This window comes from Maridesulfovibrio bastinii DSM 16055, from assembly GCF_000429985.1.
In the GTDB taxonomy this organism is placed as follows: domain Bacteria; phylum Desulfobacterota; class Desulfovibrionia; order Desulfovibrionales; family Desulfovibrionaceae; genus Maridesulfovibrio; species Maridesulfovibrio bastinii.
In genome coordinates this window covers 227,006-276,147 of sequence record NZ_KE387015.1, presented here as the reverse complement: position 1 = coordinate 276,147, position 49,142 = coordinate 227,006, and the positions used below count along the sequence as shown (strand labels likewise).

At 45.0% G+C, this 49,142-nt stretch carries 46 protein-coding genes (1 of these 46 cut by a window edge); 14 read left to right on the top strand and 32 right to left on the bottom strand.

From position 1 onward, the window contains the following. The first annotated feature begins 714 nt into the window (after positions 1–714). Entirely contained in the window at positions 715–1,191 is a 477-nt protein-coding gene (locus G496_RS0117400) for a cytochrome c family protein (RefSeq protein WP_027180395.1), read from the top strand. An 8-nt stretch (positions 1,192–1,199) separates the two neighbouring features. Beyond that, positions 1,200–3,203, top strand: coding sequence for a methyl-accepting chemotaxis protein (locus tag G496_RS0117395; RefSeq protein ID WP_027180394.1), 2,004 nt, complete (start codon positions 1,200–1,202; stop codon positions 3,201–3,203). Positions 3,204–3,508: 305 nt separating this feature from the next. Here G496_RS0117395 and G496_RS0117385 read toward each other — a convergent pair whose 3' ends face one another. Both G496_RS0117385 and G496_RS0117380 read right to left on the bottom strand, forming a co-directional pair. Then, positions 3,509–3,931 carry a hypothetical protein gene (locus tag G496_RS0117385; RefSeq protein WP_034633790.1) on the bottom strand — a complete coding sequence of 141 codons (423 nt, stop codon included), beginning with the start codon at positions 3,929–3,931 and terminating at the stop codon, positions 3,509–3,511. 126 nt (positions 3,932–4,057) lie between these two features. Next, entirely contained in the window at positions 4,058–5,134 is a 1,077-nt protein-coding gene (locus G496_RS0117380) for an OmpA family protein (protein WP_027180392.1), read from the bottom strand. A gap of 779 nt (positions 5,135–5,913) precedes the next feature. On the opposite strand from G496_RS0117380, the gene rfaD reads away from it, so the two are divergent. The 5 genes from rfaD (at position 5,914) to G496_RS0117355 (ending at position 13,055) form a co-directional block, all read left to right on the top strand. Beyond that, complete coding sequence (gene rfaD / locus G496_RS0117375) at positions 5,914–6,894, top strand: ADP-glyceromanno-heptose 6-epimerase (protein WP_027180391.1); 981 nt, start codon at positions 5,914–5,916, stop codon at positions 6,892–6,894. 28 nt (positions 6,895–6,922) lie between these two features. Beyond that, complete coding sequence (locus tag G496_RS20235; protein ID WP_245577950.1) at positions 6,923–9,271, top strand: LPS-assembly protein LptD; 2,349 nt, start codon at positions 6,923–6,925, stop codon at positions 9,269–9,271. A gap of 114 nt (positions 9,272–9,385) precedes the next feature. Continuing rightward, positions 9,386–11,353, top strand: a complete 1,968-nt coding sequence (mutL, locus tag G496_RS0117365; protein WP_027180390.1) for a DNA mismatch repair endonuclease MutL — start codon at positions 9,386–9,388, stop codon at positions 11,351–11,353. A 223-nt stretch (positions 11,354–11,576) separates the two neighbouring features. Beyond that, entirely contained in the window at positions 11,577–11,762 is a 186-nt protein-coding gene (locus tag G496_RS0117360; protein WP_027180389.1) for a hypothetical protein, read from the top strand. Positions 11,763–11,906: 144 nt separating this feature from the next. After that, positions 11,907–13,055, top strand: a complete 1,149-nt coding sequence (locus G496_RS0117355) for an ABC transporter substrate-binding protein (RefSeq protein WP_051295130.1) — start codon at positions 11,907–11,909, stop codon at positions 13,053–13,055. A 27-nt stretch (positions 13,056–13,082) separates the two neighbouring features. Here G496_RS0117355 and G496_RS0117350 read toward each other — a convergent pair whose 3' ends face one another. The 7 genes from G496_RS0117350 to G496_RS0117320 form a co-directional block, all read right to left on the bottom strand. Beyond that, positions 13,083–13,901 carry a glycosyltransferase family 2 protein gene (locus G496_RS0117350; RefSeq protein WP_027180387.1) on the bottom strand — a complete coding sequence of 273 codons (819 nt, stop codon included), beginning with the start codon at positions 13,899–13,901 and terminating at the stop codon, positions 13,083–13,085. A 203-nt stretch (positions 13,902–14,104) separates the two neighbouring features. Then, positions 14,105–15,364, bottom strand: a complete 1,260-nt coding sequence (locus tag G496_RS0117345) for an iron-sulfur cluster carrier protein MrpORP (protein ID WP_027180386.1) — start codon at positions 15,362–15,364, stop codon at positions 14,105–14,107. A 200-nt stretch (positions 15,365–15,564) separates the two neighbouring features. After that, on the bottom strand, positions 15,565–15,924 hold the full coding sequence (locus tag G496_RS0117340; RefSeq protein ID WP_027180385.1) for a NifB/NifX family molybdenum-iron cluster-binding protein: 360 nt from the start codon (positions 15,922–15,924) through the stop codon (positions 15,565–15,567). A 48-nt stretch (positions 15,925–15,972) separates the two neighbouring features. Beyond that, on the bottom strand, positions 15,973–16,374 hold the full coding sequence (locus tag G496_RS20230) for a NifB/NifX family molybdenum-iron cluster-binding protein (RefSeq protein ID WP_051295129.1): 402 nt from the start codon (positions 16,372–16,374) through the stop codon (positions 15,973–15,975). A gap of 169 nt (positions 16,375–16,543) precedes the next feature. After that, a complete protein-coding gene (locus tag G496_RS0117330; RefSeq protein WP_027180384.1) occupies positions 16,544–17,878 on the bottom strand; it encodes a sigma-54 interaction domain-containing protein in 1,335 nt (444 codons plus the stop codon). A gap of 107 nt (positions 17,879–17,985) precedes the next feature. After that, the gene (gene hypB, locus G496_RS0117325; protein ID WP_027180383.1) at positions 17,986–18,642 is read right to left on the bottom strand and encodes a hydrogenase nickel incorporation protein HypB; all 657 of its coding nucleotides are present in this window, start codon (positions 18,640–18,642) and stop codon (positions 17,986–17,988) included. A gap of 16 nt (positions 18,643–18,658) precedes the next feature. Beyond that, positions 18,659–19,009, bottom strand: a complete 351-nt coding sequence (locus G496_RS0117320) for a hydrogenase maturation nickel metallochaperone HypA (protein ID WP_027180382.1) — start codon at positions 19,007–19,009, stop codon at positions 18,659–18,661. A gap of 282 nt (positions 19,010–19,291) precedes the next feature. On the opposite strand from G496_RS0117320, the gene G496_RS0117315 reads away from it, so the two are divergent. Continuing rightward, a complete protein-coding gene (locus tag G496_RS0117315; protein WP_027180381.1) occupies positions 19,292–19,948 on the top strand; it encodes a CBS domain-containing protein in 657 nt (218 codons plus the stop codon). Between the two features lie 155 nt (positions 19,949–20,103). Here the strand turns inward: G496_RS0117315 and G496_RS21540 are convergent, their stop codons facing one another. Next, positions 20,104–20,412, bottom strand: a complete 309-nt coding sequence (locus tag G496_RS21540; protein ID WP_084407605.1) for an IscA/HesB family protein — start codon at positions 20,410–20,412, stop codon at positions 20,104–20,106. 192 nt (positions 20,413–20,604) lie between these two features. Between G496_RS21540 and G496_RS0117300 the strand changes: the two genes are divergently transcribed. Continuing rightward, complete coding sequence (locus G496_RS0117300) at positions 20,605–21,174, top strand: TetR/AcrR family transcriptional regulator (RefSeq protein WP_027180378.1); 570 nt, start codon at positions 20,605–20,607, stop codon at positions 21,172–21,174. Positions 21,175–21,413: 239 nt separating this feature from the next. Here G496_RS0117300 and G496_RS0117295 read toward each other — a convergent pair whose 3' ends face one another. Next, the gene (locus tag G496_RS0117295) at positions 21,414–23,900 is read right to left on the bottom strand and encodes a heavy metal translocating P-type ATPase (RefSeq protein ID WP_034633780.1); all 2,487 of its coding nucleotides are present in this window, start codon (positions 23,898–23,900) and stop codon (positions 21,414–21,416) included. 292 nt (positions 23,901–24,192) lie between these two features. Between G496_RS0117295 and pyrR the strand changes: the two genes are divergently transcribed. Genes pyrR through G496_RS0117280 form a run of 3 tightly spaced genes read left to right on the top strand, consistent with a single transcriptional unit; the run spans position 24,193 to position 25,887 of the window. After that, entirely contained in the window at positions 24,193–24,726 is a 534-nt protein-coding gene (pyrR, locus tag G496_RS0117290; RefSeq protein WP_027180376.1) for a bifunctional pyr operon transcriptional regulator/uracil phosphoribosyltransferase PyrR, read from the top strand. Between the two features lie 17 nt (positions 24,727–24,743). Further along, entirely contained in the window at positions 24,744–25,268 is a 525-nt protein-coding gene (thrB, locus tag G496_RS0117285) for a homoserine kinase (protein ID WP_034633727.1), read from the top strand. Positions 25,269–25,290: 22 nt separating this feature from the next. Further along, positions 25,291–25,887 (top strand): hypothetical protein, encoded by a 597-nt coding sequence (locus G496_RS0117280; protein WP_027180374.1) that lies wholly within the window; start codon positions 25,291–25,293, stop codon positions 25,885–25,887. Here the strand turns inward: G496_RS0117280 and G496_RS0117275 are convergent. Continuing rightward, on the bottom strand, positions 25,877–26,731 hold the full coding sequence (locus G496_RS0117275; RefSeq protein WP_027180373.1) for a WcbI family polysaccharide biosynthesis putative acetyltransferase: 855 nt from the start codon (positions 26,729–26,731) through the stop codon (positions 25,877–25,879). The two genes, G496_RS0117280 and G496_RS0117275, sit on opposite strands and share 11 nt — an antisense overlap. Positions 26,732–26,813: 82 nt before the next feature. Here G496_RS0117275 and cobT point away from each other — a divergent pair, with 82 nt between their 5' ends. Both cobT and selD read left to right on the top strand, forming a co-directional pair. Continuing rightward, the gene (gene cobT / locus G496_RS0117270) at positions 26,814–27,890 is read left to right on the top strand and encodes a nicotinate-nucleotide--dimethylbenzimidazole phosphoribosyltransferase (protein WP_027180372.1); all 1,077 of its coding nucleotides are present in this window, start codon (positions 26,814–26,816) and stop codon (positions 27,888–27,890) included. Positions 27,891–28,004: 114 nt separating this feature from the next. Next, complete coding sequence (gene selD / locus G496_RS0117260; protein WP_084407604.1) at positions 28,005–29,048, top strand: selenide, water dikinase SelD; 1,044 nt, start codon at positions 28,005–28,007, stop codon at positions 29,046–29,048. 135 nt (positions 29,049–29,183) lie between these two features. Here selD and G496_RS0117255 read toward each other — a convergent pair whose 3' ends face one another. The 20 genes from G496_RS0117255 to G496_RS0117150 form a co-directional block, all read right to left on the bottom strand. Continuing rightward, the gene (locus tag G496_RS0117255) at positions 29,184–29,408 is read right to left on the bottom strand and encodes a hypothetical protein (RefSeq protein ID WP_051295128.1); all 225 of its coding nucleotides are present in this window, start codon (positions 29,406–29,408) and stop codon (positions 29,184–29,186) included. Positions 29,409–29,580: 172 nt separating this feature from the next. After that, positions 29,581–29,841, bottom strand: coding sequence for a helix-hairpin-helix domain-containing protein (locus tag G496_RS0117245; RefSeq protein ID WP_051295127.1), 261 nt, complete (start codon positions 29,839–29,841; stop codon positions 29,581–29,583). Further along, the gene (gene hemC / locus G496_RS0117240) at positions 29,831–30,763 is read right to left on the bottom strand and encodes a hydroxymethylbilane synthase (RefSeq protein WP_027180367.1); all 933 of its coding nucleotides are present in this window, start codon (positions 30,761–30,763) and stop codon (positions 29,831–29,833) included. The genes G496_RS0117245 and hemC overlap by 11 nt, the downstream gene beginning before the upstream one ends. A gap of 29 nt (positions 30,764–30,792) precedes the next feature. Then, positions 30,793–31,035: an FmdB family zinc ribbon protein gene (locus G496_RS0117235; protein WP_027180366.1), complete on the bottom strand. Its 243-nt coding sequence runs from the start codon at positions 31,033–31,035 to the stop codon at positions 30,793–30,795. A 295-nt stretch (positions 31,036–31,330) separates the two neighbouring features. Next, positions 31,331–33,862, bottom strand: a complete 2,532-nt coding sequence (gene lon, locus G496_RS0117230; RefSeq protein WP_027180365.1) for an endopeptidase La — start codon at positions 33,860–33,862, stop codon at positions 31,331–31,333. A gap of 422 nt (positions 33,863–34,284) precedes the next feature. After that, the gene (gene radC, locus G496_RS0117220; RefSeq protein ID WP_027180364.1) at positions 34,285–34,962 is read right to left on the bottom strand and encodes a RadC family protein; all 678 of its coding nucleotides are present in this window, start codon (positions 34,960–34,962) and stop codon (positions 34,285–34,287) included. Positions 34,963–35,231: 269 nt separating this feature from the next. After that, entirely contained in the window at positions 35,232–36,218 is a 987-nt protein-coding gene (gene holA, locus G496_RS0117215; RefSeq protein ID WP_027180363.1) for a DNA polymerase III subunit delta, read from the bottom strand. 97 nt (positions 36,219–36,315) lie between these two features. Further along, a complete protein-coding gene (gene lptE / locus G496_RS20760; RefSeq protein ID WP_027180362.1) occupies positions 36,316–36,822 on the bottom strand; it encodes an LPS assembly lipoprotein LptE in 507 nt (168 codons plus the stop codon). Positions 36,823–36,934: 112 nt separating this feature from the next. Then, positions 36,935–39,433 (bottom strand): leucine--tRNA ligase, encoded by a 2,499-nt coding sequence (gene leuS / locus G496_RS0117205; protein ID WP_027180361.1) that lies wholly within the window; start codon positions 39,431–39,433, stop codon positions 36,935–36,937. Positions 39,434–39,501: 68 nt separating this feature from the next. Continuing rightward, positions 39,502–39,963, bottom strand: a complete 462-nt coding sequence (gene nusB, locus G496_RS0117200) for a transcription antitermination factor NusB (protein ID WP_027180360.1) — start codon at positions 39,961–39,963, stop codon at positions 39,502–39,504. Positions 39,964–40,322: 359 nt separating this feature from the next. Beyond that, positions 40,323–40,793, bottom strand: a complete 471-nt coding sequence (gene ribH / locus G496_RS0117195; protein WP_027180359.1) for a 6,7-dimethyl-8-ribityllumazine synthase — start codon at positions 40,791–40,793, stop codon at positions 40,323–40,325. A 14-nt stretch (positions 40,794–40,807) separates the two neighbouring features. Then, entirely contained in the window at positions 40,808–42,031 is a 1,224-nt protein-coding gene (locus G496_RS0117190; RefSeq protein WP_027180358.1) for a bifunctional 3,4-dihydroxy-2-butanone-4-phosphate synthase/GTP cyclohydrolase II, read from the bottom strand. A 229-nt stretch (positions 42,032–42,260) separates the two neighbouring features. Continuing rightward, complete coding sequence (locus G496_RS0117185; protein ID WP_027180357.1) at positions 42,261–42,914, bottom strand: riboflavin synthase; 654 nt, start codon at positions 42,912–42,914, stop codon at positions 42,261–42,263. Then, a complete protein-coding gene (ribD, locus tag G496_RS0117180) occupies positions 42,915–44,036 on the bottom strand; it encodes a bifunctional diaminohydroxyphosphoribosylaminopyrimidine deaminase/5-amino-6-(5-phosphoribosylamino)uracil reductase RibD (RefSeq protein ID WP_156900692.1) in 1,122 nt (373 codons plus the stop codon). Beyond that, a complete protein-coding gene (locus G496_RS0117175) occupies positions 44,026–44,487 on the bottom strand; it encodes a deoxycytidylate deaminase (RefSeq protein ID WP_027180355.1) in 462 nt (153 codons plus the stop codon). The genes ribD and G496_RS0117175 overlap by 11 nt, the downstream gene beginning before the upstream one ends. A gap of 189 nt (positions 44,488–44,676) precedes the next feature. After that, entirely contained in the window at positions 44,677–45,915 is a 1,239-nt protein-coding gene (gene glyA, locus G496_RS0117170) for a serine hydroxymethyltransferase (protein ID WP_027180354.1), read from the bottom strand. A gap of 41 nt (positions 45,916–45,956) precedes the next feature. After that, positions 45,957–47,195 (bottom strand): beta-ketoacyl-ACP synthase II, encoded by a 1,239-nt coding sequence (gene fabF / locus G496_RS0117165; protein ID WP_027180353.1) that lies wholly within the window; start codon positions 47,193–47,195, stop codon positions 45,957–45,959. Positions 47,196–47,317: 122 nt separating this feature from the next. Next, positions 47,318–47,548, bottom strand: a complete 231-nt coding sequence (locus G496_RS0117160) for an acyl carrier protein (protein WP_027180352.1) — start codon at positions 47,546–47,548, stop codon at positions 47,318–47,320. Positions 47,549–47,577: 29 nt separating this feature from the next. Then, a complete protein-coding gene (gene fabG, locus G496_RS0117155) occupies positions 47,578–48,321 on the bottom strand; it encodes a 3-oxoacyl-[acyl-carrier-protein] reductase (RefSeq protein WP_027180351.1) in 744 nt (247 codons plus the stop codon). A 179-nt stretch (positions 48,322–48,500) separates the two neighbouring features. Then, positions 48,501–49,142: the 3' portion of a beta-ketoacyl-ACP synthase III gene (locus tag G496_RS0117150; protein ID WP_027180350.1), read on the bottom strand. It continues 348 nt past the right edge of the window; the window shows 642 of its 990 coding nt (coding positions 349–990); the start codon falls outside the window, past its right edge — the gene reads right to left on this strand; its stop codon occupies positions 48,501–48,503.

Genomic DNA, 49,142 nt, shown 5'->3' with positions numbered 1-49,142 from the left:
AAGAATTTTACAACAGAATCTTGAGCAAGCATGGAGTACCCCAAAAGGCAATTGCTGCACTTGCTCGAAAACTTGCTGCTTTACTTTGGAAACTCAGTATTCCAACTAAGGCAGTATAACGGATCGCGAGGGGCTTTTGGTTGCTTTGACAACGAAATAAAAATGGCGATCCTAAATTGATTTGGTACCGAATCGGTACTTGGTGCCGCTGAGCACGAATAAGAAAAGGAATATCAATTAATTGCACCGCAAGGTGAGGGATGAATGCGGCCTACGAAAACATAAAATCAGAATTAGCGGGGTGCTTGACAACGTGCCGCATAAGAAATATGTCTAGGACAGAACATTATATTGCGGTAATTACACCACTTTTGTGGCGTTAGATGTAGCCTAACGCTACGGAGAGGGTCTCTGGTCGAGGTTATAATTGTGATAACAACTATGCGAAGACTGATATTCTTAAGAATTCAAATTAATAATTCATATAATTTTGAGTGAATTTTCCCACCATAATGTCAGTTAAGCTAGGCCAGCCGGGCATAATATATTTAATGATCAACCAGTTAGTTAAAGAATGGGCTGTTGTTTTAAATCAATATATGAACTATCGGTAACTTTCAGATGGTTGTTATAGGGTGTTTTTTTAGTTTTAATCTATGGATTGTTTGAAAAACTATCAGTTTTGCAAGCAGTTTCAGGATAGGGGTGATAGTTATGCCGCACAGTGGAATTGCGAGGTTTTCCATTTTTTGTGTCGTAGTGGCTACAGTTGTTTTTGCGTGGGGTACTTACGGTATCTCCAGCTCGGCTACTTATGTGGGGTCAAAGAAGTGTGCCGAGTGTCACGAAAAAGAATATTCCAATTATACAAAGTTTTCAAAAAAAGCCCATTCCAGTCATGGTATAAAACTTATGGCTTCTGATCTTGCTCCTGATGAGCTCAAGGAATGCTATGAGTGTCATACTACAGGCTATGGGAAGCCGGGAGGTTTTGTCTCTTTTGAACAGACTCCTGAAATGGAAAATGACGGATGCGAGGTCTGTCATGGACCGGGGTCACTGCATATTGAAGACGGTGATCCGGAATTCATTAAAGGAGAGCTGACTCAAGAGGATTGCTACAGGTGTCATACCGAAGACCGCATTGAAGAATTTAATTTCAGGCCGATGATTTTCGGTGGCGCACATTAGGGGGTAGCATGAATTTTATTAAAAAATCTCTTGGCAATAAGGTTCTTGTTCTAACTTCATTCCTGACAGCGGTTGTGTTTATCGGTCTGTTTGCTGCCAATTCATACTGGCAGCAGGTTTCGATGGTTCATGAGGTGGAAGTTACTGCTGTAAGATATGCGCAAATGCTGCGTATGGCCATTAATGAGCCTATGTCCAAAGGCGAAAATAAGGCTACCAGAGAAACTTTCAAGCTTGTTGCCAAACATAACCGTGACGTTGAAATGTGGCTGACAAATTTTAAGGGCAACATAACATACTCCACTAATGAGGCTGATAGCCGCACGGATTATACTGAGCATATAGATAATCCTGAAGTAGTGGATATTGTTTCAGAAAGCTTGAAATCTCCGATCAAAAAAGGGGTTTTGTCCAAAATGGACGGCAAACCTGTTTTTGTAGAAGTTTCAAGCATTAAAAATGAAAAAGGCTGTTACCACTGTCATGGGCATAGACGTACTATCCTCGGTTCCATGATTATGGTTCAGGATGTTTCAAGTCAGTTTTCAACGCTTCACGCTTCACAGCTGAAAAACGGGATTTTCTCATTTGTAGGTTTTCTGGTGCTGACCAGTTCACTGCTTTTCTTTATGCGCTCATCAATTGTTAAAAGAATTGCGCATATCACCGGGGCGACTTCTAAATTCAGCGATGGTGATTTTGACGCCTCATTCGATGTGAAGGGCGGCGATGAACTTGGAGTCCTTGGGATGAACCTCGGCAAGATGGCCGGGCAGATCAAAGATCAGCTGCAATATAACAAGGGCGTCCTCTCAGGCATATCCATACCGATGATTGTGGCGGATAATAAGGGCCTTGTTGAATTTGTTAATTCACATATGGTCGGAATACTGGGTATTTCTGAAGAAAAAATTATGGGTGAATCCGGTATCCGGTATTTTACGGGACAGAATGAAGACTTTATAAAAGCGACTCTTTCAAGTGGTGCGGAATCTGAAGGCAATTGCAGCTATGAAAGAAGCGACGGTACGACCTTCCCGCTTCGCTATAATGTTTCACCGCTTATGGATGCTTCAGGAAATGTTGTTGGAGTAATCGTCCTTATGGTTGACCTGACTGAAGAAGAAGAGGGCAGAAAGAGGATTGAAGAAAATCAGAAAGCCCTGCTCGAAGTTGCCAATGAAGTAACCGTAGTTGCGGTTAAATTGAAGGAAGCTTCGGAAGATTTGTCAATCCAGATGAATGAACTGACAAGTGGAGTTGATACCACCGCCATGCAGACCGGGCAGGTTGCTACTGCAATGGAACAGATGAACGCAACGGTTCTTGAGGTTGCCAGAAATTCAGGAGAGACTGCGCAGGCCTCCGAACGGGCCAACACTGTCGCCCGTGAAGGTGGCGAAGTTGTCAGCAATACTGTCTCCGAGATTCATAAAGTTACTGATACAACGGAAACCTTATCTGAAAAATTGAGTGATCTTGCTGTCAAAGCTGAAAATATTGGTGCAGTGATGTCAGTTATTAATGATATTGCTGATCAGACTAATCTGCTGGCTCTTAATGCCGCGATCGAAGCGGCCAGAGCTGGTGATGCCGGAAGAGGCTTTGCCGTGGTAGCTGATGAGGTCCGTAAGCTGGCTGAAAAAACAATGTCGGCAACTCAGGAGGTTGAAGGAGCAATAAATCTCATTCAGCAAAGCACTTCTGAAGTTGTCACCGGTATGGATGATGCCAGAAACAGGGTTGTAAAGACGGCTGATATGGCTGAAGGTTCTGGCGGAGTTCTTAATGAGATTGTCGAGCAGTCGGATAAAATAGCCGATATGGTGCGGGCCATTGCTACCGCAGCTGAAGAACAATCGGCTACCAGCGATGAAGTGAACAATAATATTAGTGAGATAAACAGCCTGTCCAACAGTCTTTCTGAGGGTATTTCCAATGCCAATGCAGGAATTCAGGACGTGGCAAAGCTGGCTCAGAATTTGAGTCTGCTTGTGGAAAGATTTAAATAGATTCTTTTTAAGAGCAATTTGAGAATGGCCGGGGTTTATGATTCCGGCCATTTTTTTATTGGTGCAGAATTCTTAAAAAATTTTAGAAAGTCTGGAAGCTGCGAAATATTTTGAAGTCAAAATAGTTACGGCTGTCGGGAAAAGCTGTCTTTTAATTGTGATCAGCTTAGGATTGAATAGATGGATTTTTTAGAACATTTTTAGGTAAAATCAAGATCATCTGCCTTGTTACAGTCATACTAGCAGTATCTTCTGTACTGTATTTATATGGGAGACCATTCAATAAGATTTACGTTCTAAACAGGCTATCTCCAGCCTTTACCATTGTTACTGAAAATTTCCGTAACTCTCATTGCCTTGGATACTTTGAATTTGCCTTCAAGAGCCAGCTTCTTTGATGGTGCTGAACATTCGTATACGTTTTCAATATATTTCAGAAGTCCGACAAATCTGCTGCGTTTCGATTTACTGCTTTTTACGGAGCAGGATATCGAAGATGGATCTATATAATGATAGCGCGCAAGAAAGGAACCATCAGTGTTCTGGATAATTTTAATGTGGCTGATTCCATTGATATGGTTGATGTTCAGTTTTTTTACCCAGCCCTGGGCAAAGGTTGTGAATGTGTGGTTCTGGACTTGCCCTGAATTATCTGCAAAAGCGGGGAAGCTAAGGCAGAAAGTAAAAGTTATGACCGTTATGTAAAAAATGTATTTTGTAAAACTCATTTCAGCTCCAATCAAAATTAAAAACAGGGGAACAGTTCCTGAAACTGCACCCCTGCTTAAATACACTTCATAGCCTTAGAGATCAATCTTCAGGTTATGATTTATAGTCTATATTATAACTAGCTGTTATTTCACATCGATTTCAACACGACGGTTTAATTTGCGTCCTTCTCTGGTCTTGTTGTCATACTTGGGATCAAGCTCACCAAATCCTTTAGAAGTGATACGCTCAGGGTTGATTCCATTTTTCTTAAGCCAGCTAGCTACGGAAGCAGCTCTGCGCTCAGAGAGTCCCTGGTTGTATGCTTCAGGACCGGTGCTGTCTGTATGTCCGCTTACAACGACGTCAAGAGTCTTGTTTTCTTCAAGGATAGCGGCAGCCTGCTCAAGTGAAGGAACCATTTCATCAGTGATCTGGTATTTATCGAATCCGAAGTTAAGACTGCGGAAAACGATTTTCTGTTCAACGGGAACAGGTACGGGAATTACTTCCTGAACTTCTTCTTCGATTTCAACAATCAGTTCTTCTTCCTGAGTGTAGAAAACATCCTGAGCATATTTACTGAGAACCGCTCTATCAGCAAGGTCGGAAGCTTCAACATACACTCCACATGGGGTCATGGAAGCAAGCTTTTTCAGAGTAGCCTTACCACTGCTGGTGTCTGCAACGCTGATAACATGCAGGCAGAATCTGTCTCCATATTTTTTGACCATATCCCTTACAACTTTGGAGGGATTGGTTCCGGTGTTTTGCAGACCGTCAGAAACAAAGATTACAGCCAGCTGTCCGGGCCATCTGCTCATCTTGGCATCAAGATCCTTAAAACTGTTACCGATAGGAGTTGACATGAAAAACTTTGTCTCTGTCGGAACAGCTGAAAGAGCTCTTGCGATAGTTCCACGGCTGTATGTTGATGCCGGGGAATAAGTTTTCATTTCGGGCATGGTATAAAGCGCGGACTTGTAGCCCAGCTCGGGGATAACCGAGTTAAGACGCTTAAGAGCATTGAGCCCTGAAACAAGTTTAGACTTGCCGGTGTTCATGTATTCCTGTGACATGGACGGAGATGTGTCCATAAACAGAGCAAATGAATCAACTTTTGGTTTAAGAACAATTTTTGATTCCGCAAAAGCCGCTGAAACCATTGCTACGGTCAGCAGCGCGGCTAAGAACAACGGGGTAATTCCTTTTTTAAGTCTCATATTAAATTCCTCCATCAAAATGGTTTTTAACAATAGCTGGTAGTAATATTGTTATTCTATACATGAGTAAGGGGTACCTTACAAGTCTTTGGTTTGATAACTTTTGCCTTTTTTCAAAAATATATAATGTAAACTCAGTTAATCATAAAATGGTATAAATATAAAACAATAATTATCATAAATATTATATTTGTTATTTTATACAGTAGGCCGAATTCGCACTATGTATTTTCTTTATATTTTAGAAAAATAAAATTTTGCAGTACACTATGTAATATATATTATGATTGAAATTTAAGTTTAAATTGTCGATATCATCTTTAAATTTAAAATATTATTGAGTTTAGTAGAAATTATTTTAAAATAATATAAATAGTCGTGCTAAAAATTAATGCAATTGTATCAATTTGATACATTTTTATACAACTATAATTTAAAAATTATGTAGTGCCTTATTCTAAAAAATAACTAAATTGAAAATATTAAACTAATTCAGTCCATATATTAGTTATTTGTATTACAAAACATCATATATAAAATAAGTAAAGTTATAAAAACAATTCTGCTGTGGCATTAAGGAACACTGCAAGGTCATTCTGATTGTTTTTGCGACCTTAAGATAATGGCATATTTATTAGTCCGACAGTGTCCCGGAAGCTTGTACAGAAATATGTCCAGAGGTTGCTAACTATGGAAAAAGTCAGTAATATCCGGCTGATTTAATTGTGTGATTTAAATTTTTATTGTTGTATATAGCCTTAATTATTGGAGATTAGTGTATGTATATTGTTACAGGTGGTGCCGGATTTATTGGCAGTGCCATGGTCTGGAAACTCAATCAGATGGGAATTGATGATATTCTTGTAGTCGATAACCTTGCTGAAAGTGATAAATGGAAGAATCTGGTTAATCTCCGCTATGAAGACTATATCCATAAAAATCAATTTTATAAGCTGATTCTTGAAGGTGAAGATCCTTTCGAGACTGAGGCTGTTATTCACATGGGCGCCTGCTCTTCTACAACAGAGCTTGATGCGGATTATCTGATGGAAAACAATTACCGTTATACTCAGATGCTCTGCCGTTTCTGCCTGAATCATAAAGCGCGCTTTATTACTGCTTCGAGTGCGGCCACATATGGTGACGGAAAACTTGGTTTCAGTGATGATCACAAAGGTGCAGAGAAACTGAAACCGATGAATATGTATGGCTACTCCAAGCAGCTTTTTGATTTATGGGCATTACGCGCCGGAATTATGGACAGCCTTGTCAGCCTCAAATTTTTCAATGTATTCGGCCCGAATGAATATCATAAAGGTGACATGAAAAGTGTTATCTGTAAGGCTTTCAAACAGATCGGCGAAACCGGAGAAATGAAGCTTTTCCGTTCTCACCGTGAGGATTATAAAGACGGCGGACAGAAGAGGGACTTCGTCTACATTAAAGATTGTGTTGATGTTATGGGATGGTTCCTTGAAAATCCGGACAAGGGCGGAATTTACAATATCGGTACCGGTCAGGCCCGTGAGTGGAATGATCTGGCCCGTTCTGTCTTTGCCGCTATGGGCAAAGAACCTGACATCAGCTACATAGATATGCCCGAATCAATCAGGGATAAATATCAGTATTTTACGCAGGCTGAGATGAAAAAGCTGCATGATGCCGGGTACAATAAGCCTTTTATGACCCTTGAAGATGCTACTAAAGATTATGTCCAGAATTATCTGGCTCAGGATGATCCTTATCTCAAAAGCCGTTAAACCCTGAATGTCTGCTTAAGGAAATAAATTGAAAATCAAGCTGGCCATAATTTTTATACTGTCCATGCTGCTGGTGGCTTCCAGTGCTCTTGCGGATGATCTGCAAAATACTGCTAAGGCCTCATCCGCAGTGAAAGGTCCTGCCGGAAAAGGTGAGGCGGCGAAAGCATCCAAGGGCGAACCGTGGAAGTTCTCGGCAGATAGGGTTGTTGCAGAGCATGACAGTGAATATGTTCAGGCCTATGGAAATGTCACCTTCCGCAGTGGTAAAAACTATCTGAAGGCTGACTTTGCAAGATTCTATCAGGCCACAAAATGGGTGTATTTGAAAGGAAATGTTCAGGCTCATTGGAATGGTGATTTCTATCAGGCCGAAGAAGCTGAATTTGACCTTAAAAATATGGTCGGATGGTTGAAGAAAGGACGGGTTTTTGTAGCCTCTCCCCATGTTTATTTTGAAAGCGAATTTATAGAAAAGCACAACGGTGCAACATATACTTTTAAAGATGCCAAAGTAACAGCCTGTGATGGGGAAAACCCTCTATGGTCATTTGAATCAGGTGAAGGTGATATCACTCTGAACGGCTGGGCCAATCTCTGGCATTCTACTTTTAAGGTTAAAGGCGTACCGGTTTTATATTCGCCTTATATCAACCTGCCGGTAAAACGTAAAAGACAGTCCGGTATGCTTACTCCTGAAGTAGGCTCCTCTGATAAACTCGGCGCAAAAGCCAGCGTTCCTCTTTACTGGGCAATAAATGACGAGATGGATGCCACTTTTTATGCTGAATATTACGGCAAAAGAGGTTTTAGACCGGGCATTGAATTTCGTCACACTCAGGATGTAAATTCCAAGGGTGAATGGCATGCCGACTGGATTTATGATGATAAAAGCTTTGATAATGAATCAGATGGTGACAATCCGTTTTCATCTGATGGGCTGATCCGTTCAAATCATAATCGCTGGTGGGTAAGATCAAAATACAACGGCTACCTTGGAAATCCGGACTGGCAGACTTTTCTTGATATTGATGTTGTCTCTGATCAGGATTATCTGCGTGAATTCCGAAGCGGGGCAAATGGTTATGAAAAAACTCGTGATCAGTTTGTAAGCGAATTCGGACGCGATATTCAGGCCGCTGATGCACAGAACCGTACAAGTACTGCTCTTGTTTCCAGAAGCTGGGATAAATATGCTCTTTCAGCCAGAATTGAGTACACTGACAGCCTTGTATACAGAAATGGGAACAATCCTTCTTCAAAAGATCCCACGCTGCAGCATCTCCCACAGATAGATGCTTATGCATTTAAAGATTATATTCCGGGGACTCCCCTTGAGTGGGAAGGGTCCATTCGTGGTGACTATTTCTGGCGTGAATACGGCATGAGTGGTGGAAGGATTGACATGAATCCTTCAGTCAGCATGCCTGTAAAACTTGGATATGTGACGATTATGCCTAGAGCCGGAGTCAGGGCGACTTCTTATATGATAGGCTCTTTCCAGAATGCCAGCTCTGAAGTCAGCAGGGATTCTATGCAGGGACGCCTTCTTGGAGAAGCCGGAATCAGTGCATTCTCAGAATATTACAGGGTTTTCAATGTAAGTGACGCTCCAGCGGTTTCCAATAGTTCCATTGGAGAAAGTAACTGGGTCAGCGTTAAACACAGCTTTATTCCCAGATTGGAGTACAATTGGGTTCAGGATGACCCTGATCAGGAAAAACTTCCGTATTTTGATGCCCGTGACCGTATCTCCTCACAAAATGATATCACATTCTCACTGACAAACGTGTTTGACCGTAAGGCCGCAACCGTTGTCAGGGGACGTAACGGTCTTCCTGTCCTGAGTAATTCTTATCTTGAATTTTTAAGATTCAGGGTGGAGCAGGGCTACGATATAGACGAGGCCCGCAGAACTGTTGAACTTGATGAATACGAATCACGTCCTTTCTCAGATACAATGGGTGAAGTTCTGGTTACGCCTCTGAATTGGGTCTCTTTGAGATCAAGAACATGGTTCTCTCCATATCTGCTTGATGTCACTGAAAACGAGAATGTTTTAAAAGTATTTGATGATAATTACGGCTACCTCTTGTTCGGGTATGATTACCTGCGGGCGATTGATGAATATAAACGCCAGAGTGACGACAGTATGCAGGTTGTCAGGTACGGTGCCAAGGCCAGACTGCCATACGGGTTTGTTCTGGGTGGTGAATTCCGTTCCGATCTCAATGCTGGTCGTGATCTTGAGAAAACCGCAACTCTCGGATGGAATCATCAGTGTTTCTCACTTGAGTTTGTGGCTTCCAAGACAACAGTTGATGAACGCTACAGTGTGAATTTCAATTTATTCCCTATGGATAACTATCTGGATTAGTAGCCACTCTTCATACTGTCATAAAGAAATTACACGCTCCTCGTATCAGATAATGGACGGGGAGCGTTCCTTTTTGTAGACTTCAGGCTAAAGCTAAAAACAAACAGGATTATTGTGACTGCAAGAAATAAAATAAATGTGCTTCCTGCTGCACTGCGTAATCAGATAGCAGCCGGAGAAGTTGTTGAAAGGCCTTCCAGCGTTGTCAAAGAGCTTGTTGAGAACGCTGTTGATGCCGGAAGCAAGCGTATTGATGTAAATATAGAGCGCGGAGGTCAGGGGCTGATAAGTGTCCGTGATGATGGCTCCGGTATACCTAAAGATGAATTGACTCTGGCTGTTACCAGACATGCAACAAGCAAGATAAGCAGTGTTTCTGATTTAAATTCAATATCGAGTTTCGGATTTCGTGGGGAAGCTCTGCCAAGCATTGCCTCAGTTTCAAGGTTTATAATTTCATCAAAGTTTGCAGCTGAAAGCGAGGCTTGGTCGCTTCATGTTGAAGGCTCCGAAATTATTGATGAAGGCCCAGCGGTGCTGTCGGCAGGAACTTCTGTTGAAGTCCGGGATCTGTTCTATAATATCCCTGCCAGACTTAAATTTTTGAAAACTGAAGCAACTGAGGCCCGTCGCTGCAATCAGATACTTTTTAGAATAAGTCTTGCTAATCCGGGAATCGGTTTCAGTCTGGTTTCAAACGGACGTGAGCTGTTTCGTCTGCCCCCTGACCAGTCGCTTACAGACCGACTTTCCGGCTTCTGGTCAGCCAAACAGTGCGAGAGTCTGCTTGAAGTAGGTTATGACTCTGCGGGAATTAAAGTTTCAGGACTGGCCGGGATTCCTTCCGTAACTCAGTCCCGTTCTGATCGTATCTTAATGTATGTGAACGGAAGGCCTGTTCAGGATAAACTTATGATAAGCGCGGTCAGGGCAGCGTATAAAGGGAGACTTATATCCCGTGAATATCCTATCGCCGTTATTTTTCTGACAGTTCCACCTGAACTCGTAGATGTAAACGTACACCCTGCAAAAATGGAAGTGCGCTTCAGGGATGAAAAAGATGTTTTCAGTGCCATACGCGGTTCAATTGTTCAGGCTCTCAGTCGATACGAAATGGGTGTTTTTGACCCTCAGGGTGAGTCCGAAAAAAATATTCCGGGTATCGGTTTAGAGAGCAAAACTGATTTGAATTTAGAAAGGAAGCCCGTAGAAAACAGAAAAGACGAACAGCAGGAACTGCCAATAACTCCGGGAGATAAATTTTCTACATACAGAGAGTTCAGGGATACTGATTTCAGTAAAAGTGCGGACAGTTTCACCGGTGGTAGTCGTAATTCCGCTATAGCTCCGCCTGAGGAAAAAGATTTTTCCCTGCATCAGAATGTTTCCACTTATGGGAATGGTAATCTCCCTGGCTACGGAAATGGCGCAAGCAATGATTGTGAAGAGGATGTAGTTAATAAGACGGAAGACCCCCGGGGGGTATCAGCTACAACCAGTCAGGCTGAATCCGTTGAACGGGTGGACAGAGTCCCCGGAACAGGCATGGATTATCTGGGACAGGTTGCGGATACCTATCTTGTCCTCAGGCTTGCCAACGGAGCGTTGGGCCTTCTTGATCAGCATGCCGCACACGAAAGGGTTTTGTATGCCAATATGCTTCACCAGAGAACTTCCGGCAATTACCGGCCTCTAGCAATGCCGCTTGAAATAGTTCTTCATCCCTCGGAAGCAGAACGATTGCAGGAAATGTGGGAAGAATTGCTTTCAGCCGGTTTCAGGCTGGAAACCTCCGGCAGTACCGTCTCGATGAAAGGAGTTCCGCCGACACTTGAACCCGGTGAAGCCAAAGAATATCTGCGCTCTGCTCTTGGTGGTGAAGCCAGAACACTTAAAGATCTATGGATAATGCTCTCCTGCAAGTCGGCAATCAAGGCCGGGCAACCTCTAGCCCGGGATGAAGCTCTGGCACTGCTGGAAACGTGGGTTAGCTGCCCGGAAAAAGAATACTGCCCTCACGGGAGACCGGTATTTATAAGTTTCAGTGCTCTTGATATGGAGAAGATGTTCAAGCGCAAGTAGTTTTATACTCTGTTGCGGTCATTGATCAGGGCTTTGGATTGACCCCGCCGTTAGGAAACGCTATCTCCGGAGTCAGTCCCGGTTTGAATTGCTGGTTTTTCATACCAGACATATAAAGTTATTATGACGGGAAGTATTCCCGAATTAAATTTTGTTTTTAAAACAGGTTGAATGAACAAATTTAAATTTTCGCATTGTATGCGGGAAAGAAAGGAGCTGTCTTATGGCCTGGAGAGTTGCTGAAAGCCATCCTATTAAAGATGTTGATCCTAGAGAACTTAGAGAAAAGTGGGAAAATGTAGCTGAAGATATGGCTCTTATCCCTGAAAGAAATATCAGAGTCTATATTGAAGATGGTGTAGTTAGAATTGAAGTCAGTGACGAGCTGTATGAATGTATGGCTTTTTAAGCACATTTTCTAATCCTGTCAGGACCTTATTATACTGTAATCTGATGATTTAATTTTAGTTATAATGGGTTTTGACAGTGGTATGTATTTATTATTAAAAGGCAGTTTAATTAAACTGCCTTTTTCTATTTTACAGAGGTTCAATTGAAAAAAATACATATTGGAACAATATTACCTTTTATAGTTTTCTGTTTATTGTTTGCCTCAGGATGTTCAAAAAGCAGTGACAAAAAAGAATTCAGGGTAGGACTCCTTGCTATCAGCAGCGGAGAACTGTTCCGGCATGGTCTGTATGTTTCGCGTGGAGCAACTCTTGCCGCTGATGAAATTAATTCCCGCGGTGGAATAAAGATCGGTAAAAGGCAGGTTAAAATAAAAATTTTCCATGCTGACAGTGGCAATAACAAGGCAATAACAACAAAGGCCGTAAAAGAGCTTATTGATTCTGACAAAGTTCATGCAGTCATTGGTCCTGTAGGCAGTTCCGCGGCCATATTTGCGGCTTCAATCTGTAATAGTAAAAAAATTCCTTTAATTTCTCCCTCGGCAGGAACATCAAAGCTTACTCCGCTCAAATATGCCTTCAGGGTCTCATATACCAGCAGAATACAGAGCAAAGTACTGTCCCAGTTTGCGGCTACAGTTTTGGGCAAACAACCTGTGGCTGTTCTGTATGCAAAAAACAGCGATTACAGTTCAGAGATGGCCAACTTTTTTTGCAGCGAATATAGGAAATCAGGGGGCATAATCACCGCGCAACTTTCATATAATTCTGCCGACCGTGAGTTTGCTTCGCAAATGAAAAAAATAATAGAATCAGGTGCCGGAATTCTATTTATGCCTTCCAATACAAAGGAAGTGCAGATTCAGGCTGCTCAGGCCAGAATGTCAGGATATAAAGGTGTTTTTCTGGGTAGTGATTCATGGGACCCTGTTGATCTGGTCCGCAATCCGGTCTTTATGGGAAGTTATTTCACGGACCATTGGCGTCCGGGGCTTAAGATCAAAAAATCTGTAGAGTTTGAAAAGGCCTTTTATGCTAAGAACAGCTGCGAGCCAACTGAGCTGGAAGCTTTGTCATACGATGCCATGATGAGTCTCTGTGCCGCTGTAGAATACTGCGGTTCAACCAAGGGTAAAGCGATAAGGAAGGCTCTTTCTGAAATGCCTGTTTATAGTGGTGTAACCGGAAAATTCAGTTACAATGATCATGGAGATCCTAATAAAGATGTTTTAATTTCGGAAATTATGCCTGACGGAAGCATTGAAAGCAGATTTATACCTTCCCGTTAGTTCAAAGAAATTAACGGCTGGCTACAGTCACATTTTTTCAATAGTCATCAAAAGTCTGGTTATGTCTTGCGGGCGTGGTATTATACCCCGCTGGAAAGATGGCGCATAGTTTCTATTTCGCAGATGGTCTGCTGCCCATGTACGGACTGTATTATTGAAAAAATCTGGATTGTTTAAAACAATCTTAGCCTTAGAAGGACCGTCATCTTTAACTGCTGCTGCGGAGAAGCTGTTTTCATGTACCAGATAGTTGTAGAGCGGTTTGCGAATATGATGAAATTTTGCTCCGAGCATCAGGAGTTGAATCCAGTAATCCCAGTCTTCGTATAAAGTGTTATCTCTGTAGCGTGCGCCCATGTCGAAATATTTTCGTCTGTATATGGCTGTAGGCGGCAGAAGATTCTGGCTTCTCATGTCAGCTGCTGAAAAATCAGGCAGAAGAAGCTCTTTTCGTCCGGCAGAACTCTGTTTGTAATAGTTTGTATATACAAGACCTGTTGAATTCTCTTTCTCTAACACCTCAATACAGCTCGATATATATTCAGGTTCAAGATAATCATCCGGGTCAAGCGTCAGCAGGTATTTCCCCCGGGACTCAAGCAGTCCACGGTTGCGGACAATTCCCGGTTTCCCGCAATGGTCCGCAGAGATTATTCTGAAGTCTGAACAATTCAGGAGACCAGTCCAGCGGTGGGCTTTTTCAATTGAATTATCAGTGCTGCCGTCATCAACAAAAATAATTTCTGCCTGTTCAAGTGGAAAATTCTGAGTGACTAGCGAATCAAACAGTCTTTCCAGAAAGTGCGCGTAATTATAGTTGGGGATAACAATTGAAATAAGTGTCATCGGGTGTCCTCATCATATTCTGTTATATGATGATTACACTGTAAGAGCGGAAAATTAAAGTTTTGAAAAGTTGTTAAAAGTGAAAGGCCCGAATCCAGGAGAAGATTCGGGCCTTTCTAAACTAAACCAAATGCAAGATGTCAGTTATCGAGATATAAACTGTCTGAAAAAGTCAGAGAACTGATTTTTCAGATGTTTAAAGCTTAGTGGTCACAGGTGTTTACGCCTGTTGTAAGGTCTCCGGACAAGTATTGTGCGACAACATTTTCCGGAAGATCAGCCTGAGCTCCTACAATTACTTTAACGCCGGCATCAGTAAACAGTGACTGTGCTCTGGCACCCATTCCGCCAGCGATAACCAGAGCTACATTTCTTTCAGCTATCCACTTGGGAAGCAGACCCGGCTCATGGGGTGGAGGAGTTTCCATGGTTGTGGCAGCAATTGAGTTGATTGTAGTATCAACATCCAGAAGAGCGAACTGCTGGCAATGTCCGAAATGCTGGCAGAGTTTTCCTTCAGCAGTAGGAATTGCGATACGGATCATTCCGTTATCAGCTTTCAGGTCTTTAACTTTAGGCATCTCGTTGGATTCCTGAAGAGAATCAGAAATTTTCAAGATGGGTTTGATGATGCTGTTCATGGCATTAACAGTGGGACCTTCATGGTCGACACGAATAATGGGGTAACCTTCATCACCTGAGCGGCCTACTTCGGGGTCAAGCGGAATGCTTCCGAGGAAGTTTACTCCGGTTTCTTTAGCCAGCTCTTCACCACCGCCTGAGTTGAAAATTTTGTGGAATTTTCCGCAGTCAGGGCAAACAAAACCGCTCATGTTTTCAACAATACCGAGTATCGGGTTGCCGAGCTGTTTGCAGAAGTTTACGGAGCGGCGAACATCGTCAACAGCAATACCCTGAGGGGTGGTGACGATAACGGTGTAAGCGTCAGTACCGAGTGTCTGCAATACGGAAAGGGGTTCATCACCTGTTCCCGGAGGGCAGTCTACAACCAGAAAATCAAGATCGTTCCAGGCAACATCCTGTACGAACTGTTTAATCAGGCCGATTTTAACAGGTCCACGCCAGATTACCGGATCATCTTTGCTAGGCAGCATGAAACCGAGGGACATAACCCAGAGGTTCTTGCTGTATGAAATAGGTTCGATAACTTCATGGCCGATATGCGGCTTTTCGTTTTCAAGGCTCAGCAGTCTGGGAACACTCGGGCCGTGGACATCAACGTCAAGCAGTCCGACCTGTTTTCCTGCCAGAGAAAGAGCTACCGCGATGTTTGTGGCCACGGTGCTTTTTCCTACGCCGCCTTTACCGGAAAGAACGACGATCTTATGTTTGATTCTTGAAAGTGTTTTGTTGAGTTTTTCGTCTCCGCATCCTGAACAGCCGCCCTCAGAGGAGCAGCCTGATCCTGATGAGGAGCAGTTTCCGCAAGCATGATCACTCATATTGAAATCTCCTGATTCCCGGCAAGGGAATGGTATTTTTGTTTCTGAATTAAATGTTCAGAATTAAAGTACAGCACTTTATAAGTTAAGCGCATAAAGCGTTGTGTCAACTTAGTATTTAAGTGAAAAATCCGGAGCGGCGCAAATTCAGTCCCATTCTGATTTTACACCGCTCCTATGCAAGGGTTTGGCAATTTATTTTACCAGTGGCTGGGTCTGTCAGCTTCGCTGCTTTTTTCAAGAGACCCTGTTTTGAGTTTTTCAAGAGCCTGTTCAACAGTTCCGTCCTCACAAAGGTAGACATCAATCTTGCCTACTGAAAGGGCTGAATATGCTTTGGGGCCGACATGTCCTGTAATTACGGCCTTGGCTCCTGTAGCTGCAACATTCTGTGCCGACTGGATTCCTGCTCCCTGAGCAGCATTAAGATTCTGCTTGTTGTCAACATAATCATACTTACCGGTTTCATCGTCATAAATAATGAAGCCCTGTGCGCGTCCGAAACGCGGATCCACAGGATTATTTAATTCATTACCCTGACAGCTTATTGCTACTTTCATTTTTACTTCTCCCTGTATTGTTGGAGTTGTTCTATTTAAATTTTTTTCTCACACAAAACCGTGTCCGTGAAATCCTGAACCGTTTCCGCTCTGTCTGCGGCATCGGCCCTGACCGGTCCCTTTGGAACAACCCGGCATAGCCAGTGAATCCAGACAGTTGTCGCTTACAGCAGCGAGAACTTCTTCGACCGTTCCCCTGATCCATGGAACGACTTTTACTCCGGTGCTTTCAATGAGGTTTCGAGTGCAGCCGCATAAAGCACCGCATATAAGAGTAGTCGCCCCGCAGGCCAAAATGGCGGATGTCCTGTCCTTTGGGTCTTTTGAGGGAAGGGATAGGTGACCTGCGGGGCAAATATTGTTTTCTTCAATACGAAATATTTTAAATTCCGTGGCGTTATCGAATACTGAGGCCAACCGGTCGTTGTAACAGGCTAAGCATAACAACATAACGTAATCCCCCTATGGCAACATTGATCGGCTCTCATGCAGACTATTAAGCATTCAATGTGCCACTGAAGTATTATTTAATTATAATAAAGAGTTATGGATATTAACAGGGGTGAGATGATGTGGTGATGGCTAAAAGTTAGCCTTAAAACCGGAGGTCGAAGGCTAATTATTCGCCTGAAAGTCCGCAGCGGGCGATGGAGCGGCGTAAAGTATCTTTTGTTATGCCGAGTTCACGGCAGGTCGCCATGCGTTTGCCGTTGTTTCTGGCCAGTGCTTTTTTGATTGCCCGGCATTTTATTTCTTCTAGGGTCATGGGAAGATCACTGTCATCACTGCCGGAAGAGCTTTCAGGTTGAAGGTACTCAGGAAGATGCTCAACCTGAATGAATCCTGAAGGGCAGAGTATAAAAGAAAATTCAAGAATATTTTCAAGCTCGCGCACGTTTCCGGGAAGGTCGTGGCGCATTATTATTTGAAGGGCGTCTTCTGAGAGGCCGCTTATATCCTTGCCCTGAAGTGAGTTAAGCCTTGTGGTGAAGTGGTTGACCAGCAGGGGGATGTCTTCGCGGCGGTCTCTGAGTGGCGGGAGGTTCAGGGTCACCACATTCAGGCGATAATAGAGGTCCTGTCTGAATGAACCTTCACTGACAAGCTCTTCGAGATTTTTATTTGTTGCGGCAATTACTCTTACATCGGCTTTAACACTGGTTACGGAACCGAGAGGTTCATAAGTCTTCTCCTGAAGCACCCGGAGCAGTTTTACTTGAAGCTTTGCCGGCATATCTCCTATTTCATCAAGAAAGATGGTTCCACCGGCAGCAAGTTCAAATCTTCCGGGTTTGTCTTTGCGGGCATCCGTAAAGGCTCCGGCCTTGTAACCGAAAAGTTCTGATTCAAGCAGATTGTCCGGCAGTGCTCCGCAATTGACTGCAACAAAAGGCCCTTTGCTGCGCTCACTTAGATTGTGGATGGCTTTTGCAAACAGTTCTTTTCCTGTACCGGATTCACCGAGAAGCAGCACTGTTGCTTCACTTTTGCTTACCTGCGGTAAAATGGAGAAAACCTTGCCCAGAGCCTTTGACTTGCCGACAATATCTTCAAATCTCCACGATTCTTCAACTTTGCGGCGCATGATCTGGATATCAGTCATATCTCTGAAGCTTTCGACTCCACCGATGAGTTTACCGTTGGAATCGACAAGCGGGGCCGCACTGATGGAGATAGGAATTTTTTTGCCGTCTGATCTGATAAAGAAAATTGTTTTATTGCTGATTCTACCGCTTTGTTCCATGCAGGACCGCAAGGCGCAGTTTCCGTCACACAGGCTGGAATGAAAAACATCCCAGCATTTTGAACCAATAGCTTCCTCACCGGGAATACCGGTAATTCTGCTGGCGGCCTCATTGAAAAAGGTCACATTCCAGTCCCGGTCAACAGTGAAAACACCGTCGGCCAGCGAGTCCAGAACAGCGGAGCATGGAAGGTGGCTGGGAAACTTCATTATTTATGCGTGGAAACCTTGTTTTTTGAATCCGCCCCGATACGGGGCGGATTTCAGGAATATTCTGCAGAAGTGAATACAGATTACGGGTAGAAGCAAAAGAATGATTAATTCTTTGCAGCTCTGGCTTTTCTAAGCCAGTCGTACCATGCATCCAGTCCTTCACGGGTACGGCATGAAACTGGGAAGACTTCGATATCCTTGTTGAGCTTTGAAGCATGCATTTTAGCTTTCTCAAGGTCGAAATCAACATAGGGCAGCAGATCTATTTTATTAAGGATCATGACTGACGAAATATGGAACATGAGGGGATACTTTTCAGGTTTGTCATCGCCCTCGGTTACTGTCAGCAGTGTTATTTTATGATCTTCGCCAACTGCAAATTCCGCAGGGCAGACAAGATTACCAACGTTTTCAACAAAAAGAATATCAAGGCCGTCAAGGTCCAGATGTTTGATGGCTTCTTTAACCTGTGTGCTGTTCAGATGGCATCCGCCTTCGGTATTGATTTGAACGGCCTGAGCACCTGTAGCGGCAACTCTCTGGGCATCATTATCAGTCTGAAGATCGCCTTCGACAACGGCCATTTTAAATTCGTCTTTAAGATCGGCAAGGGTCTTTTCCAGAAGGCTGGTTTTACCGGAACCGGGTGAACTCATAAGATTAAGGCATAATATTTTCTTTTCAGAAAACATTTCGTTGAGTTCTTCAGCCACCTTGTCGTTGGCTTCAAGAATGTTGCGAACCACTGGAACTTCAACCATTTCCGTACTCCTTTGACTATTGATCTATCTCAAGATTTTCAATTTGCAGTTCTTTTCCCTGCAGAACCTCGTGGCCTATTTCCAGATCACATTCAGGGCAGGCCATATAAAGTTTGTCTTCAGGGAAAAATTCTTTTCCGCAACCACCGCACCGTACTTTTATGGGAATTTCTTTTACTTCCATAACGGAACCCTCAAGTTCGGTTCCTATTGTGACAGCTTCCCATGCAAAAGTAAGAGCTTCGGTGATGACTCCGGCAAGCGCGCCATTCAAAATTGAAATTTTACTCAATTTTGCTCCGGGATGCTTCGCCATCTCCTCTTCAACAATTTGAACAATGCTTTGGGCGATTGACATTTCATGCATGTGTTTCGGACTAACCCAAATCGTCAGGCGGGGCAAGTGGTGCCGCGTTTTACGGACAAAAGATTCCCTGAGTATTGCGTTTAAATTTCATACTGTTAATGGCAGAAATGAGCAGTGTTGAGTATGTTTGAACAGTAATAAAGGGCTTGAATTGCTTGTATCGTAAAAAGAAGTATGAAATAGGTGTATCTGTTTTCCGGGCGGCTATAAATGAAACCGGACGTTGTGCACACATAATTCAGTGAAGATTAATTTGATTTCCGATTCAGGAGGACTTTGAGAATGTATGTGGGACTCAAGATGCTCAGGGATTTTGTTACCGTAACTTCAGACACTCCAGTCAAAAAGGCAGGTAAAATCCTTGATGACAATCAGCTTTGGATGCTGCTTGTTAAAGATGGTGAAGAACTGGTCGGCTATGTGACCAAGGAAGATGTCAGAGCCGCAATGCCTTCAATCCTGATATCACTGGATAAGAAGGAAATAAATGATCTGCTGAATCAGCTTACAGTCAAAGATGTTTTAAGAAAAGATATCACCACTGTTCCGCCTGAAACCGAGATCGAAGCCGCAGCCGATCTTATGTATGAGATGAATCTTTCGGGGCTCGCTGTTGTCAATAGCGATAAAGCGCTGATAGGTTATATCGACCGTGATAAAATGCTGAAAGTTCTTGTAGAAGAAATGGCTCACGGACAGGGCGGCTCCAGAATTGTTATTGAAGCTGAAGAACGTACCGGGGTTCTTTATGAACTGGCTGGAATCATATCCAATATGAAATACAGCATTATTTCCATGGCGGTATTTTTCCACAAACATCGCAGGATGATTGTTATCCGGGTGGAAACACAGGATTCAACTCCTATAGTGGATTCCCTGCGCGACAGAGGCTACACTGTTGCCGGACCAGATGATTTCAAAGAAGAGTGGGAATCCTGATTCAGGACATCCTTTTCTGTGTTTTTTAGCTCGATAATATCCAGTCTTTATTGGTACTTTTTACCAAAAATTTAAATAAAAAGGGCGGTGTCGTTGCACCGCCCTTTAATAACAGAAAGATTCATTTCTGATTTATTTCTTACCAGATTACCTTTCTAACCGCATGACGAGCATGAACTGCATCCGTCTCCACCGCCAAGTTCAAGCTTGGAGTCGATAGCGAATCCCATATAAGTGAGATCAATTTTAAACGGAGCTCCCTGTTCGTTGAGTTCCTTGTCGATTACGAAAGCAAATCCGTCTACATCAAATGTTTCATCAGTGTCTTTTGGCTCATCCAGAGCCAATGCCAGCTTGGGGCCGGATCAGCCACCTTGAGACAGATAGACTCGGATAGGGGCCTTTTCATTGTCCGCAAAGTAGTTTTCAAGCTGATTGCGGGCAGCTTCGCTAATTACAACCATATTTTCCTCCTTATAGGATAACGTGATACAAAAATAAGGTTTGTATAGATTTTTGTCAATTGTTGCTTTGTCGGTCATAATCGTGGCACAAGCTATTCAAAAAGTTTTAAATTGTTTGATTGTTTTTTTTGTGTTAAGGAATTTTGACCTTTTTCGTTAATATTATCGCTGCAAGGCGTCTGGGAGAATAATATGAAAACTAAGGATCTGATCCTGAAAACAGCCAAGGAAATGATAGCTGAAGTTGGATTTCATAAGTCCACAACCGCTAATTTGGCTAAAAAGGCCAATATTTCCGAAGGGACAATTTACCGTCATTTTGAAAGTAAAGAAGATATTCTTCTACATATTCTTGCCGGTCTTGAGGACAATTACTCTTACTACATTGAAAGTATCCGTCAGAGTCTTGATAAAGAGGAATGCACTCTTGAAGAGATACTCAACGGGTATTTTTCATTTGTCGAAGAAAATGCCATAGACTTGAAGATTATGCTCAGTACTTACGGTCTTATTGACTCATCAAAGAGGCTGATGGCTGTAGTTCTTAAAAATCTTGAGCTTGTTATTGAGGAATGCCTCAAGCTTTATGATAAGAAAGGCCTTTTACGTGAAGTTGCTATAAAATCTGATTCTACGGTTGTTATGACCATTATTTTCGGATTGACCAGACTTTACCTCTACTGGCCTGATACAACGGATGTTCGCAGGGATGCCATAGAATTCTGCCGTCGCAGTCTTCTCAGTGAGTGTAACCCTGCTTAACTCTTCAGATCTGGTTTAAGCGGGAGGCAACTTCTGAATAAACCGGCTCTGTTTTTTTATTTTTTATGGACACGGCTCAACCTGATCCAGCTATATTCAGAAAAGTAATGTCTTATTAAAAATCTTCAGCGGCGATGCCGTCCGAAGTGATAAAAAATAAGAGTTAAAAATTAAAGCCGGAATTGCATACTTTGTGTACGCAATTCCGGCTTTATCTTTAATTTATAAAAAAGAGCGGATTATCCCTTTTCAGGATTGAAGAACCTGAGCCTGAGGGCATTTGAAACTACTGTTACGGAGCTGAAGGCCATGGCTGCGGCTGCAAACATGGGTGAAAGGGTCGGACCTCCGAAGATGTAAAGGATTCCTGCCGCAACTGGAATTCCCAGTACGTTGAAGGCGAAGGCCCAGAAAAGGTTCTGTTTGATATTACGCACTGTAGCCCGGCTTAGTGACAATGCGTTCAGCACTCCTCCAAGTTCGCCTTTCATCAGCACGATGTCACCCGATTCAATGGCAACATCAATTCCGGTTCCCATTGCAATTCCTAAATCTGCAGTAGCAAGGGCAGGGGCATCATTTATTCCATCACCGATCATGGCAACCTTCCGGCCATTGTTTTTCTCAGCTTCAACAACTTCTGCCTTGCGGTCGGGCATTACTCCGGCGATAACCCTGTCTATCCCTGCGCGGGATGCTATTTCTTTAGCCACGGTTTCATTATCGCCTGTAAGCATTATTACTTCGACTCCGAGCTTATGGAGCCTGCTTACTGTTTCCGGTGCTTCATCCTTTATTTTATCGGCTATAGCCAAGATGCCGGCCAACTTTCCGTCTATTGCAACAAAAAGCGGGCTTTGACCGGAATTAGCAAATTTATTGAAAGCGTTAACCGCATCTGGAGCATCCAGCCCGGAGATAAAACCGGCTTCAAGAAAGTCACGGTTTCCAAGGAGCATTTTGCGTCCGCCAGTCAGAGTAGAAATGCCCCTGCCGGGTATAGCGGTAAATTCAGTCGTTTCAGGAAGGTCTGTTTCCAGCCCGTCAGCTGCCCTGACTACAGCCTTTGCAAGTGGATGCTCCGACTGGCTTTCAGCTGAGGCGGCATAAGCGGTCAGCTCCTGCTCAGACATACCTGCTGAAAAAGTTTCCGCCACTTCAGGGCGGCCGTATGTAAGGGTTCCTGTTTTGTCGAATATCATTGAGTTGATTTTTCCGGCTGTTTCAAGGGCCTGTCCTGATTTTATCAGAACTCCCAGCTGGGCTCCGCGTCCGGTGCCGACCATAATTGCCGTCGGTGTTGCAAGTCCCATGGCGCAGGGGCAGGCAATTACCATTACACTGATAAAAATGCGCAGTGCAAAAGTGAAAGGTTCCGCACTGAAAAAGAACCATCCCAGAGCTGAAAGAATGGCTATGACCATGACGGTCTGGACAAAATAAAAGCTGACTGTGTCTGCAAGGCTTGAGATGGGAGCTTTTGATCCCTGAGCGTCCTGAACCAGTCTGATGATTCTGGCCAGCATTGTATCTGCCCCGACGTGGGAGACTTTTACTTTTAGAGCACCCCCGCCGGTGTTTACGGTTCCTCCGGCAACATCATCACCGGGGTTTTTAGATACAGGCAGACTTTCACCGGTGAGCATTGATTCATCAATGGAACTATGTCCTTCGTCAACAACTCCATCAGCCCCCACGCGGTCGCCGGGGCGGATCAGGATTATATCTCCGGGGCCTATCTCTTCCACGGGAACTTCAATCTGCCTGCCGTCTTCAATAATAGTCGCCTTGCGCGGAGTCAGGTCCATAAGCTTTTCAATGGCCTGAGAGGTCCTTGAACGGGCTCTGCCTTCCTGAAATTTACCAAGTGAAATAAGAGTGATAATTGTTGCTGCCGATTCAAAGTAGAGGTCCATAGCTCTTGCAGCCGGATCAATTCCAAGGGCTATTTCGATGAGGTTCCACATGGAATAGATAAATGCGGCGGACGTACCAACTGCAATCAGGGAATCCATGTTGGGAGCGCCTTTGAACAGGTTTGGAAATCCGTGCAGATAGAAATCTTTTCCGAACCATAAAACCGGAGCTGTCAGAATAAGCTGGATGAGTGCAAAACCAAGCGGATTGACTGTTGGAGAAATTATATCCGGGAGCGGCATTCCAACCATGTGTCCCATAGTGATACATAACAGGGGAACAGTGAAAGACAGTGCCAGAATGAGTCTTTTTTTCATCCCGGCGAGTCGCAGCATTGTCTGCTGGCGTCTTTGTTCGTAAGCCTCTTTGACTCCCATTTCATCCTGTAGGCTGCCGGGTTCGAAACCCGCATCGGTTATGGCCTGACGTATTTCTCTAAGATTGGTGTCTGAGGTATTGAAATTTATTTTTGCGGTTTCATTGGGCAGGCTGACTTGCGCTTCACTCACTCCATCCATATTGCCAAGGACTCTTTCCAATCTTGATGAACAGGCGGAGCAGCTCATTCCTGAAATGGATATCGTCACAGTGCTTCCTTCTACCAGAGGTGAAGCTTCAAAACCGGCATCTGCAACCATCTGCATTATCTGCTCTTCAGTAACCTGCTCGGAGTCGTATTCAACCTTCATGGTTTCCATCGCAAGATTGACCGCAGCGTTGTCAACTCCGTCCATATTCCCGATAACCCGTTCAAGGCGTGAGGAGCATGCGGAACAGGTCATACCTTTTATCGTGAAGTTGGAATTCATTATCATTTTTTTATGTCCTGTTATGGTTAAATAAAAAGAATTATCCTCTAAAATATGCAAAAAAAATATATGAAATTTGCGATAAGCAAAGGTGGCATTGCAATACCTCCTTACATTACTTATAGCTAATCCCCTTGGGATTTTTGTTTTTACATAGCAAAACAGACTCGCTATTAATTTGCAAGTGCTATGGCGAGTTTATCCCGGAAAAATTTTCGGGATCAGCCTCCTCAACCGAGCCTGACAGGAGTATGCCTGTTGCAGGCGATAACTTTTAATTTCCGGCGGTAATATGCAGAAACAGAAAATTATCCTCACCGAGAAGGCAATGGAAAGGACTCTGGATCGACTGGCTTCTGAAATAGCGGAGCGCAGAGGCGATAATGAAAAGCTGGCTATCATAGGTATCCAGCGCAGAGGAGCTGATCTGGCCGAAAGACTTAAAAAAAGTCTTGATGAAACTCTCGGCAGAAGAATCCCTCTGGGGAAACTGGATATAAATCTTTACAGGGATGACTGGACCACACTGACCAGACAGCCAAGCATCAATTGTACGGAGATACCCTTCGATATTGAAGATGCCAGTGTTATTCTTGTTGATGATGTCCTTTTTTCCGGAAGAACAGTAAGGGCGGCTCTTGAAGCTGTTCTTGATTTTGGTAGACCGCGCAGGGTGGAGTTGCTGGTGCTGGTGGACCGCGGACATCGTGAACTGCCTATCAGTGCGGATTATGTGGGCAAAAAAATAGATACTTATGGAGACGAACACGTCAACGTCTTTGTCCGTGAAAGGGATGAGAAGGACTGTGTAGTTCTGGTTTCCTGATTGAGCAGAGGATTTTTATGATTGATTTCAGTGAAAAAAGTATTGTGAGCCTTATCGGTATGGCCGGTGCCGGAAAATCTACACTGGCCCCCCTTGTTGCTGAAAGGCTGGGTTGGGAATGTGTGGATACTGACCACATTATTCAGTCCTACTACGGGCAGTCTCTTCAGGAAATAGTCGACCGCCTTGGTGTACCTGAATTCCGTATTGTTGAAGAAAAAATTCTTTCTTCTTTTGGTGCCAGACGTACGGTTGTTTCCACAGGCGGGAGCGTTGTCTACGGCCCGGATGCAATGGAAAGACTTAAGGCTCTGGGGCCTGTGGTCTTTCTTAAAATCAGTCAGGAAACCTGCTTGAGCCGTATTGGCGGTGGTGATGGACGTGGACTGGCCATGATTCCCGGACAGACTGTAGAAAACCTTTACGAAGAGCGTCAGCCTCTATATAGCAGATATGCAGATTTTACAGTGCAGACGGATAAATATTCTCCGGAAGACTGTGCTGAAAAAATCTGGCAGTGGCTTGATACATTGAAAGGTTAAATATTAAATCCGGGCTCTTGAAATGAAAAAAATGACCAGACAGGCTGTATTCCGTAAACTTGCAGCTTTGTATGAACGTATGGCGGATGCCTATTCCGAGACTTCCGCCGCCATAGGTCTTTCCTGCGAAAATTGTGAAAACAATTGCTGCACAAGCTATTTTCAGCACCATACTTATGTTGAGTGGGTCTACCTCTGGCAGGGACTTAATAGCCTTCCGGAAGAAAAGCGCAATGAATATATTGCCAGAGCCGAAGAATATGTGCGCACAGCCAGAGCCCTTGTGGAGACAGGGGTTAAACCATCGATTATGTGTCCTCTCAATGACAACGGATTGTGCGGAGTTTATAAACACAGATTGATGATCTGCCGTATGCATGGTGTTGTGAATTCCATTACTATGCCGAACGGTAAAAAGCTTTCTTTCCCCGGATGTTTCAAGTGTCAGGAATTGACTTCTGATATGCCGCAGGTTCCTGTTCTGGACCGTACCAGGCTGTATAAGGAGCTTGTAATGCTGGAAATGGGTCTTCTGGGCAGTAAAGTTAAAAGCATGCCCAAAGTTGATCTGACTCTTGCCGAAATGATTGTTCTGGGACCGCCGAAACTTAATCCGTAGCGATTTTCTTTTTTTGGGAGTCAGCCACTACCCGCAGAAAAGAAATAAAGTCATCAATGCCCAGCTTACGGCATTTTATGTACAAGGCTGCATATTCCTTAAAGGTCATCTTGCTGCCGTAGACATTATACAGGGTTTCTTCACTGCAGAAATCAAGTCCCCAGTATTCGCCTATCTGGGGATGTATGGGCATTTCAAAATCCGGGAAAGGATCAGGCATGGTTTTCAGACTTCTCCCGGAAGGTTGTTCAATACCTAGAATTTCAAGAATTCTGCTGGCGGTGTAGACCATGATGTCTTTGCCGGGATGGTTGAAGGTGTTGAAGATTTTGTAGCTGCGAAAGTTTTCATACATCCGGTCAACGTATTTAATCGGAGTTTCGCTTTCTTTGAATCTTTCCCATTTTTCAGCTTTTTCAACAATAGCATCCAGATCAAGCATTTTTCTGATATCTGATTTCAGATAAATGTGCAGAATCTCCCATTCGCTTAGTTCTCTTTTCAAAAGGGATTCAAGAAGACTGTCAGGATAGGCGAAATCAATATCCCTTTCCCATGTGGGCCAGTAAAATGTAAAAAGCATACTTGGAAAGGCGATATGTTTTGCCTGTTCAGGAAGCTGCGGTATAAGTTTTTCAGAAGCCAGATCACCCCATTTGCTACTGAGCTTCTGGTAGAGGAACAGGCTGCATTCACTAAGGGCTTTTGGAGGTATTTTTTCGCGGATATAGTTCGTGTAGATTTGTACATCGTAAGAGTTTTTAAACTCTGCGCTTAAAAAAAGAATGTCACGAAGTGCTTCACCCTGACAGTTAGAATGTATAATACACTTTTTTTTAGCCATTATTTGTTTTTAATATCACAGGCTTGTCCGGCTGACAATCTGAACAGCTTGTGAAGTGATATTTATCAAGGATTCCAAGTTGATGAAAGAATATACCAGAAATGATTTAACTCATGTAATTGCGCAGATTCAAGCCGTTGAAGAATCTCTTGGCGATATTGCAAGAATGCGTCTTGATGATCTGGCCAAACCGAAAGGAAGTCTTGGCAGGCTGGAAGAGCTGGCTGTAAAAATGTTTATAGCTTCCGGGGGAAAAAGAGTTAAAGCCGACCCCGGCAGGATATATACCATAGCCGCAGATCATGGTGTCTTTGAGGAAAAGGTCAGTTTTTTCCCGCAGGAAGTAACCAGACAGATGGTTGAAAATTTTTTGCGCGGCAAAGCCGGAATCAATGTTCTGGCTGAAACTTCGGGAGTTGATCTCGTTGTTGTTGATGCTGGCTGCCTTGGCGGGACATATCCTGACCATCCGAAGCTGCTTCAGCGAAAAATTGCCGAGGGATCGGCCAATATTGCTGTTGGTCCGGCTATGAGCGAAGCGGATTGTCTGAAGGCTGTCATGCTGGGCATTAATTTAGCCGATGAGGCTTTAAATGAGGGGATCATGACCCTTGGCACCGGAGAGATGGGCGTGTCCAACACAACGCCATCCACAGCCTTGTACTGCGCATGGCTCGGTCTTGATCCGGAGAGGATTACCGGTCCCGGAGGCGGAATCAGCAAAGAGAGAATTCCCCACAAGATAAATGTTGTTAAGCGGGCTTTGAAAGCCAATGCTTCAGCTGTTGCGGGCAGGGACCCTTTAAGCATACTCAGTGCTTTAGGCGGATATGAAATTGCCGCGCTGACAGGACTTATTCTCGGTGGAGCCAGAAACAGGCAGATGGTTTGTATTGACGGATTTATTTCCACAGCAGCATATACAATGGCTGTTGCTTTATGTCCTGAAGTAGGGGGATACAGTGTTTTAAGTCATGCTTCAGCAGAGCCTGGATATGCCCGAGTTGTGGAAAGCCTCGGCAGACGTCCGGTTCTTCACCTCGGTATGAGGCTTGGAGAGGGCTCTGGTGCCGCGCTGACCATGTTTATGCTTCGGGCTGCTGCCTCTGTGTACAATGATATGGAAACATTCGAAGAAGCAGGTGTTACAGACGGATAATCCGTTTTGAAAGTTCAGCAAGATTAACTGCTCATGTTTGAAGACCGTTTACTTTTAGTTTAATAAAAGAGCTGGTCAAAATTTCATTAACCCTCAGAATCCAAAGGAGACGCAATGTCCAAGCTTGAATTGGTGAAAACCGTCAAAGCTGCTGGTTGAGCCGCTAAGATAGCTCCGGGGGACCTGGAGCAAGTCCTTGATGGTCTTGCTGTCTCCGATTCAAGGCTTCTGAGCGGGGTTGGCGGTAATGAAGATTCCGCCATTGTTTCTTTCCCGGCCGGTAAAGCCCTTGTACAGACAGTGGACTTTTTTACACCCATTGTTAACGATCCATATTGGTTCGGTCAGATTGCTGCGGCCAATTCACTTTCAGATGTTTACGCCATGGGCGGAGAGCCGTGGACCGTTATGAACATTGTCTGTTTTCCGATCAAAACAATGGGCAAGGATGTGCTGCGCTCAATTCTTCAGGGGGGGATGGATAAAACTCTTGAGGCTGGAGCGGTTCTTGCCGGTGGACACAGTGTTGAGGATGATGAAATCAAATACGGCCTTTCTGTAACCGGGGCGGTTGATCCCGGTTCTTTTGCTTCCAATAAGGGTCTTTGTGAGGGTGATCAGCTGCTGCTGACCAAACCTCTGGGAACCGGAGTTCTGGCTACGGCTTTGAAAGCTGACTGGGATGGTGCTGAGCGTTTTGAAAAAATTGTGCATAAGTGGGCTTCCAAACTTAATTCAGCCGGTGGAAGAGTCATCAGGGAGTTAGGTGTAAAAGGGGCTACTGACGTTACAGGATTCGGACTTGGAGGCCACATTCTGGAAATGGCAGAGGCTTCCGGTGTTGCGGTGGAACTCTGGCTGGATAAGGTGCCATTCATTGATGATGTAGTTGATCTTGCTTCAATGGGACTTATTCCGGCAGGAAGTTTTGCCAACCGTAATTATTGCAGTAAAATGGTTGAAACAGCCAGTGGGCTCGACAGTATTAAAACGGATTTGGTTTTTGATGCCCAGACTTCCGGCGGGCTTATTATAGCCCTCAAAGAGGATCAGCTTGAAAGAGCGCGGGATATTCTGCTGGAGGCCGGTGATCTTGCCGTACATATCGGTCAGGTTGTAAGCAGGGCTGAGGGACGGGCTTCACTGCGTATCATATAATAAATTTCAGTTGAAAAGTGATCAGGCGTGGAATCTTTGTGATTTCACGCCTGATCTATTTTATGCCTTCATCATCAACCTTCCTGAGACACTTTTTTCCTACTTTAAATATACTCAATAAATTCTCCCTTGTATTTAAGCACTTCCCCGGTTTGTTGTCACCGCCTGAATAATTTCAGCCTTTGCATTGTAAACAGGCGAGGATTCCAGCCTTACAAGTTCCTTTGCCATATCAGGATTAGAAAATATCCTGCGCTGTAGCCGCTTGCGTCCCAGATTCTTTAAATCGTCAGCAAGATTTCTTCCCCGGTCATTGTCAACCTTCGGGATAGACGTAATCTGATAGCGTTCTTCTGCCATGGTAACCTCCCTCCTTGGAAGTTAAAAAATAAAATCTCCTTTTTTACCGATTTAAAAGTTGTATCGGTTATATTTTGTATAACTTTAGATGGGCGCTTAATTCAGCCGCGGAATGACCATCAAAAAAGCCTTCTGCATAAATGCAGAAGGCTTGCTGATAATCAAATTCCATTTAATCTTTCCAGTTCCACCACTTTTTCAGTTCGGGGTCCGGCTTTTCGGTATTCAGGACATAATGAATACATCTGAATACATAGAGCATGCACCGATCAACATGGCAGCCGCTGAGTTTTGTCAGGTCCTGATACATCTTTTCAGGATCGTCAGCAGCTAGTTCAGAAAGACTTCGGTAACCCATTTCCCATAAATCTATGGATATTTGCTTTCCAACACCGGGAAGGGTCTGGAACTCTTTTAATATTTTATTGTCCATTCTCTTTGTATACTCGGTCGAGAATTTCTTTTGCTCCCTGCGCCAGAACTTCTTTAGCCAGATCAGTACCGATTTTCCAGGCCTCTGTTACCGGACCTGTCTTCTCGAGCCTTATGGGTTTGCTGCCGTCAACATCGGCTACAAAACCTGTCAGCGCAACTGAGTCACCGTCAATTTTTGACCATGCAGCTATGGGAACCTGACAACCTCCGTCAAGACCTGTCAGAAAACCACGCTCAGCCTGAACCTGATAAGCTGTTTTTTCATGATGCAGGAAGGCCAGCATTTCACGAACGTCAGCATCAGCAATACGGTATTCAATTCCGAGTGCTCCCTGAGCAACAGCCGGAAGAAATTCAGGCGGAGTCAGTTCTTCACGTTTAGGAGCCGAAAGACCCAGCCTGTTCAGTCCTGCAGTAGCAACGATAATGGCATCATAATCACCGCTCAGCAGTTTGTTGATACGGGTATCCAGATTACCGCGCAGGGTTTCAATCTTAAGATCTTTTCTAAGATTCAATAATTGGGATTGCCTGCGCAGACTGCTTGTTCCCACTACCGCGCCTTCAGGCAGATCGCCAAGACCGTCGTATTTAACCGAAAGCAGGGTATCAGTATCAGCTTCCCTTTCCGGGATAATGCCTACTTCAAGACCTTCGGGCAGTTCTGTGGGGACGTCTTTCATACTGTGAACAGCAATATCGGCGCGACCGTCAATCAGAGCTTCTTCAATCTCTTTTACGAACAGTCCTTTGCCTCCGACTTTTGCCAGAGGGACATCCAGTATTTTATCACCTTTGGTTTTGATCTTTAAAAGTTCCACGGTGATGCCGGGGTACTGTTTTCTTAAAAGATCAGAAATGTGATTGGCCTGCCACAGGGCGAGCTTGCTGCCTCTTGTCGCTATTGTAATATTTTTCATCTGGGTCCCGGTTCTTTTATTTGAAATTATTAGCCGCAGGAAGAACAGTTGCCGCCTGAACAACCTGAACAGCCACCACCGGAAGAGGCCGGTGCAGACGGCATTGCTTCACCCAGGCTGTCGCCTCCGCCAGCTTTGAACTTGCAGGCCGACATGAGTTTTCCTGTATTTTTTGATTTACATTCTGGGCATTCAGGACATTCATCACTGCTGAAAACGAGTTCTTCAAACTCACAGCCGCAGTCTGAGCATTTATATTCAAAAATGGGCATATTTTAAGCCTCCATGATAAATATTGTTTTGATGTCGCTAATATCCCAAATAAGCCCGGCGGGCAACTTGGGGCAGCCGGAAGAATTATCTGAAAATATACTGCATGTTCCAGAATTCGTCTGCTAATGGACATCCAGCCTTTAAGAATTTTTTGAAAAATATGTATCCGGCAATAATATCAAATTATGACCGGCAGTCGAAAATATCTCCGCTGTCTCATTTTAATGAAACCGCGGAGATATTTAATTGTATTAATCAGTAATCATATTTTGAACCGGTTGGTCTGGTGACAGGCTATTTTTCCTCAATAGGACTTTTAGCAATGGGCCAGACTTCTTCAATGCGTTCAATGGGAATGATTTCAAGCTTCTTACGAAGGTCTTCGGGAACTTCTTCCAGATCCTTTGAGTTCTGTGACGGAATAAGCACTCGTTTCATTCCCCGTGATACTGCGGCAAGAATCTTTTCTTTAATTCCACCTACCGGCAGCACCCTGCCACGCAGTGAAATCTCACCGGTCATGGCTGTTTCGGCATTAATAGGATTGTTGCTCAGGGCGGAAATCAACGCTGTTACCAGTGTAACACCGGCTGATGGTCCGTCCTTTGGTGTTGCTCCAGCCGGAACGTGAATATGTATATCCTGTTTTTCATGGAACTTGGGATCAATGCCGTAAACATCAGCATGTGAACGGGCAAAGGATACCGCAGCCTGTGCTGATTCCTTCATTACATCTCCAAGTTTACCGGTCAGAATAAGTTTGCCTTTACCGGGAAGTACGCTGACTTCGATATGCAGGATTTCTCCTCCTACAGGTGTCCATGCGAGTCCGATAGCAACTCCCGGAGGCAGTGTGGTTTCTTTTTCATCTTCAAGGAAGACCGGAGGTCCGAGCAGTTTGTCCAGATTTCTGACAGTGACTTTGAAAGGACCTTCTTCTCCCTCAGCCTTTTTACGGGCCATTTTACGGCAGAGTTTTCCAACCTGACGTTCCAGATTTCTGAGTCCTGCTTCGCGGGTATATTCCCGGATAACCTTGCCCAGAACTTTATCACTTATCTGGAATTCGTCTTCGCTAAGGCCGTTTTCCTTAGCCTGCCTCGGAACAATGTAACGGCAGGCGATTTTTACCTTTTCATGCTCTGTGTAACCGGTGATGCTTATTACTTCCATTCTGTCGAGCAGAGGTCTGGGAATGGTGTCCAGCACGTTGGCGGTACAAATGAACATGGCCTTTGAAAGATCAAAGGGAACGTTAAGGTAATGGTCGGTAAAAGTATTATTCTGTTCAGGGTCGAGAACTTCAAGAAGTGCTGAAGACGGATCTCCCCTGAAATCATTGCCAAGCTTGTCTATTTCATCAAGCATGATAACCGGATTGCGGGTTTTGCACTGCTTGATGCCCTGAATTATTCTACCGGGCATTGAGCCGATGTAAGTCCGGCGGTGACCCCGTATCTCAGCCTCGTCACGCATGCCGCCAAGTGAGATTCTGTGGAATTTCCGTTGCAGGCTGCGGGCGATAGATCTTCCGAGAGAGGTTTTACCAACTCCGGGAGGGCCTACAAAACAAAGGATAGGTCCTTTCATTGTAGGATTGAGTTTGCGTACGCTGAGGTATTCAAGAATACGTTCTTTAACCTTCTCAAGGTCGTAGTGGTCTTCGTTAAGAATAACCTGAGCCTCTTTAATATCAAGACGGTCGCGCGAGGCCTTTTTCCACGGAAGCTCCGTCATCCAGTCCAGATAAGTCCTGATGACACTTGCCTCTGAAGATTCAGGGTGCATGGTCTCAAGCCTGCGGAGCTGCTTTTCAGCCTCTGTGCGCACTTCTTTGGGCATTTTGGCTTTTTTAATGGCAGCTCTGATCTGTTCTATCTCATCAAGTTCATCACCTGATTCTCCCAGCTCTTTTTTGATGGCCTTGAGCTGTTCGCGGAGATAGAAATCCCGCTGCGCTTTATCCATGCCTTCTTTAGCCATGGTCTGAATCTTATTCTGCATGGAAGCTACTTCAACTTCCTGAGTCAGCTGCGTGCTCACCAGACTCAGACGTTCAGTCGGGTCCTGACATTCCAGAATAGACTGGGCATCATGCACCTTCATACGCAGGTTTGAAGCTATAAGGTCTGCGAGTCTGCCGGGTTCTTCAACATTGTTTAAAACCCCCATAATATCAGTGGAGGAAATTCCTCTGAGAGTAAGGATTTTTTCACTCTGTTCACGTGAATTACGGATAAGGGCTTCAAGCTCGGGGCTTTCCTGCGGAGAGGGAGCCTCTTCTATCTTTTGAATTTCGGCAATATGGAACGGGTCAGAAGCAATAAAGTTTTTAACTCTGGCTCTGGAGAGTCCCTGAACCAGTACTTTGAGCCGTCCGTCAGGCATTTTCAGCATGCGCATGATCATACATACTGTGCCCGTTCTATACAGGTCACCGTGCTCAGGATTCTCAGTTGCTTCATCTTTCTGGGTCAGAACAAGAATATGTCTGCTAGCCGTCATGGCTGCTTCTACTGCTCCGACAGATTTTTCTCTGCCGACAAAAAGCGGAAGAATCATATAATTGAAGACAACAATATCTCTGACCGGCAGAACCGGGATAGTGGTCGGTATATTTTTTTCGGCTCCATCAAGGTTCTGATTGGCCTCGTCAATAAGATCGGCCGCATCGTGGTGCACCTGAAGCGGTGATACAGGGGGCTTGTTGAGTCCCTGATCATTACCGGCGTCATTCCCTCTGTTTTTTATGGATGACTTCGATTTTTTTTCATCGCTTTTCTTTTTAAGCACCAGCGGCTTAATGGGTGTTTTTTTTCGTTTCAACTTGTGATCCTTTATATATAAAAATGAGTTTGAAATTTTTAAATTACGCCAGCTTTAATCCGTCTGCCGTTTTTCAGTTGATAACGATTTATAACCGTTGTCAGTTTACGGAGGTTGGAGAATCTTTATCCCCGCTCCGACAGCTCTGTTTTGTCAACTAATTCATTCTGAAATTGTTATTTTTTAATACAGCTCTTCCGGTAAAAAAAGTGATCCGTATTTCAGCAGTGCTGCCGCACTGCACCTGCGGAACAATTTAGTTCCGGAGTTATCAGGTCTTAGGCCCGGTCTTAAATTTTAAGCCGCTGAGCTGTATTTTCGATCCGGGTTTTGAAGAACACCTCGGTAACATTGCCTGTAACTACCAAATGACAGCTTCTAAACATTGTGTCCTCCTTTTTTGAATCCGTTAATTGTGGAATCTAAATTCTGCCTGCTTCCATAAAACTGTAATATCTATCTTTTGTGACGACGATATGATCCATCAGCCTGATATCCAGACTCTTGCAGGCTGCTGAAATTTCCTGCGTCCTCACGATGTCATTGCGCGAAGGAGTCGGGTCGCCGCCGGGATGGTTATGGGCGAGGATGACTCCGCTGGCTCCGTATTTGAGAGCCATGGCAACTATTTCCCTCGGGAAAACAGCTGTTTTGTCAACCGTGCCACGGCTTATCATTTCCCAGCATATCACCTTATTCCGGGTGTTGACCAGAGCAACCCAGAATTGTTCTATGGAAAGATTGCCAATTCTTGCCATAGCGGCTCTGGCGACAGCTTCAGGGGAAGACAGTTCCTCGTTGCTGAATATCGGTTCTTCAGCAATTCTGGTCCAAATCTCTCTGAGAAGTTTAAAACTTGTCAGAACTCCCGGCCCCACACCTTTAATTTTCTGCAGGCGTTCGTCAGAAGCATTTAAAACTCCGCCAAGCGATTTGAACTCTTCAAGCAGCTCCTTGGCTATGGGCTTGGTGTCGCATCTGGAAAGAACCTGCCCCAGTAAAAGTTCCAGCAGTTCGTAGTCTGCCGGGGATTCAGGGTTTTTCAGCAGCTTTTCTTTCAGCCGCTGCCTGTGTCCGTAATAATGGGGTTTCTTTTCCATATGTTAAGCAGTAATTCACTTACGGCAAGTCCTGCCGATGGTATAAAATTAAAAAAATACACTTAGACTGATTTTTTGCGGCCTGTTCACGGTTTCTTAAAGAAATAAACTTTATGTTTTACCAAAGCAAGCGGATTAAGGGGTATAAATGGGCAAAAAAATGCCTTTTTGATGATAAAAAGAGCAAATTAGTAGCTGAAAAGGTGTTTTTGAGGATAAAAATGACCTATTTTATGAGCTGTATGATGGACTTGTCTGTAAATAAGGTCTTAGCGGCGAATATTTCTGGCTGGCGGTGCAAATAATGTTGTCAAAGAGGCCACCATAAGTTCCAGTGCCTGTTCGGGTTTTCTATTACCGGACTTTATTCCCAGCTCGGCTTCAAGAACAATGTCGAAAATCCGTGCAACTCTGGCCGGGCCTATTCTTCGGGCCAGTGCTTCCTTCTTATTACGGATAAAGGCGGGCATCTTAACTTCGGAACCTTCTCCGTTAAGAATCATCCAGAGTGAGCGAGCTTCACGCGTCAGTGATGCTGCCAGAAGAAAAAACATGGAATCTTTTTCGGTGTGGTTGGTAAGCACCCGCTGCCAGAGAGAAACCGGGTCTCCGCCCTGAGATAGACGATCCATGAAGGTGAAGAATTCCATTTCCTCATTAAAAGGAATTACTTCAAGGTGTTCGTGTTCAAGAACTTTTTCATCACCAGCCGCAAGCTCCATTTTATCGAGCTCCAGCCGGGCTGCACGGGCATCACGGGGCAGAGCGGAACATAAGGCCTGCTGCACTCCGTTTTGAAATGAAATTCCAGTCTGTCTGGACCAGTCATTTACAAATTTCTTAATGGTATTTTCATCAAGACCGGGAGAAGCCCATACCCATTTCTGTTTTTCAGCATGCTGCCAGCATTTTCTGCGTTTTACTACAGCCGGGAGAGCCTGCTTTTTACCTTTCCATTCTCCCTCGAGGCACAAAAACAGCATGGAGCTGTCACTGAGACCGGAAACGGCTTTATCAAGACTGTCCCATTGGGCGGCCTTCAAAGTGTGGGCTTTGCGGAGGATAACTGCTTTTGAACCGCCGAAAAGAGTCTGTAATGTAAGATCGTCCCAGAATTGAGGAGAAAGATCATCTTCAGCCCAGTAAACTTTTTTTTCAAAATCTGAATTTCCCGGAGCGGAAAGAATTGAATTTATCTGTTCATGCAGCATTTGTGCATCAGGACAGATAAGGAACATATATCCTGGTCTTGACATCCAAACTCCTGCCTGTCTGCTGACAGACAAAAAATTATATTTTTGAAGGCGGTTCAGCCCTGTTCAGCTTTAATTACTTGGGCAAATAACCTGCTGATTAATAGGCCTGATTGAGTCTGTCTACAAGTCTACGTGACATCAGCTTTACAACCAGCTGCTGAGTTGCAGGCTCGTTGTTGGGCAAATAGCTTTCGGAAACTTCCACCGTTCCTGAATTCCAGATAGTCCTTCCATCAGTTGGATTGGTAATGGACATCTGTACCCGAAGGGTTTCCTCGTATTTGAGGGTTTCATCCTTGTCACCGCGGATTCCGTTAGAGTCCTCAAGGCTGATTATTTTGAGATTGATGAGAGCTTCGGCTTCAGCTTTATCTACCCACTGAAGTTGGCCCCTGTTAGTGATTTCATCCCTGATTTGAGAACGCATCGCCGGCTCAAGCCAACGGTCGAGAGTGGGGTTTTTTACTTTGCCGAAGGATACTTTCGTAAATCCTTTGGAAAGCATGTTGGGCTGAGTGGCGGAATTCTGATAGCCGCATCCTGCAAGGACGAAAATGAGCAGCATGAAGGCAGTAAGTCTTTTCATTGTTTTAAGGATCTGCATGCGAGTATCTCGATATATCCGCCTCGGCGGGTTGAGGTTCAATTGTAATATTTTCGTTATTGATAGACCGGAGGATATATTATCCCCCGATCTACAATATCAAAAACAATATTTAATTAGCTACGATGTTCACCAGTTTTCCGGGAACAACTATAACCTTTCTGATTGTTTTGCCTTCAGTATGTTTGACCACGTTTTCGTGATCAACAGCCTGTTTCTTGATTTCTTCTTTGTCAGCGGAAGCCGGAACGGACATCTTGCCACGCATTTTGCCATTAACCTGAAGAATGATCAGCAGCTCATCTGTTTTCAGTGCTTCTTCATCATATTCAGGCCATGAAACCTCACTCACGCAGCCGTTGTAACCGATTTTGTTCCAAAGCTCTTCACAGATGTGCGGAGCCATTGGAGAAAGGGCTACCAGAGCCGAGGATACTGCTGATGACAAGGCGAATTTGCCGTCATCAGTTGAGACCAGCTTATCTTTGAGTGAATAGAGTTCATTTACCAGCTCCATAACCGCTGCAATTGCAGTGTTGAACTGGAATTTGTTCTGCATGTCACTGCTGACTCTACGAATGGTGTCATGCTCCTTGCGGCGAAGATCCTTAGCATCGGAAGAAAGCTTGATTCCTTCTGGAGCGGCACAGGCACCGACCGGAGCGAGCTTTCCTTCCAGATCTTCCACAAGTCTCCAGATTCTGTTCAGGAAACGGAAAGAACCTTCAATTCCCTGATCACTCCATTCAAGGTCTTTTTCCGGCGGAGATGCGAAGAGAATGAAAAGTCTGGTAGCATCAGCTCCATACTTTTTAATCATGGCACTGGGGTCAACCACATTGCCTTTTGATTTTGACATCTTGGAGCCATCTTTAAGAACCATTCCCTGAGTAAGCAGGTTGGCAAACGGTTCAGAGAGGCCGGTGTAACCTTCATCACGCAGAATTTTGGTGAAGAAACGCGCATAGAGCAGGTGGAGAATAGCATGTTCAATACCACCGATATACTGGTCAACCGGCATCCAGTAATCAAGACCTTTGCGGTCGAAAGCTCCATCTTCTTTGCGGGCGCAGGTGTAACGCAGGAAATACCATGATGATTCTACAAAAGTATCCATGGTGTCGGTTTCTCTGCGAGCCTCGCCGCCGCATTTGGGACAGGTTGTTTTGTAAAATTCTTCCATCTGCGGAAGTGGAGAACGTCCGTCTTCATTCATAACGGCATTCTCAGGGAGAACGACCGGAAGGTCTTCAGAAGGAACGGGTACAACTCCGCATTTGTCACAATATACAACCGGGATAGGTGCACCCCAGAATCTCTGTCTGGAAATATTCCAGTCCCTGAGGCGGTAGTTGATAGCTTTTTTGCCTTTGCCGCTTTCAGCAAGGTAGTCAACTATTGCGGCTTTTGCTTCTTCATTGGGCATGCCGTTGAATTTTTCAGAATTTACAAGATTTCCGGGGGCGGAATAAGCCTCGGTCATCTTTTCTACATCCAGAGTTTCATTTTCCGGAGAGATAACAATCTGCATGGGCAGATCATATTTTCTGGCAAATTCAAAGTCGCGCTGGTCATGGGCTGGCACAGCCATTACGGCACCTGTTCCGTATCCCATGAGAACGAAGTTTGCGACGTAAATAGGCATTCTGCGTCCGTTAAGCGGATTAATACAGTATGCCCCGGTGAAAATACCTTCTTTTTCAAGATCGTCTGATGAGCGCAGGAAACGGTCCATGTTAGTAATTTTGTAAACAAAATCACGAACCTTGTCGGCATCAGCGTAGCCTTCGATAAGTTTTTCAACCATCGGATGCTCGGCTGCCACACTCATGAAAGTTGCACCGTAAAGGGTATCCGGGCGGGTGGTGAATACGCTGATGGTCTCTTCGCTGCCTTCAATCTCGAATTTAAGCTCAGCACCAACGCTCTTGCCTATCCAGTTTTTCTGCATGGCAAGAACCCTGTCAGGCCAGGAACCTTTGAGGTCTTCAAGGCTTTCAAGAAGTTCATCAGCATAATCAGTGATTCTCATAAACCACTGCTCAAGCTCTTTCTGCTCGACGGGAGTATCACAACGCCAGCAGAGTCCGTCCTCAACCTGCTCGTTGGCAAGAACTGTATGACAGGTCTCGCACCAGTTTACAGGTGATTTTTTGCGGTAGAGCAAACCCTTTTCAAGAAATTTAAGAATAAATTCCTGCTCCCACTTATAATACTTGGGGTTGCAGGTCGCTATTTCCCTTCTCCAGTCATAGGAAAAGCCGAGCCGTGAAAGCTGGCTGCGCATGTCATCTATGTTTGCGTATGTCCATTCAGCCGGATGGGTTTTGTTTTTTATAGCCGCGTTTTCTGCGGGCAGACCGAAAGCGTCCCAACCCATTGGATGCATGACGTTGAAACCCTGCATTCTTTTGTAACGGGCGACAACGTCACCTATTGAGTAGTTGCGGACGTGTCCCATGTGAATTTTTCCCGATGGATAGGGAAACATTTCAAGGACATAATATTTAGGTCTGGATTCATCGGTTTCAACATGGAATGTTCCTTTGTCGGTCCATGTTTTCTGCCATTTTTCTTCAATCTGATCCGGATTGTATTTTCCGAAGCCCATTTGAATTCCCTTGTAGCTTTCCTCGAATAAGGAGTTCCTGTTACTTTATACTGTCGGCCTGAAGTCTTCTAAAAATTCTTGAGGTCGCCGAATTTGCCGTTGTCTATGTCTCTGGCGATGGCGTCCAGTATTCCGTTGATAAAATTGCGGGAGTTGCCGTCACCAAATTTTTTGGCCAGCTCTATTCCTTCATTGATCGCGACTTTAAGCGGGATATCCGGCATGCTCAGCAACTCGAAAACTGAAAGTCTTAAAATTGCAAGCTCGACTTTAGCTATCCTTTCAAGTTTCCAGTGCTTCGAATATTTTGAAATAGTTTCATCCAGCTTGCCCAAATCCTTGCAGGTTCCAAGAAAAATCTGACGTGCAAATGTCACGACATCTTCGTTTGTTTCCTGCAACACAGCGGGACTGAGATTATAAATCCTTTCAGGAGTCCAGCCACCTTCAGGGGGGACAAAACTGATACCGTAGAGAACCTGAAAGGCAACAATCCGGCCTTTTCTGCGTACACCTTTATTCTGAGACATTTATTATTCACCAGCTCCGATAAATGTTTGTACGGAACTTAAGATACATTTAAATTGTTATTTAAACAACAAACAGACACCCCGTTATCCGGAAATATCGAAAATCCGGTACAGCGGGGGGCTTATTGTACGATATCACCGCGGACTTAATAAGGTCATGGCGGTGTTGTTGCTTCTGTTTTATTCAGGCCTGTTGATCATGAAGGGGCAGACTAAGGCTTCGCTTCAAGATATTTTAGGCCTTGTCAGTTGCCTTTAAAACGGAATTTTCCTTAAAGGGCATCCTGCATATTTTAAGCGGAACTGCCGCCGGCAGTTGCTGGCAGCAGTTCCGTATAATTCTTTTTAATATTTCAAGGCTAGATCTGTTCAACAACCCTGACGGTTTCGAGAACTGCTGAAGCAGCTTCAACACCTTTGTTACCACCCTTGGAACCGGCACGTTCGATTGCCTGTTCGAGAGTATCGGTAGTCAGAACTCCGAATCCGATAGGCAGGGAGTACTGAAGGCTAACATGGGCAATGCCTTTTGCGCATTCGTTGGCAACAAAGTCGAAGTGGGGGGTGGAACCGCGAATAACAGCTCCGCAGCAGATTATTCCGTCAAATCCACCTTTGGCAGCCAGTCTCTGAGCAACTACGGGCATTTCAAATGCACCGGGAACCTTGATAATTGTGAGATTGTCCTTGCTGCAACCGTGGCGTGCAAGATAATCCACAGCTCCGCCGACCAGCTTATCAACGATAAAATCGTTGAAACGGCCTGCGATAATGGCAAATTTCAGTTCTTTAGCGTCAAGCTGACCTTCAATGGTTTTAATATGATGCATTATATTGCTCCGAATTATTTTTTCAGACCGTCTTCAAGATGATCAAGAAGGTGGCCCATTTTTTCTTTTTTGGTTTTAAGATAGCCGAGGTTTACAGCACAAGCGTCCATTTCAATGGGGATTCTTTCGGTTACCTGAAGTCCGTATCCTTCCAGACCGACAATCTTTTTAGGGTTGTTGGTCATGAGTTTCATTTTGGTAACTCCAAGCTGAACAAGAATCTGTGCTCCGGTTCCGTATTCGCGCAGGTCAGGCTTGAATCCAAGTCTTTCGTTGGCTTCAACAGTATCGCAGCCGAGGTCCTGAAGGTGGTAGGCTTTGATTTTATTTCCGAGTCCGATACCCCGGCCTTCCTGACGCATGTATAAGAGAACACCCTTACCGGCATTATGGATCATGCACATTGCTGCTGAAAGCTGATCTCCGCAGTCGCATCTCATTGAGCCGAAAACGTCTCCGGTCAGGCATTCGCTGTGAACACGTACGGGGATGGATTCTCCGGGGATGATGTCTCCCATGCAAAGGGCAATGTGGGTACGGTTGTCTTCGTCTGAATGGAAAGCAACAGCTTTGAAATGACCGTATTTAGTCGGCAGGTCGGCTTCGGCAATACGGGTTACGGTATGCTTGCCGAATTTCATGCGGTAACTGATAAGATCAGCAGTGCTGCATATTTTGAGGTTATGCTTTTCAGCATATTTTTCGAGGTCAGGCATACGGGCCATGGTTCCGTCATCTTTCATAATTTCGCAGATGACTCCGGCAGGACGCAGCCCGGCAAGACGTGCAAGGTCTACACTGCCTTCGGTCTGTCCTGCTCTGACCAGAACTCCGCCGTCTCTGGCACGCAGTGGAAATATGTGACCGGGAGTAACTATGTCTTCCGGTTTGGCTTCTTCGGATACAGCGGCAAGAATGGTGGTTGCCCTGTCCTGAGCGGAGATTCCGGTGGTAACACCGTTTCTGGCTTCAATGGAGAGGGTGAAATTGGTGCCGAACTGGGATTCGTTACGTTTGGTCATAAGCGGCAGCTGGAGGCTGTCCACCATTTCTCCGGACATTGCAAGGCAGATCAGTCCGCGACCGTGTGTCGCCATGAAGTTGATGGTTTCAGCGGTTACTTTTTCCGCAGCGCAGACAAGATCACCTTCATTTTCCCTGTCTTCATCATCGACCATGATGACCATCCGGCCTTCACGCAGATCCTCTATCGCTTCTTCAATGGTGCATAACGGCATTTATAGTTACCTCTTATTCATTCCGCAACGCGGAGAAAGTATTTCAAAGTAGCGGATTTCAGTCCGCATTTCATATTAAGTCTTTATCCGTTTCCATGTCTGACTTAATGTCAGAAATGTGTTCTTACATTAAAATGTCAAAAGGGTGAATCCTGAAAAACAATCTTGTAAAAAATTAATTAATACAGATAGTTATTCTTGTAAAAAAATGAAAACATACTGTTTAAGGCTAAAATCCGTTCTCACGGAGAAAGTCCATGGTCAAACCGCTGTTAACAGCATCCTCTTTTTTTGTTGGATTCCATGCTGAAAGCATGTTGAAAACGTATTTACCGATTACATCGGTTTCCATGTTGATTTCATAGCCGGGAGCCCATTTGGAAATAGTTGTCTGCTGACTGGTCTCGGGAATTATGTTTACCTTGAGATAATTATTTCCGCATTTATTAACTGTCAGGCTTATTCCGTCCAGAGCAACAGAACCTTTGGCAACAACGTATTTTCCCTGCTCTTCGGGGAATGAAATTTCGTAAATTGTGGATTCGCCGGCATTGCTTATGGATTCAACTTTTGCAATGCAGTCAACATGCCCGCTGACAATATGCCCGCCGAGCCTGTCTCCTACAGCCATTGCTCTTTCGCAATTAACAGTGGAACCGGGTCTTAAACCGCCCAGGTTGGTCCGGTTAATGGTCTCGGCACTGGCATAACAACTGAAGGAACTGCCACTGAATGTCTCCACTGTCAGGCAGGCTCCGTTTATGGCTATGGATTCGCCTTTAACATAGTCGCTGATATCTGTTGCTATGGTAAATCTGGTTTCCTTTCCGCGCGTTTCTATCCTTTCCACGCGTCCCATTGTCTGTACCAGTCCGGTGAACATTTAAGAATCCTCAGGTTTAAAAATTATTTTCAGGTCAGGACCGCTTTTTTCAAAACTGCACATTCTAAAATTTACGGTCTCAGCCATGCTTCCGGCTTTGCCCCCGGAAAATACAGGAACTCCGTTTTCGTTGCCAAGAATTCTGGGAGCCTGAAACCAGACCAGCTCATCACAGAGTCCTGCTGAAACAAGACTCATGGCCAGTTTGCCGCCACCTTCGCAGAGGGTACGCAAAATTCCGTGGTCTGTGCGGAGTTTTTCCAGTCCGATCTTTAAATTAAGACCATTTTCAGAATAGGGAAGGCCTGTAACTTCAATTCCTTTTTCACGCAGCTGTTTTGCCGCATTGGAGCACGCTGTTTCTTCATCTGTCCAGAAAATGGTTTCGCTGAATCTCGCGGATATGGCTGTGAGTTCGCTGTCAGCTTCAGGTAGTCTGGAGGTCACAAATACCGGGCGTGGCTGAATAAAATCTTCCGGCAGATTCGGCTTGCGGCAGGTTAGCCCCGGGTTATCCTGATACAGGGTATTGCCCCCGACTATTATTGCGCCGACAATAGCCCGTAAATTCTGGACCTGTGCAAATGATTCCGGGCTTGATACAGCTTCCGGTTTTCCCTCCGGTCCGGCTATGCGTCCGTCAAGTGTGGAAGCCATTTTTACAATGGAATAGGGGCGTGCGGTTTTCTGCCAGACAATAAAGTCAGATATCAAATCAAGACATTCTCTTTCAAGAATACCGGTTTGAACAGTGATTCCTTTTTCTCTCAGGAATTCAACACCTCCGGCAGCAACGGCATTGGGGTCTCTGGCTCCTACAACTATATGCCGGATGCCTGCTTCTATTATGCCCTGAGTACATGGCGGAGTTTTTCCGTAATGATTGCAGGGTTCAAGTGTCACATACATGGTGCAGGCTGTCATATCGACGCCTTTTTTTCTGGCATCGGCTATACATTCCCGCTCGGCATGCAGTCCCCCGCAGAAGTGGTGCCAGCCCTCGGCCACAATTTGACCGTCGCTGACCATTACCGCTCCCACACACGGGTTGGGGGCGGTATGCTCCCGTCCCTGCGCAGCAAGCTCTACGGCACGGGCCATGAAAATTTCATCACTTGTCATAGTCAATCTTGAGAAGCTCATGCTTTATGTTTGCTTCTTCCAACATTTTTTCTGCAAGTTCGTCAGGATAGCTTTCGGAATAGTAAATTGCACTTACACCCACGTTAATAAGCATTTTAGTGCAGATAAGGCAGGGTTGGGTTGTGCAGTATATTTCCGCACCTTGAAGCTTGATACCGTGAACAGCTCCCTGAATGATTACATTTTGTTCAGCATGCAGTCCGCGACAGATTTCGTGGCGCTGTCCGGATGGTATTCCAAGAGTTTCGCGCAGGCAGCCGACATCGGCGCAATGGGCAATATCAGATGGCGGACCGTTGTAACCGGTTGCTAAAATTCGTTTATCCTTTACTGCGATCGCACCGACTTTACGTCTGATACAAGTGGCTCTTTCCGCCACAAGGTGGGCGATGCGCATGAAATATTCGGGCCATGGAAGTCTGTTGTCCATTTGAAGCTCCTGAGCTGTCGCTTGATTAAAGTCCAATTATCGACTGTTGAAAAGCAATATACATGTCAGCCATGAACAAGGGCAGATTTTTTTACCTGCCCATTTAATTTGAAACGGGTCCGGGGATCAAACCCCGGACCCGTCTATGTCAATAACATGTTCGGCCACAGGCCGATCTCAGAATCTGAATTAGTAGGCGAAGAGAGGGAATTCGCGTGCAAATGCAGCAACTTCCTTGCTTATTTCGCCAAGTCTGGATTCGTTATCAAGAGACTCCAGAGCTGCGGTAATCCAGCCGCCGACTTTAACCATTTCATCTTCTTTCATTCCTCTGGTTGTCAGGGCCGGAGTTCCGATACGGATTCCGGAAGTAACAAACGGGGAGCGGGTTTCAAATGGAATGGTGTTTTTGTTGACGGTGATACCAGCTTTATCAAGTGCTATCTCGGCATCTTTACCGGTGATATCCTTGTTGGTCAGGTCAACCATCATGAGATGGTTGTCTGTTCCACCGGAAACAAGCTCGAATCCTGCGGACATGAGTGTTTCAGCAAGCTTGCCTGCATTGGCTACAACCTGTTTCTGATAGTCAACAAATCTCGGTGAAAGAGCTTCATTGAAAGCAACAGCTTTTGCAGCAATCACATGCATGAGCGGTCCGCCCTGAATGCCGGGGAATATATTTGAGTTCAGAGATTTTTCCTTGTCTTCGGAAGAAAGGATCATACCGCCGCGAGGGCCTCTGAGAGTTTTGTGTGTGGTTGTGGTGGTGTAGTGTGCATGCTCGATGCAGGAAGGATGAATTCCGGCAGCGATCAGACCGGCAATGTGAGCCATGTCTACCATCAGTACCGCACCTACTTCATCAGCAATCTGACGGAAGCGGGCAAAGTCGATAACACGCGGGTACGCACTGGCACCGGCTATGATCATCTTGGGCTTGTGTTCTTTGGCAAGCTCAAGAACGTTGTCATAGTTTATGGTTTTGGTATCCGGATCTACTCCGTAGGAAACTATATTGAAAAGTTTACCGGAGAAGTTCACCGGACTTCCGTGTGTAAGGTGTCCGCCGTGGGAGAGGTCCATACCGAGAACTGTATCTCCGGGCTTGAGTGCCGCGAAGTAAACAGCCATATTGGCCTGAGAGCCGGAGTGAGGCTGAACATTGGCGTATTTCGCGCCAAAAAGTTCTTTTGCTCTGTCACGGGCAAGGTCTTCCGCAACGTCAACAAATTCGCACCCGCCGTAATAACGCTTTCCGGGATATCCTTCAGCGTATTTATGAGTCATTACACTGCCCATGGCCTGACGAACCGCAGTGGAAGTAAAGTTTTCCGAAGCGATAAGTTCAAGTTTGGTCATCTGGCGGTCGACTTCGCGGGATATGGCGGCCGCAATAGCCGGATCTTTCATCATTAGTTCTTCCATGGCGAACTCCAGATTTGTATTGTTTTGGCCTTTAAAGAATTTTAGTTCTCAAATTTTTTGAAAAGTATGCAGGCATTTGTGCCGCCGAAGCCGAACGAGTTGCTCAGCGCGTATTCGGCCTGCTTTTCTCTGGGGCCTTCCTTGCAGTAATCAAGATCACAATCGGGATCAGGATCAGTCAGGTTGATAGTTCCGGGGATTATACCGGTTTCAAGAGTTTTAACTGAAAATGCAGCTTCAACTCCACCGGCAGCTCCCAGCAGATGACCTATCTGAGACTTGTTCGCTGCGATTGCGATTTCCTTTGCATGTTCGCCGAACACGGATTTGATCGCAGTTGTCTCACAGAAATCGTTCAGTTTGGTTGATGTTCCGTGAGCGTTGATGTGATCAACAGCGTTGGCAGGTATGCCGGCTTCACGAATAGCGTTTTCCATGGCAAGAGCCATTCCGCTGCCGTCTTCCGGCGGAGCAGTCATGTGGAAAGCATCTGATGAAGCACCGAAGCCTACGACCTCGGCAAGTATTTTGGCACCGCGTTTCTGGGCATGATCAAGGGATTCGAGCAGTAAAAGTCCGCATCCTTCACCCATTACAAAACCGTCACGGCCGTTATCAAACGGGCGGGAGGCTTTGGTCGGATCTTCATTGCGGGTGGAGAGAGCTTTTAAAGCAGTAAAACCGGCAAAGCCAAGAGGCGTTACCGTTGATTCAGCTCCACCGCAGATCATGACATCCGCGCGGTCAAGTTTAATATCTGTATATGCTGTGCCTATGGCATGGGTGCCTGAAGCGCAGGCTGTGCTGATGCACAGATTCGGTCCTCTGGCCCCGGTGAAGATGGATACCTGTCCGGCAGCCATATTGGCGATAATAATCGGAATGAAGAACGGAGTGATTTTTTTGGGTCCGCTCTTCATGAGTTTGTCGTGCTGGCCTTCAATGGTTTCAAGACCGCCGAGACCAACACCGATATTAACACCGGCACGTTTGCATTCATCACCTTCCAGTTTGATTCCTGTCTGCTCAACAAGCTGCTGAGCTGTGGCTACGGCAAACTGGGTGAAACGCTCCATGCGTTTTACCTGCTTTGCGGGGATATATTCTTTAGGATCGAAATCCTTAACTTCCCCGGCAATGCGGGATTTGTATTCCGTTGCATCAAACTGGCTGACTGGGACAATACCGGATTTACCTTCGAGAAGGTTTTTCCAGCTGGTATCTATATCGTTACCAATAGGGGAGATGGCTGATACGCCTGTTACGACAACCCTTTTCATTGTATTTGAGCCTGTGGGATTTGGAAGGTTTCAACTAGGCATGGCAAATGAAAAAAGGAGCGCCTTACACCGGTTGCAGCAAGGGTAAGACGCTCTATCATAAGCCTAGTAAGACGTGTATGCTACTGCTTGCTTTCAACAAAGCTGATAGCGTCTTTTACTTTGAGAATTTTCTGTGCATCTTCGTCTTCGATTTCAACATCAAACTCTTCTTCCATGGCCATGATCAGTTCTGTCAGGTCAAGAGAGTCTGCACCGAGATCTTCTACGAAGGAAGCTTCTTCTTTAACTTCTTCTTCACTTACACCAAGCTGGTCTACGATAATACCTTTTACTTGTTCAGCTACGGACATTTTGCCCTCCAAATCATTTTTGGTTTTGTCTACATGTACATTCCGCCGTTGACGGCAATAACCTGTCCTGTAATATAGCCGGATTTTTCCGACGACAGGAAAGACACGGCATTTGCGATGTCTTCAACGGAACCTAGTTTCCCGAGTGGAATATTATCCAACATCATCTTAACCTGATCTTCGGTCAGCTTTGCTGTCATATCCGTGTGTATGAAACCCGGAGCAACAGCATTAACTGTGATATTACGCGAAGCAAGTTCCTTTGCGGCAGACTTGGTCAGTCCGATCAAGCCGGACTTTGCTGCAGAGTAGTTGGCCTGTCCGGGATTTCCCGCCTGTCCGGACACGGAAGTGATGTTTATTATCCTGCCATTTTTCTGTCTGACCATTACTTTGGCTGCTTCACGCAGAATGGTGAAAGCCCCGGTCAGATTTATATCAAGTACTTTATCCCAGTCCTGATCTTTCATGCGGATGAGAAGCCCGTCGCGGGTAATTCCGGCATTATTAACCAGAACATCGAGGCTGATTTTGCCTTTAATCTCATCTTTGAAAAAAGAAGCAACTGCTTCACGGTCAGAGGAATCCAATTTAACTGCACGGGCCGTTACGCCTGAAGCCTCAATTTCCTGACAGACCTTTTCAGCTTCATCAGGGCGGCTGACGTAAGTTATGATGACGTTAAAACCGTCATTGGCGAGGGCTTTTGCGCATGCTGCGCCTATTCCTCTGGACCCGCCTGTAACAAAGGCGGTGCTTGGCAGATCACTCATTATCATTATCCTCTGGTTCGGTAACTGATCATGCGTCTCATAGCCTAAAGCGGCGATGACTGCAAACTTATTATGTTAAAAAACCGTAACCCTACAATGATGAATGTAAGTTTCGGTTTAGCCTGTAAAATGCAATGTTGTTTACGAGTATTAATACAGTCTGTTAAATTTACACCGTATTAAAACTGCAAAAGAGCGGAACCCCAGGTGAGGCCTCCGCCGAAAGTTGTAACCAGAACCAGATCACCTTCTTTAATGGCGCCTATTTCTTTTGCTTCTGAAAGTGCAATAGGGATTGACGCCGCTGAGGTGTTTCCAAATCTGGATACATTCGAGAAAACTTTTTCCACCGGAATTGAAAGTTTTTTACCCACAGCTTCAATAATGCGCTGATTAGCCTGATGGGGAACCAGAACGTCAACATCATCAGTGGTGTAGCCATGTCTTGCAAGTACTTCTTTTGAAATGGATGCCATGTTGCGTACGGCATGTTTGAAAACTTCACGTCCCCGCATTTCAATAAAGTATTCTTCGCCGACATTGTCACCAAGATGGTAAGGAAGAGCTGATCCGCCGCCCTTGATGGCGAGTGCCATGCTAAGAGCTCCATCTGCGCTGATTACGACATCAAGCAGCTTGCCATCGTGTTCAGCCCCGTCATCACCGGTCAGGACTGCAGCTCCTGCCCCGTCACCGAAAAGGACACAGGTGGAGCGGTCTTTCCAGTTTACCCGGCTGGTGAGTATTTCACTGCCGACAACCAGTATTTTTGATTCAGGGTGCAGTGCGATGAAAGCCCTTGCTGTTTCAAGTCCGTAAAC

What these genes read in the sequence shown, in the direction of transcription:
- fabG (WP_027180351.1), bottom strand. Translation starts at nt 48,321, where the DNA reads ATGAGTGATCTGCCAAGCACCGCCTTTGTTACAGGCGGGTCCAGAGGA.
- holA (WP_027180363.1), bottom strand. Translation starts at nt 36,218, where the DNA reads ATGTCAAGACCAGGATATATGTTCCTTATCTGTCCTGATGCACAAATG.
- G496_RS0117315 (WP_027180381.1), top strand. Translation starts at nt 19,292, where the DNA reads ATGTATGTGGGACTCAAGATGCTCAGGGATTTTGTTACCGTAACTTCA.
- radC (WP_027180364.1), bottom strand. Translation starts at nt 34,962, where the DNA reads ATGGAAAAGAAACCCCATTATTACGGACACAGGCAGCGGCTGAAAGAA.
- rfaD (WP_027180391.1), top strand. Translation starts at nt 5,914, where the DNA reads ATGTATATTGTTACAGGTGGTGCCGGATTTATTGGCAGTGCCATGGTC.
- hypB (WP_027180383.1), bottom strand. Translation starts at nt 18,642, where the DNA reads ATGGTTGAAGTTCCAGTGGTTCGCAACATTCTTGAAGCCAACGACAAG.
- G496_RS0117340 (WP_027180385.1), bottom strand. Translation starts at nt 15,924, where the DNA reads ATGAAAGTAGCAATAAGCTGTCAGGGTAATGAATTAAATAATCCTGTG.
- G496_RS0117320 (WP_027180382.1), bottom strand. Translation starts at nt 19,009, where the DNA reads ATGCATGAAATGTCAATCGCCCAAAGCATTGTTCAAATTGTTGAAGAG.
- G496_RS0117160 (WP_027180352.1), bottom strand. Translation starts at nt 47,548, where the DNA reads ATGTCCGTAGCTGAACAAGTAAAAGGTATTATCGTAGACCAGCTTGGT.
- G496_RS0117275 (WP_027180373.1), bottom strand. Translation starts at nt 26,731, where the DNA reads ATGGCTAAAAAAAAGTGTATTATACATTCTAACTGTCAGGGTGAAGCA.
- ribD (WP_156900692.1), bottom strand. Translation starts at nt 44,036, where the DNA reads ATGACAAGTGATGAAATTTTCATGGCCCGTGCCGTAGAGCTTGCTGCG.
- G496_RS0117185 (WP_027180357.1), bottom strand. Translation starts at nt 42,914, where the DNA reads ATGTTCACCGGACTGGTACAGACAATGGGACGCGTGGAAAGGATAGAA.
- G496_RS20230 (WP_051295129.1), bottom strand. Translation starts at nt 16,374, where the DNA reads ATGTTGTTATGCTTAGCCTGTTACAACGACCGGTTGGCCTCAGTATTC.
- G496_RS0117190 (WP_027180358.1), bottom strand. Translation starts at nt 42,031, where the DNA reads ATGCCGTTATGCACCATTGAAGAAGCGATAGAGGATCTGCGTGAAGGC.
- G496_RS0117175 (WP_027180355.1), bottom strand. Translation starts at nt 44,487, where the DNA reads ATGGACAACAGACTTCCATGGCCCGAATATTTCATGCGCATCGCCCAC.
- hemC (WP_027180367.1), bottom strand. Translation starts at nt 30,763, where the DNA reads ATGAAAAATATTACAATAGCGACAAGAGGCAGCAAGCTCGCCCTGTGG.
- G496_RS0117330 (WP_027180384.1), bottom strand. Translation starts at nt 17,878, where the DNA reads ATGAAGTTTCCCAGCCACCTTCCATGCTCCGCTGTTCTGGACTCGCTG.
- G496_RS0117360 (WP_027180389.1), top strand. Translation starts at nt 11,577, where the DNA reads ATGGCCTGGAGAGTTGCTGAAAGCCATCCTATTAAAGATGTTGATCCT.
- G496_RS0117255 (WP_051295128.1), bottom strand. Translation starts at nt 29,408, where the DNA reads ATGGCAGAAGAACGCTATCAGATTACGTCTATCCCGAAGGTTGACAAT.
- G496_RS0117235 (WP_027180366.1), bottom strand. Translation starts at nt 31,035, where the DNA reads ATGCCCATTTTTGAATATAAATGCTCAGACTGCGGCTGTGAGTTTGAA.
- fabF (WP_027180353.1), bottom strand. Translation starts at nt 47,195, where the DNA reads ATGAAAAGGGTTGTCGTAACAGGCGTATCAGCCATCTCCCCTATTGGT.
- cobT (WP_027180372.1), top strand. Translation starts at nt 26,814, where the DNA reads ATGAAAGAATATACCAGAAATGATTTAACTCATGTAATTGCGCAGATT.
- G496_RS0117385 (WP_034633790.1), bottom strand. Translation starts at nt 3,931, where the DNA reads ATGAGTTTTACAAAATACATTTTTTACATAACGGTCATAACTTTTACT.
- lptE (WP_027180362.1), bottom strand. Translation starts at nt 36,822, where the DNA reads ATGCAGATCCTTAAAACAATGAAAAGACTTACTGCCTTCATGCTGCTC.
- thrB (WP_034633727.1), top strand. Translation starts at nt 24,744, where the DNA reads ATGATTGATTTCAGTGAAAAAAGTATTGTGAGCCTTATCGGTATGGCC.
- G496_RS0117300 (WP_027180378.1), top strand. Translation starts at nt 20,605, where the DNA reads ATGAAAACTAAGGATCTGATCCTGAAAACAGCCAAGGAAATGATAGCT.
- ribH (WP_027180359.1), bottom strand. Translation starts at nt 40,793, where the DNA reads ATGCATCATATTAAAACCATTGAAGGTCAGCTTGACGCTAAAGAACTG.
- leuS (WP_027180361.1), bottom strand. Translation starts at nt 39,433, where the DNA reads ATGGGCTTCGGAAAATACAATCCGGATCAGATTGAAGAAAAATGGCAG.
- G496_RS0117350 (WP_027180387.1), bottom strand. Translation starts at nt 13,901, where the DNA reads ATGACACTTATTTCAATTGTTATCCCCAACTATAATTACGCGCACTTT.
- G496_RS0117380 (WP_027180392.1), bottom strand. Translation starts at nt 5,134, where the DNA reads ATGAGACTTAAAAAAGGAATTACCCCGTTGTTCTTAGCCGCGCTGCTG.
- G496_RS0117280 (WP_027180374.1), top strand. Translation starts at nt 25,291, where the DNA reads ATGAAAAAAATGACCAGACAGGCTGTATTCCGTAAACTTGCAGCTTTG.
- G496_RS0117245 (WP_051295127.1), bottom strand. Translation starts at nt 29,841, where the DNA reads ATGGACAATAAAATATTAAAAGAGTTCCAGACCCTTCCCGGTGTTGGA.
- glyA (WP_027180354.1), bottom strand. Translation starts at nt 45,915, where the DNA reads ATGGAAGAACTAATGATGAAAGATCCGGCTATTGCGGCCGCCATATCC.
- nusB (WP_027180360.1), bottom strand. Translation starts at nt 39,963, where the DNA reads ATGTCTCAGAATAAAGGTGTACGCAGAAAAGGCCGGATTGTTGCCTTT.
- G496_RS0117295 (WP_034633780.1), bottom strand. Translation starts at nt 23,900, where the DNA reads ATGAATTCCAACTTCACGATAAAAGGTATGACCTGTTCCGCATGCTCC.
- pyrR (WP_027180376.1), top strand. Translation starts at nt 24,193, where the DNA reads ATGCAGAAACAGAAAATTATCCTCACCGAGAAGGCAATGGAAAGGACT.
- G496_RS0117395 (WP_027180394.1), top strand. Translation starts at nt 1,200, where the DNA reads ATGAATTTTATTAAAAAATCTCTTGGCAATAAGGTTCTTGTTCTAACT.
- G496_RS0117400 (WP_027180395.1), top strand. Translation starts at nt 715, where the DNA reads ATGCCGCACAGTGGAATTGCGAGGTTTTCCATTTTTTGTGTCGTAGTG.
- G496_RS0117345 (WP_027180386.1), bottom strand. Translation starts at nt 15,364, where the DNA reads ATGAGTGATCATGCTTGCGGAAACTGCTCCTCATCAGGATCAGGCTGC.